At 65.5% G+C, this 56,730-nt stretch carries 51 protein-coding genes (2 of these 51 cut by a window edge); 27 read left to right on the top strand and 24 right to left on the bottom strand.

Annotated elements, in window-relative coordinates:
• Positions 1-102, top strand: partial view of a hypothetical protein gene (locus KQ307_RS00620; protein WP_259726606.1) — the 3' portion only. Its footprint begins 408 nt before the window's first position; the window shows 102 of its 510 coding nt (coding positions 409-510); its start codon lies beyond the left edge, outside the window; the stop codon is at positions 100-102.
• On the opposite strand, the gene KQ307_RS00615 is transcribed toward KQ307_RS00620, so the two are convergent.
• From KQ307_RS00615 to KQ307_RS00605, 3 genes are read right to left on the bottom strand one after another with little or no spacing between them, the layout of a single operon-like run.
• Positions 56-1,144, bottom strand: a complete 1,089-nt coding sequence (locus KQ307_RS00615) for an acetate/propionate family kinase (protein WP_259726605.1) — start codon at positions 1,142-1,144, stop codon at positions 56-58. The genes KQ307_RS00620 and KQ307_RS00615 overlap by 47 nt on opposite strands.
• Before the next feature lie 7 nt (positions 1,145-1,151).
• Complete coding sequence (locus KQ307_RS00610) at positions 1,152-3,695, bottom strand: glycogen/starch/alpha-glucan phosphorylase (RefSeq protein WP_259726604.1); 2,544 nt, start codon at positions 3,693-3,695, stop codon at positions 1,152-1,154.
• A gap of 55 nt (positions 3,696-3,750) precedes the next feature.
• On the bottom strand, positions 3,751-6,216 hold the full coding sequence (locus KQ307_RS00605; protein WP_399241676.1) for a phosphoketolase: 2,466 nt from the start codon (positions 6,214-6,216) through the stop codon (positions 3,751-3,753).
• 308 nt (positions 6,217-6,524) lie between these two features.
• Here KQ307_RS00605 and KQ307_RS00600 point away from each other — a divergent pair, with 308 nt between their 5' ends.
• Both KQ307_RS00600 and KQ307_RS00595 read left to right on the top strand, forming a co-directional pair.
• Positions 6,525-7,862 (top strand): cation:proton antiporter, encoded by a 1,338-nt coding sequence (locus tag KQ307_RS00600; RefSeq protein ID WP_259726602.1) that lies wholly within the window; start codon positions 6,525-6,527, stop codon positions 7,860-7,862.
• Positions 7,843-8,382, top strand: a complete 540-nt coding sequence (locus tag KQ307_RS00595) for an isoprenylcysteine carboxylmethyltransferase family protein (protein WP_259726601.1) — start codon at positions 7,843-7,845, stop codon at positions 8,380-8,382. Before KQ307_RS00600 ends, KQ307_RS00595 begins: the two co-directional genes overlap by 20 nt.
• A 27-nt stretch (positions 8,383-8,409) precedes the next feature.
• Here the strand turns inward: KQ307_RS00595 and KQ307_RS00590 are convergent, their stop codons facing one another.
• Complete coding sequence (locus KQ307_RS00590) at positions 8,410-8,706, bottom strand: hypothetical protein (RefSeq protein WP_259726600.1); 297 nt, start codon at positions 8,704-8,706, stop codon at positions 8,410-8,412.
• A 53-nt stretch (positions 8,707-8,759) separates the two neighbouring features.
• Between KQ307_RS00590 and KQ307_RS00585 the strand changes: the two genes are divergently transcribed.
• Both KQ307_RS00585 and KQ307_RS00580 read left to right on the top strand, forming a co-directional pair.
• A complete protein-coding gene (locus KQ307_RS00585; protein WP_259726599.1) occupies positions 8,760-9,668 on the top strand; it encodes an alpha/beta fold hydrolase in 909 nt (302 codons plus the stop codon).
• A 50-nt stretch (positions 9,669-9,718) separates the two neighbouring features.
• Positions 9,719-10,591, top strand: coding sequence for a galactose mutarotase (locus KQ307_RS00580; RefSeq protein WP_259726598.1), 873 nt, complete (start codon positions 9,719-9,721; stop codon positions 10,589-10,591).
• Here KQ307_RS00580 and KQ307_RS00575 read toward each other — a convergent pair.
• Positions 10,578-11,756 (bottom strand): FAD-binding oxidoreductase, encoded by a 1,179-nt coding sequence (locus KQ307_RS00575; RefSeq protein ID WP_311133733.1) that lies wholly within the window; start codon positions 11,754-11,756, stop codon positions 10,578-10,580. The genes KQ307_RS00580 and KQ307_RS00575 overlap by 14 nt on opposite strands.
• A gap of 32 nt (positions 11,757-11,788) precedes the next feature.
• Between KQ307_RS00575 and KQ307_RS00570 the strand changes: the two genes are divergently transcribed.
• Positions 11,789-13,306, top strand: a complete 1,518-nt coding sequence (locus KQ307_RS00570) for a four-carbon acid sugar kinase family protein (protein WP_399241673.1) — start codon at positions 11,789-11,791, stop codon at positions 13,304-13,306.
• Complete coding sequence (locus KQ307_RS00565) at positions 13,299-13,475, top strand: hypothetical protein (RefSeq protein WP_259726595.1); 177 nt, start codon at positions 13,299-13,301, stop codon at positions 13,473-13,475. The genes KQ307_RS00570 and KQ307_RS00565 overlap by 8 nt, the downstream gene beginning before the upstream one ends.
• A 3-nt stretch (positions 13,476-13,478) precedes the next feature.
• On the opposite strand, the gene KQ307_RS00560 is transcribed toward KQ307_RS00565, so the two are convergent.
• Positions 13,479-14,093 (bottom strand): DUF3177 family protein, encoded by a 615-nt coding sequence (locus tag KQ307_RS00560; RefSeq protein WP_259702459.1) that lies wholly within the window; start codon positions 14,091-14,093, stop codon positions 13,479-13,481.
• 59 nt (positions 14,094-14,152) lie between these two features.
• On the opposite strand from KQ307_RS00560, the gene KQ307_RS00555 reads away from it, so the two are divergent.
• Genes KQ307_RS00555 through KQ307_RS00540 form a run of 4 tightly spaced genes read left to right on the top strand, consistent with a single transcriptional unit; the run spans position 14,153 to position 18,397 of the window.
• Positions 14,153-15,415 carry an FIST N-terminal domain-containing protein gene (locus KQ307_RS00555; protein ID WP_259702460.1) on the top strand — a complete coding sequence of 421 codons (1,263 nt, stop codon included), beginning with the start codon at positions 14,153-14,155 and terminating at the stop codon, positions 15,413-15,415.
• A gap of 6 nt (positions 15,416-15,421) precedes the next feature.
• Positions 15,422-16,084 (top strand): tRNA (guanosine(46)-N7)-methyltransferase TrmB, encoded by a 663-nt coding sequence (trmB, locus tag KQ307_RS00550; protein ID WP_259726615.1) that lies wholly within the window; start codon positions 15,422-15,424, stop codon positions 16,082-16,084.
• On the top strand, positions 16,084-17,397 hold the full coding sequence (locus KQ307_RS00545) for an IctB family putative bicarbonate transporter (RefSeq protein ID WP_259726594.1): 1,314 nt from the start codon (positions 16,084-16,086) through the stop codon (positions 17,395-17,397). Before trmB ends, KQ307_RS00545 begins: the two co-directional genes overlap by 1 nt.
• A complete protein-coding gene (locus KQ307_RS00540; protein ID WP_259726593.1) occupies positions 17,390-18,397 on the top strand; it encodes an N-acetylglucosamine kinase in 1,008 nt (335 codons plus the stop codon). Before KQ307_RS00545 ends, KQ307_RS00540 begins: the two co-directional genes overlap by 8 nt.
• On the opposite strand, the gene glmM is transcribed toward KQ307_RS00540, so the two are convergent.
• Together glmM and KQ307_RS00530 are read right to left on the bottom strand one after the other, a co-directional pair.
• Positions 18,384-19,769, bottom strand: a complete 1,386-nt coding sequence (gene glmM / locus KQ307_RS00535) for a phosphoglucosamine mutase (RefSeq protein ID WP_259726592.1) — start codon at positions 19,767-19,769, stop codon at positions 18,384-18,386. The genes KQ307_RS00540 and glmM overlap by 14 nt on opposite strands.
• A 26-nt stretch (positions 19,770-19,795) precedes the next feature.
• A complete protein-coding gene (locus tag KQ307_RS00530) occupies positions 19,796-20,014 on the bottom strand; it encodes a hypothetical protein (RefSeq protein WP_259702464.1) in 219 nt (72 codons plus the stop codon).
• A 35-nt stretch (positions 20,015-20,049) separates the two neighbouring features.
• Between KQ307_RS00530 and KQ307_RS00525 the strand changes: the two genes are divergently transcribed.
• The gene (locus KQ307_RS00525; protein WP_259726591.1) at positions 20,050-22,110 is read left to right on the top strand and encodes a lytic transglycosylase domain-containing protein; all 2,061 of its coding nucleotides are present in this window, start codon (positions 20,050-20,052) and stop codon (positions 22,108-22,110) included.
• Here the strand turns inward: KQ307_RS00525 and KQ307_RS00520 are convergent.
• Both KQ307_RS00520 and KQ307_RS00515 read right to left on the bottom strand, forming a co-directional pair.
• Positions 22,107-22,631, bottom strand: coding sequence for a hypothetical protein (locus KQ307_RS00520; RefSeq protein WP_259726590.1), 525 nt, complete (start codon positions 22,629-22,631; stop codon positions 22,107-22,109). The genes KQ307_RS00525 and KQ307_RS00520 overlap by 4 nt on opposite strands.
• A complete protein-coding gene (locus KQ307_RS00515; RefSeq protein ID WP_259726589.1) occupies positions 22,625-23,041 on the bottom strand; it encodes an NIL domain-containing protein in 417 nt (138 codons plus the stop codon). The genes KQ307_RS00520 and KQ307_RS00515 overlap by 7 nt, the downstream gene beginning before the upstream one ends.
• 95 nt (positions 23,042-23,136) lie before the next feature.
• Between KQ307_RS00515 and KQ307_RS00510 the strand changes: the two genes are divergently transcribed.
• Entirely contained in the window at positions 23,137-23,691 is a 555-nt protein-coding gene (locus tag KQ307_RS00510; RefSeq protein ID WP_259726588.1) for a thioredoxin domain-containing protein, read from the top strand.
• A 10-nt stretch (positions 23,692-23,701) separates the two neighbouring features.
• Complete coding sequence (gene thyX, locus KQ307_RS00505; protein WP_259726587.1) at positions 23,702-24,427, top strand: FAD-dependent thymidylate synthase; 726 nt, start codon at positions 23,702-23,704, stop codon at positions 24,425-24,427.
• Positions 24,428-24,567: 140 nt separating this feature from the next.
• On the opposite strand, the gene KQ307_RS00500 is transcribed toward thyX, so the two are convergent.
• Both KQ307_RS00500 and KQ307_RS00495 read right to left on the bottom strand, forming a co-directional pair.
• Complete coding sequence (locus tag KQ307_RS00500) at positions 24,568-24,984, bottom strand: uracil-DNA glycosylase family protein (RefSeq protein ID WP_259726586.1); 417 nt, start codon at positions 24,982-24,984, stop codon at positions 24,568-24,570.
• A gap of 682 nt (positions 24,985-25,666) precedes the next feature.
• Complete coding sequence (locus KQ307_RS00495; protein ID WP_399253916.1) at positions 25,667-28,429, bottom strand: type I restriction endonuclease subunit R; 2,763 nt, start codon at positions 28,427-28,429, stop codon at positions 25,667-25,669.
• Here KQ307_RS00495 and KQ307_RS14830 point away from each other — a divergent pair.
• A complete protein-coding gene (locus KQ307_RS14830; RefSeq protein ID WP_399253919.1) occupies positions 28,334-28,720 on the top strand; it encodes a hypothetical protein in 387 nt (128 codons plus the stop codon). The genes KQ307_RS00495 and KQ307_RS14830 overlap by 96 nt on opposite strands.
• 112 nt (positions 28,721-28,832) lie before the next feature.
• Here the strand turns inward: KQ307_RS14830 and KQ307_RS00490 are convergent, their stop codons facing one another.
• From KQ307_RS00490 to KQ307_RS00475, 4 genes are read right to left on the bottom strand one after another with little or no spacing between them, the layout of a single operon-like run.
• Entirely contained in the window at positions 28,833-30,317 is a 1,485-nt protein-coding gene (locus KQ307_RS00490; RefSeq protein ID WP_259726585.1) for an ATP-binding protein, read from the bottom strand.
• The gene (locus KQ307_RS00485; protein ID WP_259726584.1) at positions 30,314-31,753 is read right to left on the bottom strand and encodes a restriction endonuclease subunit S; all 1,440 of its coding nucleotides are present in this window, start codon (positions 31,751-31,753) and stop codon (positions 30,314-30,316) included. Before KQ307_RS00485 ends, KQ307_RS00490 begins: the two co-directional genes overlap by 4 nt.
• The gene (locus tag KQ307_RS00480; protein WP_259726583.1) at positions 31,750-33,936 is read right to left on the bottom strand and encodes a hypothetical protein; all 2,187 of its coding nucleotides are present in this window, start codon (positions 33,934-33,936) and stop codon (positions 31,750-31,752) included. The genes KQ307_RS00485 and KQ307_RS00480 overlap by 4 nt, the downstream gene beginning before the upstream one ends.
• Positions 33,933-36,041: a class I SAM-dependent DNA methyltransferase gene (locus tag KQ307_RS00475; protein ID WP_259726582.1), complete on the bottom strand. Its 2,109-nt coding sequence runs from the start codon at positions 36,039-36,041 to the stop codon at positions 33,933-33,935. Before KQ307_RS00475 ends, KQ307_RS00480 begins: the two co-directional genes overlap by 4 nt.
• Positions 36,042-37,014: 973 nt before the next feature.
• On the opposite strand from KQ307_RS00475, the gene KQ307_RS00470 reads away from it, so the two are divergent.
• Both KQ307_RS00470 and KQ307_RS00465 read left to right on the top strand, forming a co-directional pair.
• A complete protein-coding gene (locus KQ307_RS00470; protein WP_259726581.1) occupies positions 37,015-38,508 on the top strand; it encodes a YdiU family protein in 1,494 nt (497 codons plus the stop codon).
• A 96-nt stretch (positions 38,509-38,604) separates the two neighbouring features.
• Positions 38,605-38,793: a hypothetical protein gene (locus KQ307_RS00465; RefSeq protein ID WP_259701216.1), complete on the top strand. Its 189-nt coding sequence runs from the start codon at positions 38,605-38,607 to the stop codon at positions 38,791-38,793.
• Positions 38,794-38,799: 6 nt separating this feature from the next.
• Here KQ307_RS00465 and KQ307_RS00460 read toward each other — a convergent pair whose 3' ends face one another.
• Positions 38,800-39,288 carry a DUF2062 domain-containing protein gene (locus KQ307_RS00460; protein ID WP_259701215.1) on the bottom strand — a complete coding sequence of 163 codons (489 nt, stop codon included), beginning with the start codon at positions 39,286-39,288 and terminating at the stop codon, positions 38,800-38,802.
• Between KQ307_RS00460 and mnmE the strand changes: the two genes are divergently transcribed.
• From mnmE to grrM, 6 genes are all read left to right on the top strand, one after another.
• Positions 39,269-40,621 carry a tRNA uridine-5-carboxymethylaminomethyl(34) synthesis GTPase MnmE gene (gene mnmE / locus KQ307_RS00455; RefSeq protein ID WP_259726580.1) on the top strand — a complete coding sequence of 451 codons (1,353 nt, stop codon included), beginning with the start codon at positions 39,269-39,271 and terminating at the stop codon, positions 40,619-40,621. The two genes, KQ307_RS00460 and mnmE, sit on opposite strands and share 20 nt — an antisense overlap.
• A gap of 42 nt (positions 40,622-40,663) precedes the next feature.
• Entirely contained in the window at positions 40,664-41,671 is a 1,008-nt protein-coding gene (locus KQ307_RS00450; RefSeq protein ID WP_259726579.1) for a TerB family tellurite resistance protein, read from the top strand.
• Positions 41,647-42,597, top strand: a complete 951-nt coding sequence (gene nadC / locus KQ307_RS00445; RefSeq protein WP_259726578.1) for a carboxylating nicotinate-nucleotide diphosphorylase — start codon at positions 41,647-41,649, stop codon at positions 42,595-42,597. Before KQ307_RS00450 ends, nadC begins: the two co-directional genes overlap by 25 nt.
• A 149-nt stretch (positions 42,598-42,746) precedes the next feature.
• Positions 42,747-43,676: an extracellular substrate binding-like orphan protein GrrP gene (gene grrP / locus KQ307_RS00440; protein WP_259726577.1), complete on the top strand. Its 930-nt coding sequence runs from the start codon at positions 42,747-42,749 to the stop codon at positions 43,674-43,676.
• Between the two features lie 135 nt (positions 43,677-43,811).
• Positions 43,812-44,198 (top strand): GrrA/OscA1 family cyclophane-containing rSAM-modified RiPP, encoded by a 387-nt coding sequence (grrA, locus tag KQ307_RS00435; protein WP_259726576.1) that lies wholly within the window; start codon positions 43,812-43,814, stop codon positions 44,196-44,198.
• Between the two features lie 4 nt (positions 44,199-44,202).
• Positions 44,203-45,351 carry a cyclophane-forming radical SAM/SPASM peptide maturase GrrM/OscB gene (grrM, locus tag KQ307_RS00430; RefSeq protein WP_259726575.1) on the top strand — a complete coding sequence of 383 codons (1,149 nt, stop codon included), beginning with the start codon at positions 44,203-44,205 and terminating at the stop codon, positions 45,349-45,351.
• Between the two features lie 24 nt (positions 45,352-45,375).
• Here grrM and KQ307_RS00425 read toward each other — a convergent pair whose 3' ends face one another.
• From KQ307_RS00425 to KQ307_RS00415, 3 genes are all read right to left on the bottom strand, one after another.
• Complete coding sequence (locus KQ307_RS00425; RefSeq protein WP_259726574.1) at positions 45,376-46,392, bottom strand: hypothetical protein; 1,017 nt, start codon at positions 46,390-46,392, stop codon at positions 45,376-45,378.
• Positions 46,393-46,647: 255 nt separating this feature from the next.
• Positions 46,648-46,986, bottom strand: a complete 339-nt coding sequence (locus KQ307_RS00420; RefSeq protein ID WP_259726573.1) for a hypothetical protein — start codon at positions 46,984-46,986, stop codon at positions 46,648-46,650.
• The gene (locus tag KQ307_RS00415) at positions 46,983-47,216 is read right to left on the bottom strand and encodes a hypothetical protein (protein WP_259726572.1); all 234 of its coding nucleotides are present in this window, start codon (positions 47,214-47,216) and stop codon (positions 46,983-46,985) included. Before KQ307_RS00415 ends, KQ307_RS00420 begins: the two co-directional genes overlap by 4 nt.
• A gap of 62 nt (positions 47,217-47,278) precedes the next feature.
• Between KQ307_RS00415 and argS the strand changes: the two genes are divergently transcribed.
• Complete coding sequence (gene argS / locus KQ307_RS00410; protein WP_259726571.1) at positions 47,279-49,129, top strand: arginine--tRNA ligase; 1,851 nt, start codon at positions 47,279-47,281, stop codon at positions 49,127-49,129.
• A gap of 59 nt (positions 49,130-49,188) precedes the next feature.
• Here the strand turns inward: argS and speG are convergent, their stop codons facing one another.
• Positions 49,189-49,713: a spermidine N1-acetyltransferase gene (speG, locus tag KQ307_RS00405; RefSeq protein WP_259701202.1), complete on the bottom strand. Its 525-nt coding sequence runs from the start codon at positions 49,711-49,713 to the stop codon at positions 49,189-49,191.
• A 270-nt stretch (positions 49,714-49,983) separates the two neighbouring features.
• Here speG and KQ307_RS00400 point away from each other — a divergent pair, with 270 nt between their 5' ends.
• The 3 genes from KQ307_RS00400 to KQ307_RS00390 all read left to right on the top strand — a co-directional run bounded on the left by KQ307_RS00400 (position 49,984) and on the right by KQ307_RS00390 (position 54,517).
• The gene (locus KQ307_RS00400; RefSeq protein WP_259726570.1) at positions 49,984-51,186 is read left to right on the top strand and encodes a histidinol-phosphate transaminase; all 1,203 of its coding nucleotides are present in this window, start codon (positions 49,984-49,986) and stop codon (positions 51,184-51,186) included.
• Positions 51,187-51,244: 58 nt separating this feature from the next.
• Complete coding sequence (locus KQ307_RS00395) at positions 51,245-51,937, top strand: LuxR C-terminal-related transcriptional regulator (RefSeq protein WP_259726569.1); 693 nt, start codon at positions 51,245-51,247, stop codon at positions 51,935-51,937.
• 129 nt (positions 51,938-52,066) lie between these two features.
• Complete coding sequence (locus KQ307_RS00390) at positions 52,067-54,517, top strand: glycoside hydrolase family 9 protein (RefSeq protein ID WP_259726568.1); 2,451 nt, start codon at positions 52,067-52,069, stop codon at positions 54,515-54,517.
• A 213-nt stretch (positions 54,518-54,730) separates the two neighbouring features.
• Here KQ307_RS00390 and KQ307_RS00385 read toward each other — a convergent pair whose 3' ends face one another.
• Positions 54,731-55,234, bottom strand: a complete 504-nt coding sequence (locus KQ307_RS00385; RefSeq protein WP_259726567.1) for a trans-aconitate 2-methyltransferase — start codon at positions 55,232-55,234, stop codon at positions 54,731-54,733.
• 332 nt (positions 55,235-55,566) lie between these two features.
• Entirely contained in the window at positions 55,567-56,730 is a 1,164-nt protein-coding gene (locus KQ307_RS00380) for an aromatic ring-hydroxylating dioxygenase subunit alpha (protein ID WP_259726566.1), read from the bottom strand.
• Positions 56,661-56,730 carry the 3' portion of a hypothetical protein gene (locus KQ307_RS00375; protein WP_259726613.1) on the bottom strand. 320 nt of this gene lie beyond the right edge of the window, so 70 of the gene's 390 nt are visible here — the last part of the coding sequence; its start codon lies off the right edge, out of view — the gene reads right to left on this strand; it ends in the stop codon at positions 56,661-56,663. The genes KQ307_RS00380 and KQ307_RS00375 overlap by 70 nt, the downstream gene beginning before the upstream one ends.

The raw sequence follows: 56,730 nt of genomic DNA, 5'->3' as shown, positions 1-56,730 counted from the left end.
CGCGAAGTCGCCGGTGAGCTGGCCCCCGATCCCCTGAATGCGGATCGGCTGCGGCTCAATCGCCTCCTCCATCAGACCCCCGATCTGCCCGATCGCGGCTAGCCCGCCGGCAGAGCCGGGCAATCATCTTTTCCTCCTCGGCGGGAACCTGAACCAGCTGCACGGGCTGGAGCCAGGCCAGGCGCTCGTTGAGATCGTCCAGGAGCCTGCGGTCGTTCTGGCCGATGCCACCGCTGAGGGCGATCACCTCCACTCCCCCCAGGCTGGCGGCCATCGCGCCGATCGCCAGCAGGAGGCGATGCAGAAACACCTCCAGGGCCAGGCCGGCCCTGGCATGGCCGGCAGCTGCGGCCTGCCGCAGCTCGCGCATGTCGCCACTCAGGCCCGACAGGCCAAGCAGGCCGCTGCCCTGCTGCAGGTCCCGCTCCAGCTGATCCACTCCCAGGCCGTGGCGCAGTTGATGCAGCAGCAGACCCGGGTCCACCGAGCCACTGCGGCTGGCCATCACCAGGCCCTCCAGGGGCGTGTAGCCCATCGTGGTGTCGATGCTGCGGCCATCCCGGATCGCCGCCAGCGAACAGCCGGCACCCAGATGGCAACTTATCAGCCGCAGGCTGGGGGGATGCCCCTGCTGGGCCATCACCACCTCACTGATGTGTTGATGGTTGAGCCCGTGGAAGCCGAAACGGCGCAGGCCGCCGGCCCGCCAGCTGGCCGGAATCGCGTAGGTGTAGGCCGCTTCCGGCAGGCTGCTGTGGAAGCCGGTGTCGAAGCAGGCCCACTGGGGCAGGGCAGGGAAGGCACGACCCAGCCAGCGAATCACCGCCAGGGCGGCGCCGTTGTGGAGTGGGGCCAGCGGCACCAGGGCTTCCAGCTCACCTTCCAGCTCCGGGGTGATCGGGGTGGGGGCGACGAAGCGCTCGCCGCCGTGGACCACCCGGTGGCCCACCAGGGTGATCTGATCCAGCCAGGGAGCCAGGGCCCGGGGCAGCCAGCCTCCGAGCGCCCCCGCCGGCCCGGCGCTCTGGCCCCCGCTGGCCCAGTTGGTTTGCTCCTGCCAGACCCGCTCGCCATCGCGGTCGATCAGGCAGGCCTTGAGGCTGGAGCTCCCCACGTTGAGCACCAGCGCCAGCTCCGGGGTCATGGTGCGCTCAGCTGCCGCTGTGGTTCCGGTCTTCGTAGGCGCAGCTGATCGTGACCGGGAACGGCTCGGCCTTCCAGATCCGGCTGGCGTACTCACGGATCGAGCGATCGGAGGAGAAGAAGCCGCTGCGGGCGGTGTTGAGCAGCGACATGCGGTTCCACTGATGACGGTTGCCCCAGGCGGCGCTCACATCGGCCTGGGCACGCAGGTAGTCGCTGAAGTCGGCCAGCACGAAGAACGGGTCGCGGCCGGTGAGGTTCTCCAGCAGCGGCTTGAACAGATCGCCGTCGCCGTTGCTGAAGTGGCCCTGCTCCACCAGCCTGAGCACCTCTGGCAGCTCCGGAACGCTGGTGGCGAATTCCCAGGGGCAATAGCCCCCAGCGGCGAGGGCATCGATCTGGGCGGCCGTCTTGCCGAACAGAAAGAAGTTCTCCTCTCCCACCCGCTCCCGGATCTCCACGTTGGCGCCATCAAGGGTGCCGATCGTGAGTGAGCCGTTCATGGCGAACTTCATGTTGCCGGTGCCGGAAGCCTCCTTGCCGGCGGTGGAGATCTGTTCGGAGAGATCGGAGGCCGGATAGACCCGCTCGCCCAGCTTCACGTTGTAGTCGGCCAGGAAAACCACCCGCAGTCGCCCGGCCATGTCGGGGTCGGAATTCACCGTCTCGGCGATGCCGTTGATGAAACGGATGATCAGCTTGGCCAGGTAATAGCCCGGTGCCGCCTTGCCGCCGAAGATCACCGTGCGCGGCGCCAGGCCATCGGCCAGGCCGTTCTTGATGCGCAGATAGTGGGCGATCACCTGGAGGGCATTGAGGTGCTGGCGCTTGTACTCATGGATGCGCTTCACCTGCACATCGAACAGCGAGGACGGGTCCACCAGCAGGCCGTTGCAGCGGTGGATGTACTGGGCCAGGTCGGTCTTGACGGCCAGCTTGGTGGCGCCCCAGCGCTCCAGGAAGGCGCTGTCGCCGGCGAAGGATTCGAGCCGCTGAAGTTCGGAGAGATCGCGGACCCACTCCTGGCCGATCGCTTCATCGAGCAGGTTGCGCAGCCGCGGGTTGGCCAGGGCAATCCAGCGCCTCGGCGTCACCCCGTTGGTGACATTGGTGAACTTCTCTGGCCAGAGGGCGGCATACTCCGGAAAGAGCTGGGTGCGCACCAGTTCGCTGTGCAGGGCCGCCACCCCATTGACATGGTGGGAGCCCACCGTGGCCAGGTTGGCCATCCGCACCGCCTTGCCGCCGGTTTCATCGATGATCGAAACGGTCCTGAGCAACTGGTCGTTGCCGGGGTGCTTCAGGCGCACCTGCTGGAGGAAGCGGGCATTGATCTCGTAGATCAATTCGAGATGGCGGGGCAGCAGGCTGCCGAACAGATCAAGGCCCCATTTCTCCAGGGCTTCCGGTAACAGCGTGTGGTTGGTGTAGGCGAGGGAGCTGCTGGTGATCGCCCAGGCCTGCTCCCATTCGAGCTGCTTCTCATCGATCAGCAGCCGCATCAGCTCCGCCACGGCGATGGATGGGTGGGTGTCGTTGAGCTGCACGGCCCAGTGCAGGGGAAAGTCGCTCACCGGCAGGCCGCGCAGCTCCAGGCTGCGCAGCATGTCCTGCAGGCTGCAGCTCACGAAGAAGTGCTGCTGCTTGAGCCTCAGCCGGCGCCCTTCATCGGTGCCGTCATTGGGGTAGAGCACCTTGGAGAGATTCTCCATGCTCACCTTCTCCTGCACAGCCCCGTAGTAATCCCCGACGTTGAAGGCGTAGAAGTCGAAGCTTTCCGTGGCTTCGGCCCGCCAGAGCCTCAGCCGGTCACAGGTGTTGACCCGATAGCCGAGCACCGGCACGTCGTGGGGAATGCCGATCGCCTGCTCGCCATGGATCCAGCGCACCCGGTTCTGGCCCTTGTCATCGCGATACTTCTCGGTGTGGCCGCCGAAGCCCACATAGCAGGCCTGGTCGGGGTGGGGCAGCTCCCAGGGCCAGCCACCCTTGAGCCACTTGTCGGTGATCTCCACCTGCCAGCCATCGCGGATCAGCTGGTCGAAGATGCCGAACTCATAACGGATCCCGTAGCCGGTGGCGGGGATCTCCAGGCTGGCCAGCGACTCCAGATAGCAGGCCGCCAGACGGCCGAGTCCGCCGTTGCCCAGCCCGGGTTCCTCTTCCACATCGAGGATTTCATCCAGCGTGCCGATCCCGAACCGCTCCAGGGCCTCGGCCGCTTCGGCCTGGATGCCGAGCATCAGCAGGTTGTTGCCCAGCTGCGGACCGATCAGGAACTCGGCGGAGAGGTAGGCCACCACCCGGGTGGGTGTGGCGCTGATCGCTTCGATCCCGGCCAGATAACGGGTGATCAGCCGGTCGCGCACGGCGAAGCTGAGCGCCAGATACAGGTCGTGGCGGTTGGCGGTGGGGGCGAGCTTGCCGAGCGTGTAAAAAAGGTGCTCGGCCATGCCGTCGAACACCCCGTCGGCGGTGAGTCCGCTCCGCTCCGGGTCGTCCTGGCAGCCCGGAGTGGGAAGCCTCAGCTGGCTGAGTACGGGGTTGGTCATGGCAGCGGCAGCAGGGGAGGGGAGAAGCGAAATGGGAAGGCCTGATCAGGCCGCGTCAGACCGGATCAGGTCCAGGGCTCAGACCCCAGCGCCAATCGGTGACCTCGGGTGAATCCATCCCGTGAATGTGGGCATAGGCGCGGTGCCCGAGGATCTCCTCCTTCATCCGTTCCTTGACGTGGGCAGCGCGGGATCCCAGGGACGGGACCCGGTCGATCACATCGATCACCAGGTTGAAACGATCGATCTGGTTGTTCATCGCCAGCTCCAGGGGCGTGTTGATGTTGCCCTTTTCCTTGTAACCGCGCACATGGATGTTGGCATGGTTCGTGCGGCGGTAAGCCAGACGGTGGATCAGCCAGGGATAGCCGTGGAAGTTGAAGATCACCGGCTTGTCTGTTGTGAAGAGGCTGTCGAAATCGCGATCGGAGAGCCCATGCGGATGCTCGCTCGGCTCGCAAAGGGCGAACAGCTTGACCACGTTCAGCACCCGGATCCTGAGGGTGGGGATCTCATGGTTGAGGATCTCCACGGCTGCGAGCACTTCCTTGGTGGGAATGTCGCCGGCGCAGGCCATCACCACATCCGGTTCATCCGGTTGATCGGCGCGGTCGTCGTTGCTGGCCCAGCTCCAGAGGCCGATCCCCTTGGCCACGTGCCGACGGGCCTGCTCGATGGAAAGGTATTGAAGATGCTTCTGCTTATCGGAAACGATGATGTTGCACACGTTCGTTTCCAGGAACGCTTCTTCGGCCACTGCCAGCAGACAGTTCGCGTCGGCCGGCATGTAGACCCGCACCACCTCACCGCTCTTGTTGCCGGCCAGGTCGATGAAGCCGGGGTCCTGGTGGGTGAAGCCGTTGTGATCCTGCCGCCAGACAGTTGAGGAGATCAGGCAGTTCCAGGGGGCGATCGGAGCGCGCCAGGGGGCGTGGTGGATGCACGATTCCAGCCACTTGGCGTGCTGGTTGAACATCGAGGCGATCACGTGGGCGAAGGCCTCGTAGGTGTGGAAGAAGCCGTGGCGGCCGGTGAGCAGGTAGCCCTCCATCATCCCCACCAGGGTGTGTTCGGAGAGCATCTCCACGACCCGGCCTTCGCGGGCCAGTTCACTGCCGTTGAGATCTTCCGGGAGGAACTCCTCCATCCAGACCTTCTTGCTCACCTCGTAGATGGCCTGCAGCCGGTTAGAGGCGGTTTCATCCGGCCCGAATACCCGCATCGAATCGGGATTGCTGGCGATGGTGTCGCGCAACAGGGCGCCGAGGGGAGCGGTGTTCTCGGCTTCCACCTGCCCTGGAGCTTCGATCGCCACGGCGTAATCGACGATCGGGGGCAGGCGCAGCTTGCGGCGCAGCAGGCCACCGTTGCCGTGGGGGCTTGAGCCCATCCGCCTGGAACCGAGCGGAGAGAGTGCCTTCAGGTGGGGCAACAGGGTGCCCTCCGGACTGAACAGCTCCGTGGGCCGGTAGCTCAGCAGCCACTCTTCCAGCATGGCCAGCTGCTGGCTGTCGTGCTTGGGGTTGGGCAGCGGCACCTGGTGGGAGCGCCAGAAGCCCTCCAGCTTTTTGCCGTTGAGCTGTTTCGGACCGGTCCAGCCCTTCGGTGAGCGCAGCACGATCATCGGCCAGGCGGGTCGAACGGCTTCGCCGCTGCTGCGGGTCTGGGCGCGGATGGCCAGGATCTGGTCGGCGGCCGCATCCATCGCCGCCGCCATGGCCCGGTGCATGGCCTCGGGCTCGTGGCCCTCCACAAACAGCGGATTCCAGCCGTTGCCCCGCATCAGCTGCTCGAGTTCCTGATGGCTGATCCTGGCCAGCAGGGTGGGATTGGCGATCTTGTAGCCATTGAGGTGGAGCACCGGCAGCACGGCGCCGTCGGAGATCGGGTTGAGGAACTTGTTGATGTGCCAGGAGGTGGCCAGCGGGCCGGTTTCGGCTTCGCCATCGCCGACACAGGCAACGGCGATCAGGTCTGGGTTGTCGAAGACGGCTCCACAGGCATGGGAGAGCACGTAGCCGAGTTCTCCGCCTTCATGGATCGAGCCGGGGGTTTCCGGAGTGCAGTGGCTGCCGATGTGACCTGGAAAGGAGAATTGCTTGAAGAACCGCTGCAGTCCTTCGAGATCCTCTGACTTATCGGGATAGATCTCGCTGTAGCTGCCATCGAGATAGGTGGGGCCGAGCACCCCGGGGGCGCCGTGGCCTGGGCCCGACAGGTAGATCATCTCCAGGTCCCGCTGACGGATCAACCGGTTGGCATGGGCCCAGATGAAGGCCTGCCCAGGGCTGGAGCCCCAGTGCCCCAGCAGCCGGTTCTTGATGTGTTCGGCGGCCAGGGGCTCCCGCAGCAAGGGATTGTCCTGGAGATAAATCATCCCGACCGCCAGATAATTGGCGGCCCGCCACCAGGCATCCAGCAGCTGAATCTCTTCGGTGCTGATCGGCTCGGAGTTGCCCAGAGGCAACCCGCCGGTGGCTGAGATGTCCGTCTGCGCAGCGGTGGCGGGCATGGTTGTCATGGGGAATTAGGGCTGAATGGAACAGTTCGCAAATAACAAGAGCCAGGGGGCAGGCCGTTGCTCAGCTCAGCAAGAAATCCAGCTTTTTTGCACCGTAGGAAGCTCCAACTGCCAGAGATGCCTTCTGCAATACATCAGCGAAGACCCTTGTCGGCGCGGAATCGGCTGGGATGTGGGTTTGCTGATCGATGCCAGGGGGGCGGCCGATCCGGTCCGTCGATCGCTTGGGCAGGGACGGTCGGTGTGGCGGCAAAGGCTTTAATGTCGCCTGCAATTCAGGATCCACCACCGGGTTCCTTCTGGCTGAAATGATCGTTCCCACCCTTTTCCTTGAGCTGAGCAACCACCAGGTGGAGGTGGCCGAAACCCTGATCGGGGTGGGTCGCTTCGTGGTCATCTTCGTGGTGGCCCGCGCCCTGGCCGAACTGCTGGTCCGCTTCCAGTTGCCCAGCATCCTGGGTGAGCTGGTGGCCGGCGTGCTGATCGGCGCCTCCGGCCTGCATCTGGTCGTGCCGCCCGAAACCCATGGCGAGCTGAATCAGGGGATGCTCCGGCTGGTGGGATCCCTGGCTGACATTCCCATCGGTGAGGTGCAGAGCATCTACAACGAGACGTTTCCGGTGCTGCAGGGGGTTTCCACCCTCGGCCTCTATGCGCTGCTCTTCCTCACCGGCCTTGAGAGCGAGCTCGATGAGCTGATCGCCGTGGGGGCCCAGGCTTCCACGGTGGCCACGGCCGGGGTGGTTGTTCCCTTCGCCCTCGGCACGGCCGGGCTGATGGGGATCTTTCACGTGGACCTGATCCCGGCGGTGTTCGCCGGCGCCTCGATGACGGCCACCAGCATCGGCATCACGGCCAGTGTGTTCGGCGAACTCCAGTATCTCAAGACCCGGGAAGGCCAGATCGTGATTGGCGCCGCTGTCCTTGACGACATCCTCGGCATCGTCATCCTGGCGGTGGTTGTGGCTCTGGGCACTGGGGGCAACCTGGAAGTGGCTCCGATCGTCAAGCTCTGCGTTGCTGCGGCCCTGTTCGTGGTGGTGGCCCTGGTGCTGAGTCGCACCGCCGCCCCTGCCTTCGACTGGCTGCTCGACCTTCTCAAGGCCCCTGGCGAGGTGATCGTGGCCTCCTTCCTGGTGCTCTGCGTCTGCTGCTTCTCCGCCACGGCGATCGGTCTGGAGGCGGCCCTGGGGGCCTTCGCCGCCGGCCTGATCCTCAGCGGCTCGAAGCACACGAAGGCGATTCAGGGTTCCGTCCTGCCCCTGGTGTCGCTGTTCGCCACGATCTTCTTCGTGCTGATCGGCACCAGCATGGATCTTTCGGTGATCAATCCCGCCGATCCCGCCAACCGGGCCGGCCTGGTGGTGGCGGCATTCCTGCTGGTGGTGGCGATCCTCGGCAAGTTGGTTTCCGGCTGGAGCTTCCTGAGCGCCAAGCCGACCAATCGCCTCGTGGTGGGGCTGGGCATGATGCCCCGCGGCGAGGTGGGCCTGATCTTCCTCGGCCTGGGCACCAGCGCCGGCCTGCTCACGCCCGCCCTGGAGGCGGCGATCCTGCTGATGGTGATCGGCACCACCTTCCTGGCGCCCGTGCTGCTCAGACTGGTCCTGAGCCGCAAGGAAACCGTTGCCGAACAACCTGCCTGAGCCCTTGCGGGGCTGGGGCCTCAGCTGGGCTGGCCTTCTGGACAATCGCCAGGGGGAATGGTGGCTGCTGGCCCAGATCGTGCTCATCCTTCTTCACGCCCTGCCGCCGCTGCCCGCTCCAGCGAGCCTCGGGTTGGCCTGGCCCCCTTTCCTGGTCGTGGTTGGTTTGATCCTGCTGGGGCTGGGGCTGGTTCTGGCGGCAGCTTCCTTTCTGAACCTCGGAGCCAGTCTCAGCCCCCTGCCCGATCCAAAGCCGGGCGCCGCCCTGGTCACCGATCGGGCGTACGGCCGCTGCCGCCACCCCCTGTATCAGGCGGTGCTGATCTGTTCCCTGGGGGTCTGCCTGGCCCTCGGCAGCCTGGTTCACCTGTTGCTGCTGCTGGGCCTGGCGGGAGTGCTGGGCGGCAAGGCGCGGCGGGAGGAGCGCGGCCTGATCAGCAGCCATCCCGGCTACGCCGCCTACCGCCTGGTCACGCCGGCCATCGTTGCGGGCCTGCCCTGGCTCGACTGGCGCCGCTGAGCCGAGCCGCTCACCGCTGGACTGCGCTCAATCCTCCTGACGACGGGAGGCCAGGCTCCAGAAGGCCCCAGCCAGAACCGCCATCAGCCCGAGGCTGGCGGCCCAGCTGGGGCTGAGGATCCAGCTCAGGCCCAGCTGGGTGATCCCACCCACGGCCAGGGCCAGCAGCAGGCTGCTCACCAGCAGGGCGATCTGCTGCAGCCCTGCCCCGAGCGGGCCATCGGCCAGGGCGGCTTCGAGCCGTCCGAGGGGCTTGGACAAGGGGAGGTAGAGCGCCAGCGCCCACAGCGCCATGCCCGGCAGAAGGCTGGACCAGTCGACCAAGGTGCGGATGCTGGGAACAGCTCCCTAGCATCGACCACCAAGCCAACCCTGCGGTGACCCTCTCCAGCCCCGAGTCCGCCACGGAGCCTCGGACGGTGCCGGAGGTCTGGAGCTATCAGGGCCATCCCGTTCACGCCCTCAGCCGGCGACCGGCCGCCCCGCTGGGTCCGGCGATCCTGCTCGTGCATGGCTTCGGCGCCTCGACGGACCACTGGCGTTTCAACATTCCCGTGCTGGCGGAGCGCCATGAGGTGCACGCCCTCGACCTGCTCGGCTTCGGCCGCAGCTCCAAGCCGGCCAGCCTCGCCTATGGCGGTGGGCTCTGGCGTGATCAGCTGGTGGCCTACGTGAACGAGCGCATCGGCCGCCCCACGGTGCTGGTCGGCAATTCCCTCGGGGGCTTCGCCGTTCTGGCCGCTGGTGCAGCCCTTGGCGACGCGGCCGCCGGTGTGGTGTTGATCAATGCGGCGGGGCCGTTCAGCGACGAGCAGGCCGAACCCCGGGGCTGGGGGGCGATCGCCCGTCGCACGATCGGTGCCGCCCTGCTGCGCAGCCCGGTGCTGCAGCGGCTGTTGTTCGAGAACCTGCGGCGACCGGCCACGATCCGGCGCACGCTCAACCAGGTGTATCTCGATCGCACCAATGTCAACGAGGAGCTGGTGGAGTCGATCCGTCGGCCCTCGCTCGATCCGGGCGCCTTCGGCGTGTTTCGCACCGTCTTCGACATCCCCCGCGGTCAGCCGCTCGACGAGCTGTTCGCTGAGCTCACCGCACCTTTGCTGCTGCTCTGGGGTATCCGCGACCCATGGATCAACGCTGAAGGGCGCCGCGGGGCCTTCCAGCGCCACGCCCCCTTCGCCACCGAAGTGGTGCTTGAGGCGGGTCACTGTCCCCATGATGAGGTTCCTGATCAGGTGAATGCCGCTCTGCTGAACTGGCTGGCCACATTGCCGGCAGCCTGAGCAAGGGTTTTCGCTCAGCGCCTCACCGATTCGATCTTCGTTGCCGAACCATGCCGCTGACCCATCGCCTGACCCCCTATCCCCACTGGGAGTTGGAGGATCCGATCAGCGGCGATCAGTTGCGTCTCGTCCCCGAGCGGGGCGGCCTGCTGAGTGGCTGGCGCTGCTCTGGTCGCGAGCTGATCTACCTCGATGAGGAGCGCTTCGCCGATCCGGCCCTGTCGGTGCGGGGCGGCATGCCGGTGCTGTTCCCGATCTGCGGCAACCTGCCCGGCGATTGCCTGCCTTTGCCAGACGGGGATTACAGCCTGAAGCAGCATGGCTTCGCCCGTGATCTGCCCTGGCAGCTGGAGGGGACGCCAGATGGACGCGGCGTGCGGCTCACCCTGGAGGACACCCCTGCCAGCCTCGCCTCATTTCCCTTTCCATTCAGCCTGGAGCTTTCCTTCCAGCTCGAAGCCGCCGCCCTGGCGATCACCGTGCGGATCGAGAACCGTGGTGAGGTGGCGATGCCTTACAGCTTCGGGCTGCACCCCTACTTCAGGGTGTCGTCGCTGGATGCCGAGGCTGCCCAGCTGGCGGTGCGGCTGGAGGGTCTGCCGGATCACTGCCTCAACCACCTCACCATGACGGAGGAAGCCACCCAGAACCAGCTGGAGCGGTTGCCGCAGGGGGTTGATCTGCTGGCCCGCCCGCTCGGAGCGGTGCGGCTGGTGGACCCAGTCGCTGGCCTGGCCCTGGAGTTGCAGCCCAGCACGCCCCTCGACCTGGTGGTGATCTGGACGGACCCACCACGGCCGATGCTCTGCCTGGAGCCCTGGACTGGCCCCCGAGGTGCTCTGGTCAGCGGTGATCGCCGCCTTGAGGTGCCGGCCGGTGGCGCCCACAGCCTGGCCTGCCGCTACGGGCTCACGCTGTTGTGAGCACCCCCGGCAGGCGGCCCCTGGCCAGTTGCTGCTTCGGATCGAATTCCCGCTTCACCGCCTCGATCAGCCGTCGGGAGGGGGCGTCCAGCCAGGCGGGGAGCGTCCGCGGCGCCGGTTGCTCAAGCACGGTGAGGAAACCGCCGTGGCCGAGGCAGAGCCGGCGCAGTTCCTCGACCCGATAGGCCGGCAGGGCCCCGGCCGGGGCCCAGGCATAGCCGAGACCGCTGCCGGCGCCCAGCACCAGCGGTAGGTCCCTGAGGGCGCGCTCGCCCAGCAGGGCGGCTGCCCGGCTGGGCAACAACCCCAGCCGCAGCAGCCAGCCCCCCGGCTGCCGCTGGCCGAGTGCCACCGCCCGGAGCGCCTCCAGCCGTTCGGGATCCAGCGGCTGGCCGTGCAGGGCGAGGCTTTCGGCGTGGCGTTGAATTTCAAGGCTCTGATCGGCCAGGGCTCCGGCGCTGACGCTGGCCAGGCTCAGCAACAGGGCGTTGCGGGGCTCCCGGGCCGCTTTCTGGCAAAGGGCCGGCGTCCACCAGTCGATCAGTTCCGGGGTCAGGCTGGAGCGCAGCAGCCAGCGGCGCAGCTGATCGAGCGCCTCGAGCGGACCCTGCAGCAGCAGCCCCAGCCGCTGCGGGGGCTGGGGGGTGGTGCGCAGGGTCAGCTCGGTGATCAAACCCAGCGACCCCCAGCTGCCGGTGAACAGCCGCATCAGGTCGTAGCCGGCTACGTTCTTGACCACCTTCCCCCCCGCCCTGGCGGCCACCCCATCGGTGCGCATCAGGCCGATCCCGATCAGTTGATCCCGTACGCCGAGGTAGCGATGGCTGAGCCCGCCGGCCAGGCCACGGGCCACCAGGCCGCCGACCGTCCCGGCGCCGCTGCCATCGGCCTCGCTGCCCCACGGCCAGTCGATGGCCAGCCACTGCTGATGACTGCGCAGGGTTTCCTGCAGGTGCCGCAGCGGCAGGCCTGCCTGCACCGTCACGGTGAAATCGCCGATGGCGTGGTCGAGGATCCGGTCAAGGCGCTGGCAGCTCAGCTCGGTGGCCGGCCCCTGCACGGCGGGACCCCAGTCGAGGCGGCTGCCCAGGCCGGTCGGCAGCCAGGGGACAGCGTCCTCGTACAGCTGCCGCACCAGATCGGGCAGTTCGTGGGACTCGGGCATGATCACGGCACGATGGTGCCATGGCGATCGGGGTGTCAGGCCTGAAAATCGTCGTGATCGATGACGATCCCACCGGCTCCCAGGCGGTGCACAGCTGCCCGCTGCTGCTGCGCTGGGATCACCACACCCTGGTGGAGGGCTTGAAGGACCCTTCGCCGCTGCTGTTCTTGCTGGCCAACACCCGCGCCCTGCCTGCCGCGGCGGCGGCGGAGAGGGTGCGGCAGATCTGCCGGGCCCTTCCGGCGGCCGTCCACGAGGCGGGGATCGAGCGCTGGCTGCTGGTGAGCCGGGGTGATTCCACCTTGAGGGGCCACTGCCCCCTGGAGCTGGAGGTGATCGAGGCGGAGCTCGGTCCCTTCGAGGCCACCCTGCTGGTGCCGGCGTTCGTGGAGGGGGGACGCACCACGGTGGCCGGGATGCACCTGCTGCATGGCGAACCTGTGCATCACTCCGCCTTCGCTGCAGATCGGCGCTTCGGTTACGCCACCAGCTTTCTGCCCGACTGGCTCGAAGCGAAAAGTGGCGGCCGCATCCAGGCCGGCCAGGTGGCGCGGATCGGCCTGGCGGAACTTCAGTCCGGGCAGGCGGAGGCCCTGATCAAGCGGCTGGAGCAGCTGGAAGGCAACCGGTATGTGGTGGTGGACGCCGAGCGGCCGGAGCAGCTGGTCGCCCTGGGGACGGCGCTGCGCGCCGTGGTGGGTCCCCGGCGCCTGCTGGTCCAGTCGGCCGCCAGCCTGCTCAAGGGCCTGGCGGAGTTGCCGCCCCAGCCCCTGGGGCCCGGCGGCCTGGCGGCCCTGCGACGCGGCGGGGCGCCGGGGGCCGTGCTGGTCGGCTCCCATGTGCCGCTCAGCGACCGCCAGCTGGAGCGTCTGCTGGCGGAGCCGTCCTGCGGTGGCGTGGAGCTGTCGGTGGAGCGGCTGCTGGCGGCCTGGCGCCGCGAGCCGGAGGGGGGCATTGAGCCTGGCTGGCAAGGGGCCTGGCAGCAGGAGTTGGTCGAGGCGATGGCCGGGCTGCATCGGCAGGGAAGAACGCCGGTGCTGTTCACGAGCCGGGGTGAACGTCTCTGTGAGGACGAGGGGGAGCGCCAGCGGCTGAGCCTGGCCATCGCCGGCCTGATGGCCCGGATCGCGGCAGGCCTGCCGGAATCCCTGGGCTTCCTGATCAGCAAGGGCGGCACCACCAGTCAGACCCTGCTGGCCGAGGGGCTGGCCCTGGGCTCGGTGCGGCTGGAGGGCCAGTTGCTCCCTGGTCTCTCGGTGCTGCGCCTGCCGAGCGAGCATCCCCGTTTTCCCGCTCTGCCCCTGCTCACGCTGCCGGGCAATCTCGGCGACGACGACACCCTGCGCCAGGCCTGGCACTGGATGGATTCAGGCGGCCTCCCTGCGGCTACAGCCAGGCCGCCGGATCCAGCAGGGCCTCCGCCGGCAGCGGGCCCGCCAGCAGCCGCTCCGCCCGCGGGTCCAGAGGCGCCTGCAGAAGCTCGGCACTCACCAGACGGGCTTCAGCTGGAAGGGCCGGCTGGTCGGGGTCGAAAGCGGTGGGATGGCTGACGCTGCTGGCGAAGCCGCGGAAGATCAGCAGCTCGAACGGCTCCCGGGCGGCCCCCGCTGCGGTGGCCCTGTCGCCGGAATGGGCCACCGTCAGGGTTCCTCTCAGCCTGAGCACCCGATCGGGCCGGCTGCGACTCAGCGCTTCGAGTTCGGCGAGGGCGGCGGCTGACATTCAGAACCCCCCCGCCACCCGCCCCTGGCGGGGCAGCCGCACCAGCAGCCACTGCAACAGGCCCACCACATAGGCCACCAGGCCGAGATAGCCGATGAAGGCGGTGAGCGGCGGGGTGAGGTCGGCGCCGAACACGAAGCCGAACACCCTGGCGGCGCCGAGCTGCAATCCCCGGGGCGCCTCCAGCCACACCTGACAGATGGGGCGTTGCACCTCTCCAGCCAGGCAGCCCAGGGCCGTGGCACTCAGGGCGGCGCCCAGCAGGCCGAACAGGGTGAGGGCCCAGCGCCAGCACCGCACCGTCAGGGGCAGGGGCCGCCAGGGGGGCAGATCGGCCAGTTCTTCATTGAGGTCCACCCAGAACCAGACCGACGCCACCATCAGCAACTGGGCCAGAACCGCCAGCCCGTAGCCGAGGCGGCGGCCGTCGACCAGCAGGAGAACGGTTATCGCCAGCAGGCTGGCCACCTTCCAGTAGATCGTCAGCAGGCGCACCATCGATCCCTCCCGCCGGACGGCCGCCCAGACCAGCAGCACCAGGGGCAGACCGACGGTGAAGACCACGGCCAGTCGGTAATCGAGCCACACCAGGGTGCGGTAAAGCAGATCTGGCACGGACGGGGTACGGGAAGCGCCATTATCCGTAGTCGTGCGCCGGCAGTAGGGTCCGAGCCATGGCTGCGCTCACACTGCCCTCCTGGCTCCAACGTGGCGATGGTCCTGCCTTCTGCCAGGCGGCCCTCTCCAGCAACCCTTCCCTGGAGGGCGCTGTCGAGGAGGTGGTGCGGAATCTGAACGCTCGGCGCGGCGCCGACCTTGCCCTGGTGTTCTGTTCCTCCAGCTACGCCAGTGATCTGCCGCGGCTGTTGCCATTGCTGCGGGCCCGGCTCAGCGCCCGCCACTGGATCGGCTGCGCCGCCGGGGGTGTGGTGGGCACCGATGGCGGCGGTGTTCCCCATGAAGTGGAGCAGCAACCGGCCCTGAGCGTCACCCTGCTGCGCCTGCCGGGCGCTGAGCTTCAGCTGTTCGAGCTCGACACCAAGACCCTTCCCGATCTGGACGGCGACAGCCAGGACTGGGTGGACTGGATCGGAGCGGATCCAGCCCTGGCCAGTTCGATGCTGGTGTTCGTCGACCCCACCAGCGCCGCCATCAACGATCTGATCAGCGGCATCGATTACGGCTTCCCCGGCGTCGACAAGGTGGGCGGCATCGCTGGCCACCACAGTGCCAGCCATGGCTCCCTGCTCTTCGAAGATCGCGTGGTGAGTGGGGCCGTCGGCTGTCTGGTCGGGGGTGACTGGCGGATTGATCCGGTGGTGGCCCAGGGCTGCCGGCCGATCGGCCCGGTGTTCGAGATCGAGCAGGCCGAGCGCAACGTGGTGCTGCAGCTCAGCAGTGGTCAGGAGCGCAACACACCGGTGAATTGCCTGCAGGGCATCCTTCAGTCGCTCACTCCCGCTGAACGGGAGCAGGTGCGTCACTCCCTGTTCCTGGGGGTCGCCCGCAGCAGCTTCAGTCTGCCGGGCCTCGGTACCGAACCTGAACCCACTGCCTTCCTGGTGCGCAATCTGCTGGGGGTGGATCCCCGCAACGGTGCCGTGGCCGTGGCCGAGAAACTGCGGGTGGGCCAGCAGGTGCAGTTCCAGCTCAGGGATGCGTCCTCGTCCCGCCAGGAATCCAGGCTGTTGTTGCGGCGTCAGGCGCGGCGCTCCGCTGATCCCCTGGCCGCCCTGCTGTTCGCCTGCCTTGGCAGGGGCCAGGGGCTCTTCGGTCAACCGGATGGCGATGTGACCATCTGCCGGGAGCAGTTTCCGGGGCTGCCGATCGCCGGTGCCTTCTGCAATGGTGAGATCGGCCCGGTGGCCGGCAACACCCATCTGCACGGCTACACGGCCAGCTGGGGTTTTGTGGTGCCCAACATCCCAGTGGATTGAGCGGTGGTGCGCCAGCACGTCAACCCGCTCAGCAGCCTGCACCAGCAACCCCGGCAACTGCCACCCGCCCGGCAGCTGTTCGCCGATTACCAGCGGCCGTTGCATCTCGACATCGGCAGTGCCCGGGGCCGGTTCCTGCTGGCGATGGCGCCCCGGCATCCGGAGTGGAATTTTCTCGGCGTGGAGATCCGCCGGGGTCTGGTCGACGCCGCCGAGCAGGATCGGCGGCGCCTTGATCTGGCCAACCTGCGCTTTCTGTTCTGCAACGCCAACGTGAGCCTGGAGGACTGGCTCGCTGATCTGCCGGCCGGGCGTCTGCAACGGGTGACGATCCAGTTCCCCGACCCCTGGTTCAAGCGCAAGCACCAGAAGCGGCGGGTCCTCCAGCCTCCACTCCTGGCCGCGATCGCCGCCGCCCTCGCCCCTGGAGCCGAACTGTTTCTGCAGAGCGACGTTGCCGAGGTGATCGAGCCGATGGTGGCGCTCACCGAGGCCAGCGGCGCCTTCGAGCGCCCCGCCGATGATCCGCGTCCCTGGCGGCCCACCAACCCCCTGCCCGTGTCCACCGAGCGGGAGCTGCAGGTGATCGGGCGGGGGGGGCCGGTGTACCGGGTGCTGTTCTGTCGGAACAGCTCGGCCCATAATCCGGCCATCGCCGTTCGCCCTTGATGCCGGCCGCCCCTCCCGCCCCGTCGATCCCCTGGTTGCTGCGCTGGCAGGGACTGCTGGCCGGTGCCCCTGGCGGCTGGCTGTCGCGCCGGCTGAGCGGGGTGGCCGGGATTGTGCTCTGCGCCCTGATGGCAGGGCTGCCGATGCTGAATCGCACCAGCTTGAGTCTGTTGATCCTGGCCAGCGGTCTGCTCTGGGTGGTCTGGGCCCTGCAGACCCCGCCAGGGCGGATCGGGCCGATCAACGGCTGGCTGTTGCTGTTCCTCGGCCTCACCGTGCTGGCCACCGGCTTCTCGCCGGTGCCCGCCGCCGCCGCCAAGGGCCTGCTCAAGCTGCTCAGCTATCTGGGGGTCTATGCCCTCGCCCGCCAGCTGCTGGCCACCGCCCCGGCCTGGTGGGACCGGATCGTGGCCGCCCTGCTGGCCGGTCAGCTGGTCACGGTGGTGATCGGCATCCGCCAGCTCTACGTGGATTCCTCAGCGCTGGCCCGCTGGTCGGATCCGAATTCGGTGGCCCGGGGCACGGTACGGATCTACAGCACCCTGGAGAACCCGAATCTGCTGGCCGGCTATCTGCTGCCGATCCTGCCCCTGGCCGTGGTGGCCCTGCTGCGCTGGAAGGGCATCGGCGGCCGCCTCTTCGCCCTCACCAGCCTGGTGCTCGGGATCGTGGCGATGGTGCTCTCCTACAGCCGCGGCGGCTGGCTGGGCATGCTGGCGGGGCTTGGCAGCCTGGCCCTGCTGCTGGTGCTGCGTCAGACCCGCCACTGGCCCGTGCTGTGGCGACGCCTGTTCCCCCTGCTGCTCCTGCTGGGCTCTGCGGCCGTTCTGGCGGTGCTGGTCACCCAGGTGGAGCCGCTGCGGGTGCGGCTGATGAGCCTGGTGGCCGGCCGTGAGGACAGCTCCAACAACTTCCGCATCAACGTCTGGATGGCGGCGCTCCAGATGGTCCAGGACCGCCCCTGGCTGGGGATCGGGCCGGGAAATGACGCCTTCAACCTGATCTATCCCCTCTATCAGCAACCCAAGTTCAATGCGCTCAGCGCCTACTCCATCCCCCTGGAGCTGGCGGTGGAAGGGGGCATCCCCGCCCTGCTGGCCGGTCTTGGGCTGCTCTGGAGCAGCCTGCGCTGCGGGCTGGGCCAGATGCGCAGCGAAGCGGGCCTGGCCCTGCCGGCCCTCGGCTGCGTGGCGGCGATCGTCGGCCTCGGCGTGCAGGGCCTCACCGACACGATCTTCTTCCGGCCGGAGGTGCAGCTGATCGGCTGGTTCTGCCTGGCCAGCCTGGCCGCCCAACCGGCCAGGGATGGCTGAGCCGGCCCTGCTGGCCGGCTTCGATGCCGGCCAGACCCACACCACCTGCCGGCTGGCGGCGCTGCACGGCGATGGCCGGCTCACGGTCCTCGGCGAGGGCCAGGGTCCGGGCGTCAGCCACCTGGCGGCCGCTGGCGGAGAAGGGCGGTTCACGGCGGCCCTCACCGGCAGCCTGCACCAGGCCATGGCTGCCGGAACCTGGCCCGATCGGCCCGATCTGGCCGCCGCCGCGGTTGGTGCGAGTGGAATCGAGCAGGGCGCGGCCGTGCAGCAGCGGGGGGAGGCGCTTGCCGCCGCCGCCCTCGGTCTGCCCCTGGGACAGGTGGTGGTGACGGGAGATGAGCGCACGGCCCTGCGCGGCGCCCTCGGTGATCGCCATGGCCCGGGTGCGGGCATCGTGGTGATCAGCGGCACCGGCTGCATCGCCCTCGGCCGGAACCCAGCTGGCCTGGAACACCGTTGCGGTGGCTGGGGCTGGCTGCTGGACCGTTGCGGCTCAGCCTGCGACATCGGCCGAGATGCCCTGGCCCTGTCGCTGGAGATGGCTGATGGGCGCCGCCCCGACAGCCCATTGCGGCCAGCGCTCTGGAGCCGGATGGTCCCGCCGGATGCCAGTGGGGGCAGCACCGCTGCGGCCATCACGGCCCAGCGGATCAAGGCCCTGGTGGTGGACCCTGGTTTCGGCCCGGCAGGCTTCGCCCGGCTTGCCCCGACCGTGGATGCCCTGGCGGCGGCCGGCGACGCCGATGCCCAGGCGGTGCTGGTGCGCTCGGCCACGGGCCTGAGCAGCCTGGTGCGGGGCGTCGCCGGGGCTCTTGCCCTGGAGCGGGTCCGGGTCTGCGGGGTCGGCGGGGCCCTCACCCATCTGCCCCGGTTCGCCGCCGCCTATGGCACGGCCCTGCAGCACGAGCTGCCAGGCGCCGTGGCGGTGACAGCCCGGGGCGACGCCTGCCAGGGTGCCCTCTGGCTGGCCGCGGAGGCTCTGCTCAGGCCGGGTTGAGCTGCTGGCGGGCCAAGGCCGCCAGGTGCCCCGACCAGTGATCGACCACGTCCTGTTCAGCCGCTTCGACCATCACCCGCAACAGCGGTTCGGTGCCGCTGGCGCGCACCAGCACCCGACCGCTGCCGGCCATCGCCGACTCGGCCTGCTCCACCGCCAGGCGCAGCGGTTCGTTCTGCTGCCACTGCTGGCGCCGCTGGCGGTCGGGCACCGTGACGTTGATCAGGCGCTGGGGGTAGGGGCGGAAACTGGCCTCCATCCAGTCAGCCAGGCAGCCGCCCCGGTTGTGCACCAGGGTTGCAACCTGCAGGGCCGTGAGCAGGCCATCGCCGCTCATGCCGTGGTGGGCCGAGAGGATGTGGCCGGATTGCTCGCCGCCCAGGGCGGCGCCGCTGGCCTCCATGGCGGCATGGACGTGTTGATCCCCGACGGCGGTGCGATCGAGCACGCCGCCCCTGGCCTGCCAGGCCCGCTCGAAACCAAGGTTGGACATCACCGTGGCCACCAGCCGGTTGTCCGGCAGCCGGGCGGCATCCTGCAGGGCGCCGCCCCAGAGGAAGAGGACCTGATCGCCGTCCACCACCCGGCCCTTACCGTCCACCGCCAGCATCCGATCGGCATCGCCATCGAAGGCGAAGCCCATCTCGGCACCCACCGCCAGCACCGCCTGCTGGAGCGGCTCCAGCTGGGTGCTGCCGCAGCCCACATTGATCCGACGGCCATCGGGCTGGCCATGCAGCACGGTGAGATCGGCGCCAAGGGCCCTGAACACCGCCTCTCCGCAGGCAGTGGCGGATCCCCAGCAGAGATCGAGCACGATCGCGCAGCCATCAAGGCGACGGTTCGCCACGCTGGCGAGCAGGGAGTCGCTGTACGCCTCCAGCAGGTCGGGGCGGTGATGGGCCGCCCCGCAGTGAAGCATCGCCCCGTTGGAATCGCCGCGCAGCCCGGTTTCGATCGCCGCCTGCTCCCGGCTGCTCAGCTTGGCGCCCGTGCTGCCGAACAGTTTGATGCCGTTGTCTTCCGGCGGGTTGTGGCTGGCGGACACCATCAGCCCGCCGGCCGCCCCGAGCCGTCGGATCGTGCCGGGCACCGCCGGGGTGGGGCAGAGCCCCAGGTTCCAGACGTCCCGGCCGGCGGCGCTCAGCCCCGCCGTCAGGGCTGCGGCCAGCATCGGGCTGCTGCTGCGGGAATCCATCCCGATCAGCACCGGCCGATCCGGCGGCAGCACCTGGCCGGTCCAGTAGCCCACCTGGAGGGCCAGGGCCGGGGTGATCTGGCTGCCGACCCGGCCGCGAATGCCATCGGTGCCGAAGCCGGCTGCGGCCGGGCCGAGCGGAAACCCAACGGGAAGACTGGCCAGCTCGGTCATCCAGGCACCCATTGCTGGCCAGCAGATTAGGTGCTCCGACGGGGCCACCAGGCCCAGCGCACCAGCTCGGCGATGGCCCACAGCAGCAGGCCGCCCACCACCCAGCCCGGCAGGGCCTGAAAGGGCCAGAGCGGGCGCAGTCCCACCACCAGGGCGGCTCCGGCCACCACCGCCAGAGCACGGCGTCGCTGGAAGGCCCCCGGCAGGGTGGAGAAGCGGGGTGGCAGGGAGGGAAGCAGGCCCATCGGCGATTCATGGCGCCCCTTCAGAATGCCAAGCCATGAGGAACATCCCGGCAGCTCCCTGCCCGCAGCCGTCGCCCACACCGAGCGGGTTGGTGCTGCCGCCACCAGCTCCGGCCCGGGGTCTGCCGATCCTTGCCCTCACGGTTTTCGGCAGCTGGGCCCTGCTGCTGATCGGCCGCCAGGCCCTGCTGCTGCGGCCCCAGCCCACCCCTGCCACCCCGGCGGCCCAGCTGGAGCTGATCCGGCTGCTGGATCCCGACCCCGACCGCCGCCGCGAGTCCAGCCTGCTGCTGGTGGGAGCTGGAGCCGATCCAGCCCGTCGCCGTCGCCTGCTGCGTGGCCAGGGCTGGGGGGGCGATCCACTGGCTGCGCTGGTGCTGAAGCTCGATGCCCAGGCGGCTGAAGCTCTGGGTCAGGTTCCCCGGGCCCAGCAGCTCTGGCGTCAGCTGGCGCGGCGATTTCCAGCGGCAGCGGCCAGTGCCGACGCGCTCTATGCCCTAGGCCGCACGGAGCCAGGTCAGCGTGCAGCGCTGCTGAAGCGTTTCCCGGCCCATCCCGCCGCCCTGGCCGCCGCCCTGGAGGCGGGTCCCGGCGGCGCTCTGCACCTGGCCCGCTGGGGGGCGCGCTGGCCCGGTGCCGAGGCGCGCATCCGCCAGGTCTGCCGCTCCGGCGCCGGATCTGGCTCAGGCGGTTTCGGCGCCGCTGAGCGCAACGAGCTCGCCGGCGCCCTCGCCCAGCTGGGTGATGGGGCCGGCGCCCTGAGCTGCCTGGGTCCCCGGCGCGGCTCCGTCGGCACCGAACTCGCCCTGGGACGGGCGCTGCTGAAGGGAACGGCGACCCAGCCGGCCGAGGGGGAGAAGCGGCTGCTGGGGTTGAGCCGGCACTGGCCCACCAGCCCGGAGGCGGCCGAGGCCGCCCGGCTGCTCAGCGAGCGTCCCGGCCCTGCCGCTCTGGCGCTGCTGGCCCAGCTGCCCCCGGCCCTGCGCCAGACCGCGCCGGTCCAGGCCCGCCAGGCCTTCGAGGGTGAACGGGCCTGGCGGGAGGTGCTGGCGCGCTGGCCGGTGGATCCGGCCAGCTGGGATCTCTCCTGGGAGCTGGCCCGCCAGCGGCTGCTGAAAAGGGAATGGGCCCAGGCCGCGGCGATCCTGAAGGTCCTGTCCCCCGATCGCCTGCCCACCCCCCTGGCGGTACGTCAGTTGTTCTGGCTGGGCTTCGCCGAGCAGCGGCTGGGGCAGGAGGAGCAGGCTCGCTACCACTGGCGGCAGCTGCTGCAGCGCTCACCCTGGGGCTACTACGGCTGGCGGGCTGTGGTGCGGCTGGGGGAGGAGCGGCCTCCCCTGCGGCTGAAGGCAGACCCCCAGGCGGCGCCCCTGGCGCCATCCGTCTGGCAGCCGCTCGGCAGCGGCCAGCCCCGGCTCGATCGCCTCTGGCGGCTCGATCAGCCCCTAGAGGCCTGGGAGGAGTGGCGGCACCAGCGCGGCAGCCGGACCCCGATGGCGCCAGCGCCCCTGATTGTCGAGGGTCGGCTGCGCCAGGGGGTGGGCGACGACTGGATGGGCCTGGCCCAGCTGGAGCAGGCCCAGTTGCGCTGGATCGGTGCCCGTTGCCCGGTCGCCCTTCCGCTGGAGCGTTCCCTTCACCCGGTTCGGCACGGGGCGACCTTTGCCGGTGCGGCGGCTGCGGCCGGCCTTGATCCCACGCTGCTGCTGGCCGTCGCGAAACAGGAGTCGCGCTTCACGGCCGGGGTGGCCTCTCCGGCGGGTGCCATCGGCTTGCTCCAGGTGATGCCGGCCACCGCTGCGGAGCTGGCCGGTGCCCCGGTGAGCGAAGACCAGTTGCGCCAACCGGAGCTCAACGCCGAGCTGGGCGCCCGTTATCTGGCCCTGTTGCTGCGGCAGTGGCAGGGGAATCCGTTCCTCACGATTGCCAGCTACAACGCCGGGCCCGGTGCCGTGCAGGGCTGGCGGAACCCCACGCTCGAGCTGGAGCCGGAATTGTGGGTGGAGGCCATCCCTTTCCCGGAAACCCGTCTGTATGCCAAGAAGGTGCTGGGCAACCTCTGGAGTTATCAGCAGCTGTCGGTGCGGGGCTGCTAGATGCCGAGCATCTGGCCGGATTGATGCCAGAGGCGCCCCAGCCACACCCCGGCCATCACATAGGCGCTCAGTCCGATCGCGCCGTAGATGGGGGGCGGCACCACCCGGATGCGGGTGAGGTCCAGACGGGCCAGCAGCACCGCCGTGGCCAGGATCATCACGTCAGCCAGGGCGCTCAGCCTCAGCAGGTAGAGGCCGGCAACCGTCACCAGAAACAGGCTGACCACCAGCGTCATCACCCGGCTGGCGGCCATGATCGCCGAGAGCTGGCGCAGCAGCAGATCAGGCATGCTGCAGAGCACCACCACCGTGACGGCCTGGAAGCACTCCGCCGACCAGTAGATCTGCCGGGCGGTTTCAAGGTCCAGATGGGTGACCCGGACAGGCCCCTCCTGATCCGACCAGTGAATGCCGAGGTAGACGCTGACGACGAGCAAAAGCAGCAGTAATGGAGCCCGCAAAGGCAGCAGGGTGAAGCCCAGCACCGCCTTGCCCAGGCCCGTGGAAAGGGATTTCAGCATCGGGTTGTCAGCACCAGGTTGATCGCTTCGAACGGACAGCTGGGGATGCACTGTTCGCAGACCAGGCAGCGCTGGGCATCGAAGCCGAGCCGCCAGTCGGGCAAGCCGATGGCCAGGGCGCCGCTGGGGCAGACGCTGGTGCAGAGGCCGCAGTCGACGCAGCGTTCGCGGTCGATCCGGATCTCCCCCTGGGCGCGGTCGAGCTCCAGGCCGATGCCCTCGAGCCAGTGCTCGGCGGCGGCCAGTTCGTCGATGTCGCCGGACAACTCCACCACCATGGTGCCGCTGCGGTTGGGAGAGATCTGGGCCCTGAGGATCTTGGCGGCCACATCAAAATCCACCGCCAGCCGGTAGGTGATCGGCTGGTGCACCGCCTCGCTGGGGAAGTGGATGGTGAGACGGTGCTTCACCGTTGGCAGATGCCGCTTGAGCTCAGTTTGACGCGGCAGCAGCTGTGGCGCTGCTGCCAGAGTGCAACGCAGCCGAGCCTGATCCGGAAGGCGCCATGACCGAGCCGAACAGCAAAGACCCGGCGCCCTCCCCGCTGGGGAGGCGAGAGCGGATCCTGCTGGCCGCGATCGCCGCCGCCCTGGGCCTGCTCCTCTTCCAGCTGCGGGGTGGCCTTCAGCCCCAGGCACCGCTCGAGCAGATGGCTCGCCGTTCCCTGGAGCTGCCCGTTGCCTTGGCCAACGGTCGGCCGACGATCCTGGAGTTCTATGCCGATTGGTGTGCGGTGTGCCGTTCGATGGCCCCAGCCGTCGAAGCGATCGAAACCAAGCACCGCGGCGCCCTCGATGTGGTGCTGCTCAACGTGGACAACCCCCGCTGGGCTGCCGAGATCGAGCGTTACGACGTGAACGGCATTCCCCAGCTTGAGTTCTTCGATCGCGAAGGCCAGTCGGTGGGCCGCTCCCTCGGCGGCCGCAGCCTCGCCGAACTCGACGCCATCGCCACTGCCCTGATCGCCGGCAAGCCGCTGCCGCGCCTGGCCGGGGTGGGCTCGCTCAGCCAGCTCGATGTCGCCAGCACACCCGTGGCGGGACCCCGCAGTCATGGCTGAATTCATGCCGATGGATCCACGTTTCCGGGTGGAGCTGATCGCCGCAACGCCCAACCCGCAGCAGTGCGTGTATGCCGGCATGCATCAGGACTACTCGGAAGGATTCGTGGCCTCCGATCGAGCCGAGTGGCCCGATGAGCAGACGGCGGGCGCCATCTGCGTGAAACGGTTGCTGGCCGGTGAACGGGGCCACTACGGCCCGCTGGAGCATGCCCAGATCGTGCTGAACGTGGGCTGGTTCCCCCATTCGGTGATGCAGCAGGCGCGCACCCATCGTGTTGGCGTGAGCTTCGATGTGCAGTCGATGAGATATACTGGCGAGCGAATCTCCAGGGCTGCAAAGGGTGAAATAGACCTGGAAGAAGTGTTCTACCTAAGGCCCGTTGGCGCCTATAGCGACCGCCAAGGCAAGAAATACAACTACGATGCAACGCAGCGAGCCATCGATCTGGAGATCTGCCGAGCCGCAGCCGCCCGCTACCGCGATCTGCTGGATGCCGGCTACGCGGAAGAGCACGCTCGCGGCATTCTGCCGTTCGACTACCGCCAGCACTTCGTGGTGAGCTTCACGCTGCGGGCTTTCCTGCATTTCCTCGATCTACGCGCCAAGCTCGATGCCCAGCAGGAGATCCGCGAGCTCTGCGATCTGATGTGGCCGCACCTTCAGCAATGGGTGCCGCAGATTGCGGAGTGGTATGAGAAAAGCAGGCTGCACAAGGCGCGTTTGGCGCCGTGAGCAAGGAGATGTTCTTCAGTGCACGGCCAATTGTAGAGGTTGATAGCCGGCACTTCGTCAGCAACGCAATTCACTATTCATGAGCAAGGAATTAAACTGAAAGGGAACGCTGCTATTGGGCTCTTCGGTTTTGGAAGATGTTAGGTAGCCGCAAGAAACTCACCCAGCTTTTGCCAATCTTTTAGCTGAAGCTCAAGCGGACGGGTTGTGTTAAGGACAATCCTACTGGGATGTGCCATTGGAAACAAACGGGGACCACCAGGCAAATCAAAGGTTGTTTCTGTCTTCAAGAGCTTGCCAAGGCTGTCCTTTCTCTTGAAGTCAAAAGCTTTGAGAATTGAATTGAGTGCACCGACACCAAGCGTTGCAACAGCCTTTGGCTTAACCAGCTCAATGAGCGGGCGCTGAAAGTGCCTTCCACAATTCGCAAAGTATGAACTTTGAACACGAGCATTCTTCTTCCCTTGCTTGAGACAAAGCACAGCATTCGTTACAAAGATGACATCTTCAGATGCCCCGGCCTGGGGAGCATTGATGGCTAGGCCGGCCTCAGCCACCAGTTTCACAAGAGTTATAGGTTCGTTCCCACCCTTTCACCTGGCCAGCCAGCGCTTGCCTTGTAGGTATCCACATCTGCAAAGTCCTGTCCAACCACGACTAGAGAGGTTCTCAGATTGCCCTGCCAGAGTGAATACGGGCCAATTCGATCCGAGTCAGCCGGACAATCGATAAAAGCAGGGTTAGTCAGATGCTCACATAACTGACATGCCTTACGAGTCCTCACAAGCTCCTCGTAGGCTGACCTCAATGTGTTCCCATCCACACCCATGCTGGGCGGCTTGAGTTCGTCATAACACACTTCCAGCTCCGTTCTTGAGAGCTTGCCCTGGAGAAGAGTGGTGGTGGAGGTGTTGACTGCCATCAGCGTCGGGCTCTAACGACTTGATTAGGCTGAACACCTCCGTGAAGCTTGACGACAAGCCTACGGATAATAGAGTGCCCGCGGTGTGAAACACAACGCAGTTCGGGGGAGGGCTGCACACACCATAGACTTGGCTAACGCTCCAGCTCAGCGGCGGGAGAGCATCTTTCACTGAGACAGGGGTCTGTAAATCCCGTCCGGAGCAGCTGGTTGTTCGACGACCGGATTTGATCGTAGGCAAGTGCAATAGGAGCCACAGACAACTCTGCCATCATTCTGGGAAGAGTAGAGTATGAGGAACTCAAACTCTAATGGGTTTATTCATACGTAAGCCCAAAGACCGTATCGGCCATCCAATGCCGGAACGAATCGTTGTCCATGAATTGCTTGAATAATTCCATGTCGTCCTTGAGCACGTCCGTCATCACGCGTGTCAACGCCTTATCGTGCTCGATTCTCGCATTCTGTTTGTCGGAATTCTGACGGGCATTCTGGTAGGCGGGATCGGCTGAGACACGCCTGGGGATGTCTTCGGTGATCAAGCGGTTGACTCGATCCTCATCCGTCCACTCGATGTTGCCGAACTGGTCATTGAACACCTTGAGGATGTTCGAAAGCCGATCGAGCTCGGGTTCAGGTTTACGCCCGCCACCGGAGGCGGGAACCGGTTCTATCTCGGCATCCTCGTCGGGGAGCTGAATCCTGACGGCCGCCTGTTTCTCCACGCGGTAACTGTCCATATCGATCGCTTCCAGAATGCCCGCTGAGAGGTCTTCTTCAATCGGAGCCGGCAGCTTGGAGATCAGGAAGTTCAGCAGAATCGAGAGTTTCTCCCAATCGGCGTCTGTGTAGGGAAGGATCGAAGAGAGGAACCCATAGGTACGGGTGAAGGCCTTGGCCTTGCCCTTGAAGTCCACCTGGCCGTCTTCGTCGAGCTGCTCTCGGTATACCGCCACGCAGGAATCAAGGATGGGATCGAGTTGATCGCGATCTGCACCGCCCAGATACAGTTCCACCAGTTCGTCAACCTGCTGCTGATCGTAGACTTGATAGCCATCGAGGGTTCCCTTAAGGTTGTGAAGCTTGTCCGGATCAGTTTCCTCGGCCAAGATGGTGGTGCGGTAGTAATCCGCAAATGCCTGTTGGATGGTGTCGACGTCGTTCATGAAGTCGAGCACGAAAACGTCATGCTTCTTGGGGTGGGCTCGGTTCAGCCGTGACAGCGTCTGCACCGCTTTGATGCCCGACAGCACCTTGTCGACATACATTGTATGCAGGAGTGGCTGGTCATAACCGGTCTGGAACTTGTCGGCACAGATCAAAAAGCGATAGGGATCTTCCTGGATCTTGTCGGCGATCTGGCTGGAGGGGAAACCGTTGAGGGAGGCTTCGGTGACTTTGGTACCGCCGAATTCGTGCTCACCTGAGAAGGCAACGATGGGCAGGTATCGACTTTTGCGCTCGCTGAGATAGTTGCGGAAAGCATGGAAATACTGGATGGCACGTTCGATGCCGTTAGTGACCAGCATGGATCGGGCCTCACCACCGATCTTGTTCAGGGAAAGCACCTGCTCATGGAAGTGATCCACCATGATCTCCGCTTTGAGCTGGATCGCATGCTCATGGCTCTCCACGTAGCGGCGTAGTTTCTTCTTGGCGCGCTTACTGTCGAACTCGGGATCGCTCTCCACTTTCTTGATGAGCTTGTAGTAGCTCTCGACCGGTGTGTAATGGCGCAGCACATCGAGGATGAAGCCCTCCTGAATGGCCTGCTTCATCGTGTAGCTGTGAAAGGGGTGATGGCGTACCTTGCCATCGGGCTGGGGATCGGGAAGCCCAAAGACCTCCAGGGTCTTGTTTTTGGGGGTGGCGGTGAAGGCAAAGTAGCTGGCGTTGGGCAGCAACTTCTTGGCCTCCATCACCCGGTTGATCCTGTCTTCCGTGGTCTCATCCTCTTCTTCTGCGCCATTGGCCGCCAGAGCGAGATTCAGCTTTGCTGCCGTGCGGCCACCCTGGCTGGAATGGGCTTCGTCGATCACGATCGCAAAGCGGCGGCCACGGTGCTCATTACCGATCTCATCAAGGATGAACGGGAATTTCTGCACCGTGGTGATGATGATCTTCTTGCCTTCACCGATGAAGCCACGCAGATCCCCAGCATTTTCGGCATGGCCCACCGTGGCACCCACCTGGGCGAACTGCTTGATGGTGTCGCGGATCTGCTGATCCAGGATGCGGCGGTCGGTGACCACCAGGATCGAATCGAACACGGCCCTGTCGTTGAGCTCAAGGCCAATCAGCTGGTGGGCCAGCCAGGCGATCGAGTTGCTCTTACCACTGCCGGCGGAATGCTGAATCAGATAGCGATGGCCGGCACCGTGCTCAGTGGCATCGGCGAGCAGGCGTCGCACCACATCCAGTTGATGGAAGCGGGGCCAGATCTGTACGGCTTTCTTCTTGCCGGTCTTTTCGTTCTTGGTCTCCACCACCTGGGCATAGTTCTCAAGGATGTCGGTGAGGCCGGCTCGGGTGAGGATCTGCTTCCAGAGGTAGGCCGTCTTGAGGCCATCCGGGTTCGGGGGGTTGCCGGCGCCGTCGTTCCAACCCTGGTTGAAGGGCAGGAACCAGGAGGCCTTGCCTTTGAGCTGGGTGCAGAACCGCACCTCGTGGTCGTCCACGGCGAAATGCGCAACGCAGCGGCCGAATTCGAACAGCTTCTCGCGCGGGTCACGGTCGAGCTGGTACTGCTTCACGGCGTCAGCAACCGTCTGCTTTGTGAGGCTGTTCTTGAGCTCGAAGGTGGCCACCGGCAGGCCATTGATGAACAGCCCCAGATCAAGGGCGAGGCGGCTCTCATCACTGCTGTAGCGAAGCTGGCGGGACACGCTGAAGCGATTGGCAGCAAAACGCTCAACCGCGGCGGGATTGCCTGCCGAGGGCGTGCCGTAGAAGAGGTCGATGTGATGGGGCCCATGCTTGAGGCCATGGCGCAGAACATCGATCGTGCCGCGACGGGTGATCTCCCCTTGGAGCCGCGCCAGGAACTTGCGGCGAGTGGGCCCATCGGTGGCAAGGGCCACTGCTTCAAGGGTTTCGGGCTGGGTGGCCAGCAGGAAACCGCGCAACTGCACCAAATCGATGCAGTAGTCGCGGTCGTAATGGGTGGGATCTCCCAGCAGCCAACCGGTGCCACCAGCCACCGGCACGCTGGTTTCGGTGGCCACGTGGGCCGGCACCAGCACATCGGTGCGGCCGGTCATGGCCCGCAGGATCAGCGCCTCCAGGCCCTTTTCGGTGGTGTCGGTGGTCATGGCGGGCTGGCGGGCAAATGCCCGTCAAATGGGCAAAAACCCTTGCTGGAACTGCCGTGAGGGGCTGAAGGAGGGCCTCCAGGCCGCTGAGCGATCAAATGCCCAGCAAAAGCGGGAATGGTTGCCGTGCAGGCACTTTCGGCTCTTGGCTGCCATGTGGAGCGGTATGACATCAAGAGCCCCTCCCCCGAGCGGCCCACCACGGTAAGTACTTCATCTGAGAACGAGCCGCCTCCTGGTCATAGGGAACAAGGCAACCTGATTCCACCGCGTCCTTGAGCAATCGCGAGGCCGTGGCGCTGTTAGCCGGCGAGATCCCAAAGCGCTCCCGGATGGTGGTGTTGGTGACGGCCTCGCGCTGCACGTACTTGAGGCAGGCGTGCCAGTAGCAGGCACGGATCCGTTCATCCTTGTTCATCGCGACCAGTGGCCGGGGCGCGAAGAGCACCGCACGGGTGAAGCCGGGCGGAGTCTCGAACAGCGGAGGCGGTAGCTGGTGCAGTTCAACCTGGGCCACCACCTTGTCGATGCCGCTGCCGCGTTCCTCACAGATGCGGAAGCGCCGCAGCAGCGAGGCCAGCGTCTCGTTCCGCGAGGTGGGCGGGCTGTCGAGGAAGCGGTCGGTCGCCACCAGCGGCTCGCCCGGATTGGTGATTTCAATGCGGTCGTCGAAGATCTCCACCATCGGCCCGGCACCTGTGATGAAGAAGTCCTGGTGGATGAGGGCATTGGCCACCAGTTCCCGCACGGCCAGCTCCGGGAACATCAGCACGGAGGTTCGCAGCGCTTGCCCGATGATTTCGTTGGACGGCAGCAGGCCGTTGATGAACCCGATCAGCCCCTCGAAGCCACAGGCATAGCCCTTGCCGCCCTCTTGTTCCTTCAGGGTCTGGGTGCGGTCACGGCCGCGGTAGTGGATCACGCGGACCGCCTTGCGACGCAGGGTGCGAAAGGCATCGAGGCGCTTGGCGAACAGGATGGCGCCGAGATTGGTGATGTCCCAGCCCCCGGCATCGCTCTTGCGGATGAGACGATCGGCAGCCAAGGCGGCGAGAATGCCCTCCCGATTGTCGGGCAGAGGCAGTTCCAGCAGATCGAAGTAGGCCGGGTAGTCGAACAGCTGCAGCACCTCATCAGCGGTAGCACGATCGATGGCGAGGCCGTCTTCGAACGGGGTCTGATCGAAGATGCGCCAGAGGGCCCGTTCCTTCTCGGGAAAGGCCTCCAGCTTTTTCTTGTAGCTGCCCACGCGGATGAACTTCTGCCCTTTGAAGCGCACGGGATGCCGGGCTGCCCGTGCAATCTCCAGCACCACTACAGGAGTGCCTTCAATGGACACTTTGAAGAAGCGGAAATCAATCTTGGGATCCAGCAGCCTCAGTAACCAGCTCTCCAGTTCCTCGTTGCCGACCTTGGTGGCAAAAGGATCGAAGTGAGTTCCCACGATGGCGTGGTCGGCGTCGCGCACCCCCCACACCAAATAGGCGAAGGCCTTGCCCTGAAGGGCTGCCGCATTGGCAAGGGCGGATATGTACTCGCCGATCTCTTCGGGGTTGTCGTTGTTCTCCTTGAACTCAACCCATTCGGTTTCCTTGGGTAAGGCACAGAGTTCATGCACCAAGCTGACCAGATAATCAAGAGGCCTCTCAGCGCTCACGACTCTGGATCCTCGGTCCCTTCATCAAGATCATCAAGATCGTCTTCCTCGGGTTCGCTTATGTCATCCAATTCATCGATCGTCGGAAGCTCCTGATCCTCATCAAGGAGCAGTGCGGCCGCCTCGCGCACATCAAGCTTGCCGGTGACCACATCGGCGATTAGGCGTGTACGGTATTCGCGGAGAAGGATGATCTCGTTCTCAGCGATAGTAATCGCTGCGGTGGTCTTCTTCGTGTGCTCTGCGGCCCACCTGACGATCTGCGATTGCTCGTCGCTCGGCGGCAAGGTGAAGCGAAGGGACTTTATCTGCTCCGGGCTGAGGTGGGGAACGCTGACTCCCGTAAAGATTGGGGTCAGATAGTCAGCAAAAGACTTTCCGGCCAACAAAAGTGACAGATAGTCGCCATGCAGTTCCCGTAGCGGCCGAATACGCGCAACGCGCTGCAGCAGCAGTGCAGGAACATCAGGCTCATTGACTCTGGCAATCCTTGTGCCGCGCTGAATGATCGGCCTATCCATACCAAGTACGATGTCGCCAACCTGCAAGTCAAAGGCACTGAACTTATCACCCTCTGAGAGCGGCCACCTGACAACATCAGTCCAACGAATCTTCCCAGGCGATATATTAACGCCGCGAAGAAGCCTGATGTCTTCTGCATCCTGAGTAAAGCCATCGCTCCTGAATGGGAATCCTGTCGTCAGCTCAATAAAGCGCCCGAGCTTGGCTACCTTCCAGTGCTCCGGCACATCCCCCAGCCACTCCACGCCGGAGGGCTTGAGGGGAACGTTGGGATCCAGTCCTCGTGTGACGGCGCGGTGGATGATGGCCTGCTTTTGCTCTTCCAGCAGCTTGATCAGCTTCTGCTTGGCGCGGATGTAGCGGCGCATCTTGCGGTCAGCGTGGTCGAGGAAGCGGACGATGGCAGCTTGTTCGGGAACAGGAGGAAGTGGCGTCTTCTGGCCAAGCAAAACTGGTGGAGGAATCGTGTTCCGGAGGCCTGAGTAAAGCGGACTGAGTAACTTCCTGTCGTCCATCGCAATGTAGAATGCCTCTAGAAACCGAGCAAGTTGGTTGTCTTTGCACTCGAACACTGTGTAGGCACCAGTAATCATTCCGTGGTGCTTAGAGAGGCCAACAGTCCGCGGGGTTTCGGGAACATCAAATAGGCAAAAAACGAGATCGCCTTCTCGAACCTCCTGGCTGGTTCCCATATCTGCAGAGAATTTGCCTCGCCCTGACGAGATATCACGAACGATGACACCTGCCTTGGTGAGCGAAAGCAAGCGATAACCGGTATGTCGATCCCCAACCAGCACCTTCCGCTTGCTAAGCAGCGCACGATTAGGCACAAGTTTCCAATGTGATGGAACTTGGTCAACCCATGGCAGGCCGGTATCCTTCATCTTGGGATAGGGCTTCAGGTCGCTGATCACGGCAGCTGCAAACTACTACTCAGAAGCGATTTCGCCTCAGTGAATATCGTCCGGAGATGGCTGTCTGACATGTCCAGTATTGGCTCATACATAAATGAGTTAAGGTGTATGTTCTCTGGCGTCATTAGAACTACTTTTTTTAGTATGTCCAGCGATTCTCGATCTTCTGGATGGAGCTCTTGGAACTTTCTCAGCAGCCTAGAGGTTTGGTTAGAGGTGATGCTTAAGACGAAACTTAAGTCATTAATGCTGGTTACCATGAATCGTTCCGCTGTGAGACGAGTGGCAATAGCAAGAACTACTTTATTTTCAAAGTTGATTCCATCCGGTGCGTTCAGGCAGCTTTCAGCTTCTCTATCGACAACATTGATAACAAGTTCCTGGCCATCATGCGATTGTGAAGAAGTGGAAAAAAGACGATTGTAGATATCGTCTAGCTCAGACACAGTAATTCGGCGTGAGTCGGCTTTCCAGTGGAGCAGCGAGGTAAGCTTAAGAAAATCTGGGTCTAATTCACCTCTAGTGTATTCTATGAGATTGCGAATGAAAGAAATTGAGGCTATCTTCTTCTTAGGGTCTGTATAGAATGCGGCTTTCCAATCCTTGACAAAGATGTTCTTGATGCCAATAGCCTGTTGTAGCTCTACGCCTGAGCCAGTCTTAGAAACCATCAAGCAGCTTTTGTAGCTGACAAAGCGACTTTCAACTGTTCTGAAGAAGTCAAAGTTATGGGTCAATATAATTTGCCTGAAATGCTGGCACTCTGATATATCCATTAGGTATTGGATGATCGCATACTTGTTCTTGTAATCAAAGGAATCTGCGATGTCATCAACAATGATTAAAGTCTCCTGACCAGATGCCTTTCGGACTTCAATCTCAAACAGAATGTTAAGGATATATAGGGCCTTCTTCTCACCAGTACTTAACACCTGTAGTAACGCCGTGCGATCAACAGTCGCATGGTCTACGCCATCGCTAAAGATAAAGCCAAGGCTTAGGATCTCATCCTTTCCCAGGATGACATCCACTTTATTCACTGCCTCTAGCTTAAATGGCACCACGAAGCGACTATTAAAGATGTCAATAACTTCTTCCCATTGTGTCCTTTCCCTCTCCGCCTGCTCTTGTATTTCTTTGCGGCGTGATTCGGCAGATTGATATCTCTCGAGAAGGGTTTGATACAGGTCAAATCTGGTGTCGATATAGGCTTTCCAAATCTCTTGCTTCAGCTCAGCCATGTTCCCCAATTTATGCAATAGGTTCTCATGACTCAGAAGGTAATTTTCAAACTCGCGAACAGTTGTATTCTTCTGTATGAGTTTTTCGATTTCGCTAAATTTCTTGCGAAGTTCGGTATCATTTGAAATGGTACTCTTCTCCTTGGCGATCAAATCTTCAAGTTCCTTCTGTGAGGTGATTTCCTTTTTTTCGCCAGAATTTAGATTTACCGAATGATTAGCTGCAAAAAAGCCGTTGTCTGCCAGTTGGCGAGCAATCTGTGCAGCATTATAATAGTTAAAAACGCCCTTCTTGAAATAGGTGGAAGCAGCAAGAAGTTCATTGTATTTCTTGATATAAGCCTCGATCGCTGTTTTAAAGTCTTTGGTGCCCAAAAAACCTTGCACCTTATCATCGAAGATGAGGTCGTAGGGAATGTCCCTAAGAGGCGCGTCTGGGCGACTCGTGACTTCGCCTTTAATCCTGTTTAGAGCAATATAGAACTTGTCGTCATTTGGCGTGAAGGCTAGCGATATCTCTTTTTCCAAGTTACGCTTGGATCCAGACTGTTCCTTCATCGCCTTTAGGAACGCGGACTTGGCCACATCAATTTCGATGTGCAAGCTCTCGTACTCCCTTCGAAGCGTTGCGTTGACTAGAAGTGTCGAAGTTTTCGTTGATTGACCAAATGTCTCTTCATAGGGACGTACTACAAGTATGTTTTCCTTGGGCAGATCTGCATCATCCTCGTCCTGTATTACACGACTCGAAGCGCGGGATGGGAAAATGCGATCAATGGATGCATTGCCTGAAACTATATCTTCAAATGTTTGAGCGAAGGATGACTTCATCGACCCATTAGGAGCGTAAATTGCGATTGCCTTGGTAGCCGAGAAGTCAATCGTTCTCTTCAGGCTCCTGATGCCATAGCAATGTTCGAGTTCTATCTTGAGTATCTTCATGCTGAGCGATCTCCTATCACCGCTTCCAGTAGGCCCACCGTCTCCTTCTCCAGAGCCAGGATGTCCGCTCGAATATCGTCCAGCGCACGTAGTGGTTTGGGCTTGTAGAAGTAACGCGTGAAGCTCACCTCGTAGCCGATCTTCACGCTCCCCGGCTCATACCAGGCGTCAGGAGCATGAGGCTTTACCTCGCGTGCCAGGAAAGCATCGATGCCTCCCTCCTCCAGCAACGGCACCTGTTCGGTGTCGCGCAGCTCGGGGTCAGGCTCGTATTGCACCACCCGTTCGCCCTCCTCCAGATCCACAGGGAAGAACCCGCGTAAAGGATCAGCGGTCTGCTTGCCCGGCTTGGACACCTTGGCGATCACGGGGGCGGCTTTCTCGTTCCGTTCGCCCAAGTGGGCGAATAACAGCTTGGCTTTCTTGGCCGTCCAGCGCAGCCCCTGCCCCTTGGCCAACCGTTCCGCCAGCTCCAGCCACTGATTGGCGTCCCTGTGGGGAGCCTCCCCCATCACCTCATCCACGGCCTCCACCACGCTCTCCAGGCCGGCCTCGCCAGCATCAACGGCAGCCTCGGCCAGGGCCGCCAAGTGCTCGGCATCACTGTGGATGGCCAACCGCAGCGGTCGCTCCACCGTGACTTTCCAGTAGCCAAACGCCTGGTTCTGGAAGATCTTGCTCTGTTCCGTTTCCTCGAAAGCAAGGAAGGCGTCGACGATGCGCTGGATGTCGTCTTCGGAGAGCTCGCAGTTCTTCTTGCCGAGGTTCTTGCGCAGGGGCTTGAACCAGGCCGTGGCATCAATCAGCTGCACGCGCCCCTGTCGATGGGCGGGCTTGCGATTGCTGAGCACCCAGACGTAGGTGGCGATGCCTGTGTTGTAGAACATGTTCAACGGCAGGGCCACGATCGCCTCCAGCCAGTCGTTCTCGATGATCCAGCGGCGGATGTTGCTTTCGCCCTGGCCCGCATCTCCGGTGAACAACGAGCTGCCGTTGTGAACTTCGGCAATGCGGCTGCCAAGAGGAGTGCCGCTCTTCATCTTTCTGATCATGTTGGCGAGGAACAGCATCTGTCCGTCGCTGGAGCGGGTGATCAGCGAATACTCCCCATCGCCAGCGTGCTCGACCAGGAAACGGGAATCCTTGATGCCGCCCTTGCCACCCATTCGCTCCAGATCGCCCTTCCAGCTCTTGCCGTAGGGCGGGTTGGAGAGCATGAAGTCGAACTCCCGCGCCGGGAAAGCATCGTTGGCGAGGGTGGAGTGCTCAGGCCCGCCCACGATGTTGTCGGCCCCGTCGCCCTCGCCCTTGAGCAGCAGATCGGCCTTGCAGATGGCGTAAGTTTCGGCGTTGATCTCCTGGCCGTAGAGGTGGGTGGCTACCTTCTTGCCCTGGAAGGCGGCCAGCTCCTTGAGTTCCTCTTCCGCCACGGTGAGCATGCCGCCGGTGCCGCAGGCGCCGTCGTAGAGCAGGTAGGTGCCGGATTCGATCTCGGAAGCGATCGGCACGAAGATCAGCTTCGCCATCAGCTTCACGGCATCACGCGGCGTCCAGTGCTCGCCGGCCTCCTCGTTGTTCTCCTCGTTGAAGCGGCGCACCAGCTCCTCGAATACCGTGCCCATGCCGTGGTTGTCGAGGCCGTTGGGGCTGAGGTTGATGTCGGGCGAGAGGAACTTGCCGATCAGGGTGCCGAGGGCATCCGCCTTCGACAGACGTGGAATCTGGTTGCGGAACTCGAAGTTCTCCAGGATGTCCTGCACATTCGGCGAGAAGCCATCGAGATAGGCCTCGAAGTCGGCCCGCAGCTTCTGCTGACTGGCGCGCGCCTGGAGATCGCGCAGGGTGAATTTGGAGGTGTTGTAGAAGGCCTGGCCAGCCGCCTGCCGCAGGGCGGGGTCCTGATGGACGATCTGGGCGGCATCCAGGGAAGCCTTCAGGTCCAGAACCGCCTGCTTGGTGGGCTCCAGCACCGCGTCCAACCGACGCAGCACTGTCATCGGCAGGATCACGTCGCGGTACTTGCCGCGCACGTACAGATCCCGGAGCACGTCGTCGGCAATGCCCCAGATGAAGTTGGCGATCCAGTTGAGCTGGCCCTGTTCCATGTCAGACCGTTGGAGCCAGTGGGCAGACGAGCTGGGCTAAGGATGCCTCAAGGCTGGGCCGGATGGGTGGATTGGGTGCCTTATGGCTCTGGCGCCGAAATCCGAGGCATCGATGGGCTGCTCCTGCCAGCGTTTTCGGCTGGTTAGCGCCCATACGGGCATGGTTCTTGGCACAGCACCCCCTGGCTTCATCGATTGCGTGCCTTGCCAGCGACTCATGGCGCCGCTGGTGCCATTCGGCGGGGGTACGCCTGGGCCTCGACGTTGATGGTGGCATTACTGGAGCATCTGGCGGCCGCTGCGGGAATCAGCAGAAGGAGCGCCATGCCTTCATGGATTTGTTCCACATTGGTTGGAGAGATTTCCTGAGCATCAAAAAGCTAAATGATGCTGCATTCTTATGAGATCTGCTCCCGCCTCCATCGGTTCGTCGAACAGTAAATAGACGGGTCCGTTAACCACGCCAGTCGATGCTTCCCGGTCAGCCTAAGCATCTTTGTCTTGCCTGTCTTTTGGTCTGACAGAAGTTGCGCTGGCTGGGTTCTGCTCTTTTTGGTGCCTGCAGAAACGGATTTTATGCGGGTCCGCGAACCATCACCATCTGTTCAGTCCTATGCATTTCGAATGCTGGAGATTCGCTTCCATGGATGATCTGCAATCTCAAATCACAGATTCGCCTGTTCGATGCCATCCATTTGCTCAGCAGGCTCTGAGATGAGAAGGCCTGTCGCTTGCGCTGCGTCACGCCCATTCCGAGGGTCATTCCCGTTGGGCCTTCCGGTACGTCCGCCCAGGGCTTTGGGCCGCACCACATCGCTGTGATCCCCGGGATCCCCGCTGATCCCTTGGCGCTGCAGGAACAACCGGAGGGTTTCGAGGGAGCCGGTTTCAGGCGTTCCCAGCTCAAGGTGGGTTGGGCTCCTTCCCTAAGGTCACCCCCGGCCTATGCGCCTCGCCGTCGCGGTCTTCGCCGATGTCCGCCCGCATCAATCCCCTGCTCGGCCTGCCGTTCGAGCCTGCGGTCGAGAGCCTCGGGCCCCAGCACTGGGATGTGGTGAAGGCGGCCTCCTTTCCGCTCAGCCGGCTGCGCTTCCGCAACGACGCCCTCCTGCAGCAGCTCGGTCTTGACGCAGCTTCGATCAGTGACGCGGACTTCGAGGCCGCCTATGGCCGTTTCGAGGCACGCACTCCCCTCCTGGCCCTGCGATATCACGGCTATCAGTTCGGCACCTACAACCCCTGCCTCGGCGATGGTCGGGGTTTCCTCTACGGCCAGTTGCGTGATCGCCATGGCGCCCTCCATGACCTCGGCTCGAAGGGCTCCGGCACCACCCCCTGGAGCCGTGGCGGCGATGGCCGCCTCACCCTCAAGGGCGGCGTGCGCGAACTGATCGCCTCGGAGGCCCTGCATCGGCTCGGCGTCACCACCAGCCGCACCCTCAGCCTGGTGGAAACGGGCGAAGAGCTGTGGCGGGGCGACGAACCCTCGCCCACCCGCAGCTCGGTGATGGTGCGCCTGGCCCGCACCCATCTGCGCTTCGGCACCTGCGAACGGTTGCTCTACCTCCGCAAGCCCCAGCAGCTGGAGCAGTTGTTGCGCCATGTGGTGGCTGTGTACTACCCGCATCTGGCGTTGGCCCATCCGGCCACGGGCAAGGCCGGAGCAGTGCCCCAGCTGCTGGCCTTCTACGGCGAGCTGGTGGAGCGAGTGGCCCAGCTGGCGGCCGAGTGGATGGTGGCCGGCTTCACCCATGGCGTGCTCAACACCGACAACATGTCGCTGGCGGGCGAGAGCTTCGACTACGGCCCCTTCGCCTTCCTCGATACCTGGGATCCGGGCTTCACCGCCGCCTACTTCGACCAAAGCGGCCTTTATGCCTACGGCCAGCAGCCGCTGATCTGTCATCAGAATCTGCGCCTGCTGCAGGAGCCCCTGGCGATGCTGCTGCCGCGGCCTGACCTGGAGGTAAGGCTGGAGCGCTTCGCTCCCACCTACGACCGGCACTACCGCCACTGCCTGATGCGGCGGCTCGGTTTCGAGGCCACCGCTGGGGCGCCGATCGATGGTGGCGGTGCTTGCAGCGGCGATGGCAGCGGCGATCGTCCCGATCTGGTGCCGCTCACCCTGCAACTGCTGGCGGCCTGGCCGGTGGCCTATGGCTCCTTCTTTGCGGCGCTTGCCGATCGGATCGCCACCGGTGGCCTGCCGCCGGAGCCGGATGCGCTCGCCCCCTTCCTGGTGGGGGCCGTCGAGCCGCCGCATCGCCCGTGGCAGGACTGGCGTGATGGCTGGTGGGCCTGGAGCCATGGCCTTTCGTCCGAGCAGCAGGCCGCGATCCCCACCAGCCTGCGGCGCTGGAACCTGCCGCTGACCCCGGTGCGGGCTGAGGTGGAGCGTCTCTGGGAGGCGATCGACCAACGGGACGACTGGCAGCCCCTGCAGGATTGGCTGGCGTTGATTCGATGACCCGATTGTCGGGATCCGGGGTGTTTGGCGCTACAGCCCCTGGCGCCTGAATCTGTCTGACTTCTCATCAATGGATGTTTGCTTCGATGGTTCCCGATGACTTCCGAACAGGCCGCCCAGCTGATCGACGACACCCTGGATCTGGTCCATCAACGGCTCCAGGAACTGGACGACGACCAGTGGCGCCGTGAGCACAAGGCCCTGGCCGATGAATTCCGGGAGTGGCGCCAACCCAGCGGTGGCCACATTGATCTGATGCTCTGCCCTGGGTTCAGCAGGGGCTGAGCCGGCTCAGGATGGCTTCACCGGTTTGGCCAGGTTTCGCTCCAGCCAGGTCCAGTAGAGGGCCGAGATGCAGACGGAGGCCAGCAGCCCCACCACGGTCGAGCCGAGCAGGATCCGGCTCGAGAACGACCAGCCCAGATCCCAGATTCCCTCCTGGCGGATCACCTCCAGGCTCGGCCAGCCCCGGCCCGGGCCCAGCATCCAGCTGCCCAGCTGATAGTTGAACCAGTAGAGGGGCAGGTAGGTGATCGGGTTGCTGATCCAGGTGCCCGCCGCCGCCAGCAGATGGTTGCCCCGCAGCAGGCTGGCCAGACCGATGCCCAGGATGGTCTGCAGCCCGAAGAACGGGAAGCAGCCGCAGAAGATGCCGGCCGCCAGGCCCCGGGCCCGCTGGCCATGGCTGCCCTCCTGTTCCCACAACCAGAGCAGGGCCCGCCGCAGCCGAGACTGGGGGCTGCGTGGCCCTGGAGGGCTCTTGGGCTCGGAGGACACCATTGCAGCGATTGCCACGGCGGTGGCGCCTGGCCAGGGAAGTATTGCGATCGTACGCATCTCCGGTGGGGCGGCGGAGGCGATCGGCCGCCGGCTGTTCCGTGTCGCCGGCCGCCAGCTCTGGGAGAGCCACCGAGTGCTCTACGGCCATGTGCAGGATCCAGTCAGCGGCGAGCGCGTCGATGAAGCGCTGCTGCTGCTGATGCGCGCCCCGCGCAGCTTCACCCGTGAAGACGTGGTGGAGCTCCATTGCCATGGCGGGCTGATCGCCGTGGCGCGCGTGCTGGAGCTGGTGCAGGCGGCCGGGGCGCGCCGCGCCGCACCGGGGGAATTCAGTCAGCGGGCCTTCCTGAACGGCAGGCTCGATCTCACCCGCGCCGAGGCGATCAGTGAGCTGATCACCGCCCGCAGCCGGCGTGCGGCCCAGTTGGCGATGGCCGGTCTGGACGGGGGGCTGCAGCGACGCATCACGGCGCTGCGCGACCGGTTGCTCGATCAGCTGGCCGAGCTGGAGGCCCGGGTGGATTTCGAGGAGAACCTGCCTCCGCTGGCTGGATCGGCGGTGGTGGCGGCCCTGGAGGCGGTGAAGGAGGAGCTGGAGCAGTTGGTGGCGGAAGCCGGCCAGGGTCTGTTGCTGCGCGCTGGACTGAAGGTGGCGATCGTCGGGCGCCCGAACGTGGGCAAATCCAGCCTGCTCAATGCCCTCAGCCGCACGGACCGGGCGATTGTGACCGATCAGCCCGGCACCACCCGCGACCTGGTGGAAAGCGAGCTGGTGCTCCACGGGGTGCCCCTCACCCTGCTCGACACCGCCGGCATCCGGCCCACCGACGACCCCGTGGAGCGGCTGGGCATCGAGCGCAGTCGCGCTGCCCTGGCGGCCGCCGATGCGGTGCTGCTCCTCTACGACCTCACCGCCGGCTGGACCGCTGCCGATCAGCAGCTGCGCGACCTGGTGCCCGAGGGGGCGGCGCTGCTGCTGGTGGGAAACAAGGCCGACGCGGCGCCGCCAGACCCGGGGTCCCCAGCTCGGCTGCTGATCAGTGCCCGCACCGGCGCGGGCTGCGATGTCCTGGTGGAAACGCTGCTGCAGCGCTGCGGCGCCACCCTGCAGGAGGGCCTGCAGGTGGCGCTCAATGCCCGCCAGCGCGAGCTGGCCGCCGCCGCCGCCGCCGCCCTGGAGCGCAGCCTGGAGGCGGCAGCAGACCAGCTGCCCTGGGACTTCTGGACGATCGACCTGCGCGCCGCCGTGCGCAGCCTCGGCGAGATCACCGGCGAGGAGGTGAGCGAAGCGGTGCTCGATCGGGTCTTCGCGCGCTTCTGCATCGGCAAGTGAGGGCGCGCTGGCCACAATGAGGTCTGCGTGCGCGGCTGAGCGGTGATCGATCCCAGGGCTCAGCTCCCGTTGGAGCAGCGACAGGCGATCGGCGCCGCCGGCCTGGCCGCCCTGCTCACGGTGGCTCGCTGCAATGGCGCGCCGTCGGCCAAGGCCCTCGCCGCCATCCGCGGCGTGCGCGATCACCTGCTGCGGATTGATTGCGATCTCGATTCCCTGCCGCCGATCACGCCGGCCCAGCTCGCCGAACGGGTGCGGGCGGTGAACCCCGATCCCCAGTGGCGGGAGCGCATCCTGCGCGGCATGACCCTGGTGGCCCTGTTCGATGGTGAGCCCACCCCGGCGCAGCAGCAGTTGCTGGAGCAGGCGGCTGCCGCCCTGGCGGTGGACCCGGCGCCGGTGCGCACCTTCCGGCAGGTGATGGAGCAGCGGCTGGCCATGGTGCGCCTCGACATCGCCCGGCGCGGCTTCATCGCGTCAGCGGCGCGGGCCACCCTGGAGCAGGAGGGGCTGCGCGGAGCCCTGGGGGTGGCGCGGGTGCTGCTGCGGCAGGAGGATCCGGCCATGGCCGAGCGCTACCGCGCCCTGCGCGGCTATCCCGCCGGCAGTTTCGGGCTGGCCTATGCCGCCTTCATCGACCGCAACCACTTCGGCTTCCCCGGAGAGATCGGCGGCCCACCGCCGCCGGTGATGCACCACGACTGCTGCCATGTGCTCGGCGGTTACGGCACCACCGCCGCCGAAGAGGGGGCCGTGCTCGGCTTCCAGGCGGGCTTTGAGCAGGTGGATCCGTTCTATGTGCTGATGTTCGGCCTGGCGGAGTTCGAGCTGGGCATCGGCGCCACGCCGTTCATCCCGGGCGAACGCGATGCGCTCGATGTGGAGCGCCTGTTCGCCGGCATGGCCCATGGCGCCCAGGTGTCGGTGGATCTGATCGCCGCCATCGATCCCTGGGATCACTTCGCCGAGCCGCTGGAAGAGGTGCGCCGCCGCTTCAATGTGCTGCCCCGTGGCCGTGAGCCGGAATGGCCGCCGCCGATCATGGGCTGATCCGTCGCGCCTGCCGCCGCCTGCTGCTCCCTTCCCCCGCCTGCCCCTTGCCTGCCCCGCCGCCGCTGCTGCCCTTCAGCCCTGCCCTTGAGCAGCAGCTGCGCAGCTGGCTGGCCGAAGATCTCGGCCGCGGCGACCTCACCGCCCCCGCCCTGGCGGGCGCCCGGGGCCGGGCCCACTGGATCGCCAAGGCCGATGGGGTGTTCTGCGGCGGCGTGCTGGTGGAGCCTCTGTTCCGGCTGCTGGATCCCGCCTTGGCCGTGCGGGTGCAGGTGGCCGACGGGGAGCCGGTGGCGAGCGGTCAGCGGCTGCTGGAACTGGAGGGGGCGGCTGACGCCCTGGTGGCGGCGGAGCGCACCGCCCTCAACCTGGCCATGCGCCTGAGCGGCATCGCCACCGCCACCGCCTTGCTGGTGGCCGAGCTGGCGGGCACGGGCGTGGCCCTGGCCGACACCCGCAAGACCACGCCCGGGCTGCGGCTGCTGGAGAAGTACGCCGTGCGCTGCGGTGGCGGGCTGAACCACCGCTTCGGCCTCGATGACGCGGCCATGCTCAAGGAGAACCACCTGGCCTGGAGCGGTGGGGTGGGCCCGGCGATCGCGGCGGTGCGGGCGGCGGCGCCCTGGCCGGCGCGGCTGATTGTGGAGGCGGAAACGGCCGCCGAGGCGGAAGCTGCCGTGGCCGCCGGCGCCGACGCGGTGTTGCTCGATGAATTCACCCCGCAGGCCCTGCAGGCGCTGGTGCCGCAGCTGCGGCAGCTGGCGGTGGCGCAGGGGCGGGCGGTGGTGCTGGAAGCGTCGGGGGTGCAACCCGAGCAGCTGCGGGCCTACGCCACCACCGGCATCGATCTGATCTCCACCAGCGCGCCGGTCACCCGCAGCCGCTGGCTGGATCTGAGCATGCGCCACCTTCCGCCCGGCCGCTGAACGCGGCCGTGGTGCTGGTTCCGGGCGCCCTGGATGGGAGGGATCGGTGGCTTTGTGCCTTTGCTTGTGGGCCTGTGGCGTTGCGCGCCCCTTGGCAGCAGAGTGTCGGAGGGTTTTCGACGCTGCTTGCCATGCCGTTCTGCCGCTTCTTGAGCCGGAGCCTGCGGATCAGCTCAGTGACCCTTGCCCTGCTCGCGGCCGTGTTGCCGGCCGCCGAGGCCCGGGCCGGGTCGGTGCTGCAACGCGTTGCCAGCACGGGGGAGCTGGTGGTGGGCAGCGAACCCCTCCTGCCCCCCCTTAGCTTCCGTGACAGCAGCGGCCAGCCGGCCGGCTACGGGGTGGAGGTGGTGCGCCGCGTCCAGGCTGAGCTGGCCGCTGCTCTGGGCCGGCCGATCACCGTGCGCTTCGAAGCGGTGAGCGAGCCCGCCGAACTGGTGCGACGGGTGGGCAAGGGAGAATTGGCCCTCGCCTGCGGCGTGCCCTTCTCCTGGGCCCGCGATGCCCAGGTGGATTACACCCTGCCGATCGGGCTCTCCGGCATCCGGGTGCTGGCTCCGGCGGGCAAGATCGACGGCTCCCCCGCCTCCCTGCTGGGCCGCCGCATCGGCGCGGTGCCTGGCTCCCTTGGCGAGGCGGTGCTGAAGGGCATTCAGCCCCAGGCCCGCCTGGTTCCTTTCGCCAACCTGGCTGAGGCGGTGGTCGCGCTGCAGGCCGGCCGGCTGGATGGGGTGATGGGCGACACCAACCTGCTCACCGGCCAGGCCAACAGCCTCGGTGCCACCGGTCTGGTGGTGATGCCGGAGCAGCCCTATGAGCGCTATGCGGTGGGTTGCATCGTTCCTGAGAACGATTCAGCCTTCCGCGACCTCACCAACCTGGCGATTGCCCGGTTGCTGCAGGGCTATGTGGACGGTGATCCCGCAGCGGTGGCCAGCGTGGACCGCTGGGTGGGGCCCAAAGGGGTGCTGGGGGTGCCGTCCGAGCGGATTCGCACCTACTTCGAATCGGTGCTGCTGAATCACGAGGCGATCCGCCCCCAGGGCCCCGCCGCGGCGTCTGCCACGCCAGCCTCTCCCTGAAGCTTCCTGCTCACGACCCACTGCTCACGACCCACCGCTTAAGGCCCACCGTTCACTGCCCACCGTCCACTTCCAGGCGTCCCCGGACCACCGCTTTTCGCCTTCCGCTTTTTCGTTCTCCAGGTTTCACCTCCGATGGCTTCCTTACCACGTCTCAGGCTGTTCGGCTTTCTGCTTTTCCTGGCGATCCTGCCGCTGATTCCCGCCGCCGAGGCCCTGGCGTCCGCCGCCGCCAGCTCTCGCCATGACGGCCCCGATCTGGACAGCCTCGGCGTGGAGGGCCGCCTGCGCCGCATCGCCGGGGCTGTTCGCGAGCGGGAAACCGGATCAGCTGCAGCCAGTGCCATCCCCGACGATGTGCTGGCCTACGTGTTCGTGAACGGGCCGCGGGTGGGCTGGCGCAACGGCGGCTTCTACAACGGTGGCTTCCGCAATGGCGGGTTCTGGAACGGGGGCTTCCGCAACGGCGGCTTCGGCAATGGTGGCTTCCGCAATGGCGGTGGCTTCCGCAACTTCTGGTGAGCCGTTGAACCCCGAAACGTTCGGCCCGCTGCGGTTGCTGGTGGTGCAGCCCACCCCGTTCTGCAACCTCGACTGCGACTACTGCTATCTGCCCAGCCGCGACGACCGCAGCCGCCTGCCGCTGGAGCTGCTGGAGCGCACCCTGGAGCGGGTGCTGGAGAGCCCTTACGCCACCGGTGATTTCACCCTGCTCTGGCATGCCGGTGAGCCGCTCACCATGCCGATCGCCTTCTACGACGAGGCCACGGCCCTGATCGGCCAGGTGCTGGCGCGCCGGCAGGGGCCGCCGCTGCGGATCGAGCAGTCGCTGCAGACCAACGCCATGACGATCGACGCCGCCTGGTGCGACTGCTTCGAGCGCAACGACATCCATGTGGGCGTGAGCCTCGATGGCCCCGCCTTCCTGCACGACGCCCACCGCCGCACCCGCACCGGCCTGCCCAGCCACGCCGCCAGCCTGCGGGGTATCGGCTGGCTGCAGCGCCGTGGCATCCCCTTCCAGGTGATCGCCGTGCTCACCGACGACGCCCTTGATCACGCCGACACCCTGTTCGACTTCTTCGTCGGCGAAGGCATCGACAACCTGGCCTTCAACATGGAGGAAACCGAAGGGGAGAACCTCAGCTCCACCCTCTCGCGGCCACGCTCGGAGGCGCGCTACCAGGCGTTTCTGGAGCGTTTCTGGGAGCGGCTGCGGGCCCAGCCCGGTGCCCTGCGCCTGCGGGAGTTCGAGGAGATCGCCGGCCTGGCCTGCGGCGATCAGCGCCTGGCACGCACCGACATGAACCATCCCTTCGCGATCGTGAACGTGGATGCGCGTGGCAACTTCTCCACCTTCGACCCCGAGCTGCTGTCGGTGGCCACCGCCGCCTACGGCGACTTTGCCTTCGGCAATGTGAGCACCGACAGCCTGGCCTCGGTGGTGGAGAGCGCCAAGTTCCAGCGGGTGCTCGCTGAGATCCGTGCCGGTGTGGCCCGCTGCCGCGCCGACTGCGACTACTTCGGCCTCTGCGGCGGCGGCGCCGGCAGCAACAAATACTGGGAGCGCGGCACCTTCGACTGCAGCGAAACCCAGGCCTGCCGCTACCGCATCAAGCTCAGCGCCGATGTGGTGATGGCGGGCCTGGAGCGGGAACTGGAGCTCAGCGGCTGAGTCGAGCCTTCGGGCGCGGCACAATCAGGCACCCGAAGGCCAGAACTCCGGCTGATCGAGCATGGGCCGCTCCAGCGGCAGCACGTGGAAGCGGCGGCGGATCTCCAGCAGGGGCTCAGTGGCGAAGGCCAGGTGGTCGAGCCGGCTGAAATCGCCGCTGCAGGCGGCGCCGCGGCGCCAGGCTTCCGCCAGCAGCTCGGGCGCACCCGGCAGATCAAGCGCGCCCCGTTTGCCGTTCAGGCCGTTGTAGGGCTCACCGTCGCCGCCGTAGGGCTCGAACTGGTTGTTGTCGCCGTGCACGAACAGGCCCACCTCGTGGATCAGGAAGTTGGCGAGCGAGGCCATCCAGTTGGCGTCGTCGTTGCGCAGCGCCAGCTTGAAGGCGCCCAGGGCGATCTCGCCCGGCCCCGTGGGCTCGTAGCCGGTGATCACATGGTTCATGTCATGGGTCACGTAGTAGGCGGGGTTGGGCGTGTCGCGGCTGGGCAGCGGCAGGCCGTTGCGGGCATAGAACTGCGCGAAGGCCCAGCCGAGGCTGCCGTGGGGGCAATCGCGCAGCCCCTGCACCTGCGCGAAGAAGGCATCGCCCAGATCCGCGCCCGCTGCCGCGCCGTGGCGTGAGGAGAGCTCCGGCAGGAAGGCGGCGTAGCAACGCACGAAGTCGGCGGTGGCGTCCGCCGCCGTGCGATGGAAGAGGTCCTGCACAAGGCGCAGCTCCACGCCCTGCAGGCCGAGCGCGTTGCTGAAGGCCTCCAGCCGCTGCAGCTGAGCCTCGCTGCGGGGGTGCCGGCAGAGCTCAAGCATGAGCGCCAGCTGCAGGAAGCGGCGGCGGCTCTCCTCGCCGGTGAGCTGCAGGGCCAGGGCAGGCGGTGGCAGCGGCGCGATGGCTGTGAGTTCGTCGGGGATGAGCCCGAGCAGGTGCACCGCCAGGCTGCGCAGCAACCGCGCCTGCTCAGGGGTGGCGCCCCCCTCCACGGCGATCAGATCGCGCAGCCCGCCCACCAGGGTGCTTGCCAGCGGGGGCAGGAAGGGTTGCAGCATCAACGGTCGCGCCGCGCCCGCCCATTCAAGCGTTGTTCGTCAGCTCTGGGCTGCCGGGCTGGTTCGAGCGGCCTTTGGGGGTCGGGTGTGGCTGGCTGTGCTGGCTGGGATTGATCCTCCCCACCTTCAGGAGGGCAGGTAGGCGGTGCTGTTCCAGTCCTGCATCTCTTCCAGGTTCAGCTGGGTGCCATGGGCTTCGTTGTACAGGCCCAGCACCACGGCGAGATCGCTGGCAGCCATGGTTCCATCGCTGAGCTACTGGCTGACGGGGCCGAACAGGCCCGTGGCGATCCGGCTGGCCAGCTCCGGATCTTCGGCTCCTGTCACGCAGCGCTGCAGCATCGGGATCAGCGCCTCGCGGTGGGCCGGATTCAGTCCCCAGCGGATTGCCCCCAGCAGGCTCCTGATCACGGCAGGGGCCTGATCGCCGTGGGTGTGCAGCCACCAGTCGCTGGCCACCACCACACCCTGGTAGCCCCCCAGCAGGGCGATATCAATGTCGATGCCCACCCGCCGCTGGCGCAGCTGCTCCAGACCAGTGATCTCCGGGTGTGCGATGAGTTCCAGAAAGCCTCGGTGCACGCCGGCGATCACGGTGAGGTCGTGGCCGGCCCGATCGCATCGTCCAGCGACATCGCGCTGATCGGATTGAGGCTGCCCAGGAGGCGTTGGCTGATTTCGTCGGCATTGGCCACTGTGTGGTGCCGCGGCGGCTTCGGGAAGTGGCCGTCGAGGTGATGGAGCTGATCGGCCACCGCGAAGGCGGTTTCCGTTGCCTCCTGGAACAGTGCCACCTCGACGGACGGCGCGTTTGGGGCCGTCATGGTGTGCGCTGGGGAGGGATGATCAGGGGCAGTGCCTGCCGCAGCTGCGGTTCACCGCTTCCATGCTGACCTTTCTCGATGCCCTCCAGGGCCAGCTGCGTGCAGCCATGGAGAGGGCTTTCCCCGAGGCGGGCCAGCAGGCATCTGAGGCGGGCCAGCCCTTCGATCCCCAGCTGGCGCCTGCCTCCAGGCCGGAATTCGGTGATTTCCAGGCCAACGGAGCCCTGGCCCTGGCCAGGCCCCTGGGTCTGCCCCCCCGGACCATTGCCAAGGCCATCGTCGAGCAGCTGGCCGATGATCCAGCCTTTGGCGAGCTCTGCGAACCGCCCCAGATCGCCGGGCCTGGCTTCATCAACCTCACCCTGCGACCCGAGCGGCTGGCCGGTGAGGTGGCGAGGCGCCTCGCCGATCCGCGTCTGGGGGTGCCGACGGTGCCCGGGCCAAGCGGCAACTCGGCGCCGGCGCCGGTGGTGGTGGATTTCTCCAGCCCCAACATCGCCAAGGAGATGCATGTGGGGCACCTGCGCTCCACGATCATCGGCGACGCCCTGGCCCGGGTGCTGGAGTTCCGCGGCCATCCGGTGCTGCGGCTCAACCACGTGGGTGACTGGGGCACCCAGTTCGGCATGCTGATCACCCACCTCAAGCAGGTGGCCCCCGAAGCGCTGACCACTGCCGATGCCATCGATCTGGGCGATCTGGTGGCCTTCTACCGCCAGGCCAAGGCCCGCTTCGACGCCGATGCCGCTTTCCAGGCCACCGCGCGTGAGGAGGTGGTGAAGCTGCAGAGCGGCGATCCGATCAGCCGCCGGGCGTGGCAGCTGCTGTGCGAGCAGAGTCGCCGTGAGTTTCAGCAGATCTACGATCGCCTCGACATCCGCCTGAGCGAGCGGGGTGAGTCGTTCTACAACCCCCTGCTGGAGGGGGTGGTGGCCGATCTGGAGGGGCTGGGGCTGCTGGTCACTGATGACGGCGCCGGTTGCGTCTTCCTGGAAGGGGTGAAGGGCAAGGACGGCCAGCCTTTGCCGCTGATCGTGCGGAAGAGCGACGGCGGCTTCAACTACGCCACCACCGACCTGGCGGCCCTGCGTTACCGCTTTGCCGCTCCGCCCGCAGGCGATGGCGCCGGGCGGCTCATCTATGTGACCGACGCCGGCCAGGCCAGCCATTTCGCCGCCGTGTTCCAGGTGGCCCGCCGCGCCGGCTGGGTGCCGGTGGGGCGGCGGTTGGAGCACGTCCCGTTCGGCCTGGTGCAGGGAGACGACGGCAAGAAGCTCAAGACCCGCTCCGGCGACACCGTGCGGCTCAAGGACCTGCTCGATGAAGCGGTGGAGCGGGCCGAGGCGGATCTGCGCCGCCGGCTGGCGGAGGAGGAGCGCACCGAAGCTGAATCCTTCATTTGCCATGCGGCCACCACGGTGGGCATCGCCGCAGTGAAGTACGCCGACCTCAGCACCAACCGGAGCACCAACTACCAATTCAGCTTCGATCGCATGCTGGCCCTGAATGGCAACACGGCCCCCTATCTGCTCTATGCGGTGGTGCGCATCGCCGGCATCGTCCGCAAGGGGGGTGCCCAGCTTGATCCTGCCGCCGGGGCATCAGGCCCGGCGCTGCCGGAGGAGCTGCCGGGGGTGCTCCACTTCAGCGAGCCGCAGGAGTGGGCCCTGGTGCGCGAACTGCTGAAATTCGATGCCGTGATCGCCGAGGTGGAGGAGGAGTTGTTGCCCAATCGGCTGTGCAGCTACCTGTTCGAGCTCAGCCAGGTGTTCAACCGCTTCTACGACCAGGTGCCGGTGCTTAAGGCCGATGAACCGGCCCGTTCCTCCCGACTGGCGCTCAGCCGTTTCACGGCAGCCACCTTGAAGCTGGGGCTGGGTCTGCTCGGCATTCCCACCCTGGAGCGGATGTGATGGCTTCGCGGGAGCGAGGACGAGGGCATCAAGGCAGGGAGGGTGATTGCCTGCCGGGGCTATGAGGCACTGGCGAGATAATTCTCCTGGAGAATGAACATGCGTTTGACATCGCGATAGCGACCTTCGATGAAAAACTCGTCCACCAGATGGCCTTCTTCGGTGAAGCCGCACTGGTGATACAAGTGCAACGCCTTCTTGTTCTCGACGGCCACTGAAAGATAGATTTTGTGCAGATTCAGAATGGCAAAAGAATAATCCAGGGCTTTATTGATGCAGACTCGAGCAAAGCCTTTGCCTTGATGCTGAGGTGCAATGATGATCTGGAATTCAGCCCGGCGGTGGATGTAGTCGATTTCGATCAGCTCCACCAGGCCGATCAGTTGCTTGTCTTTGGTTTCCACGACAAAGCGCCGCTCGGCATTGTCATGGATGTGTCGGTTGTAGAGATCTTCCAGTTCATCGAACGATTCATAGGGTTCCTCGAACCAATAGGCCATCACGCTCCGGTTGTTCACCTGATCGTGAATGAATCTCAGATCACCACGCTCCAGTGCCCTCAGAGCCAATTCGGCTTTCTCCATGGGATGCCGGACGTCAGTGTCCGTAAGCTAAGGCCGATCGCACAGGTGATCGGCCGTCTGCGGATCGCCAGGCTGATTCAGCCTCCAGGCGGGGTGGTTTGTTTGTCCTTTTCGAGGCTTCCCGCCGGGTTGGCAAGTGCCGATTCTGGATCGTTTTTCACTTCCTGCCGCCGTTGATTCGGCTTGAAGGTCGACTGATCGCCCCTGGCGCGAGCCGATCCGTCCGGTGGCCGGGGAGGATGGCTTTCAAAGCGGCGTGATCCTGGCCTTGTGACCAGCCCGACCCCCGGCGAAAATCCAGTGTTCCGCTCCGGTCCCCCGGCCCGCCCGGAGGTGGAGAGCCTCACGGCCTACAGCGCGCCGCTGGAGGGGCGCCGCGGCCTGCTGCGGCTTGATTTCAACGAAAACACGGTGGGGCCCAGCCCGAAGGTGGTGGCGGCGATCCGCGCCCTCCCGGCTGAGCACTACGCGATCTATCCCGAATACGACGGCCTGCGTGAAGCGGTGGTGCGCTCGCTCGTGGTCGCCGCGCCCGTCCCCGAAGCGTCCGCCGCCCCAGAAACCCTCACCCCCGCCCACATCGGCCTGTTCAACGGTGTCGATGCGGCGCTGCACGCCGTGTTTCATGCCTACGGCGCACCCGGTGAGCGGTTGCTCACCACAAGCCCCACCTTCGGCTACTACGCCCCCTGCGCCGGCATGCAGGGGATGGCGATCGAGGCGATCCCCTACCGGCTGCCCGATTTCGCCTTCCCGTTCGAAGAGATCCAGGCGGCGCTTGCCACCTCAGCCTCCCCAGTGGCAGGGAACACCGCCGCCCCGCGCCTGCTGTTGATCTGCAACCCCAACAACCCCACCGGCACTCGCCTGGCGCCGCAGCGGATCCTGGAGCTGGCGGCCGCTGCCCCTGGCACCCTGGTGGTGGTGGATGAGCTCTATGAGGCCTTCACCGGTGACAGCGTGCTGCCACCGCTGCTGGCCGCGGCCGGGAACGCCGATCCCTTCGCCTCCTGCCCGAACCTGCTGGTGCTGCGTTCGCTGGCGAAAACCGCCGGTCTGGCCGGCCTGCGCTTCGGCTTCGCGGTCGGTGCGCCGGCGCTCATCGACCGGGTCAGCCGGGTGGGCGGTCCCTACGACGTCAACAGCTTCGCCGTCACCGCCGCCCATGCGGCCCTGGCCGATCAGGCCTACACCGACGCCTACGTGGCCGAGGTGTGGCGGGCGCGGGCCTGGCTGCTGGCGCAGCTGGCGTCCGCCGGGGTAGGCCATCACGCCGCCGGCGGCAATTACCTGCTGCTCTGGCCCGGTCGAGCAGCGGCCGATGTGGAGAGCGAGCTGCGGGCGGCGGGCATCCTGGTGCGCTCGATGGCGGGCAAACCGCTGATCGATGGCGCTCTGCGGGTGAGCCTGGGCACCACCGAGCAGATGGAGCGGTTCTGGGTCGCCTACCGGAGGATTGAGGGGCTGGGCTGAAGGCCTTGCCTTCCTGTCGCCATAGCCTGCCCTTGCTCTGACCCCGTTTGCGCCCCCCTTGGATTTCACCGCCGATCTCCCCGTTGTGCAGATCCGGCGAACGGTGATGCGCCGGGCGCTGCTCTCCACGGCGATCCCGCCACGGGTGGCGTTGGCGATGGGCAACGAGCCGTTGCTGCTGCGCTACACGATCGGTCTGTTTGGTTACGGGCTGATCGGTTGTGCGGTCACCGATGCCGGCAGCTGCCTGAGCCGTCTGGCGGAGCAGCCCCACGGGCTGCTGGTGTGCTCCGACAGCCTTGAGAGCGGCGACGTGCTGGCTCTCACCGCCACGGCGAAGGAGCGGCATCCGGCCCTGAAGGTGATCGTGATCAGCACGGGGACCGGTCCCGACCCGGCCCTGGTGCGGGCCGCCTGGATCGATGGGCTGGTGGCGGAACGCGACATGACCTTCCACAGCGGCGCCCTGCAGGCGGCGGTGCTGGCGGCACTCGGCGGCTGCCATTTCCGCAGTGCCTCGATGCGGAAGCAACCGATGCCGGAGCCGATCAGCGAACTGAGCCCGCGGGACTACCAGATCCTGGAGGGGCTCGCCGATGGGCTCACCGACCGGGAGATCGCCGAGCGGCTGATGATCAGCCCGAGCACGGCGAAGTCGTACACCAAGCGGCTGCTGCAGAACATGGGGGCGCGTAACCGCCTGCAGGCCCTGGTGATCGGGCTGCGTCAGGGGCTGATCCGGCTGCGCTGAGGTCACCGGCGGGGGGCCCCGTAGCAACGCCGGTGCTCACCCCCGCCTGAGCGGCGAATCACCCTCCGATGGGGGTCGCCCCGGCGGGGGAATCCGGCCTAAGACCATGGCAGCGATCTGATCTGCGCGATGGCCACTGTTGATCCGTTGACCGGGGTGACGTTCAACTACGCGGAGGCGCTGCAGAAGAACTTTCTCTTCTATGAAGCGCAGCGCTCCGGCAATCTCAATGAAGCCACCAAGCGGATCGACTGGCGCGGCGATTCCGGCCTGCGGGATGGCGCCGATGGGGTGTACTTCGGTGGGCAAACCGCCGCCAACCTCCAGCCTGGGCTGACGCTCGACCTCACCGGCGGCTATCACGATGCCGGCGACCATTCCAAGTTCGGCCTGCCGCTGGCCTCCACGCTCGCCACCCTCTCCTGGGGCGGGATCGAGTTCTCCGATGGCTATGCCCTCTCCGGCCAGACCGATGAACTGTTGGAGGCCGTGCGCTGGGGCACCGACTATCTGCTGAAAGCCCACGGTGTGGATGCGGCCGGCACCACGCGGTACTTCGTGGCGCAGGTGGGCAATGTGGGGGCGGATCATTCCCTCTGGAGCTCCCCGGAAAGCCAGACGATCGCCCGGCCGGCGATGGCGGTGACGCCGAGCAAGCCCGGCTCCGATGTGGCCGCTGGTTCGGCGGCGGCGCTGGCTTCGGCGTCGGTGCTGTTCCGCCAGAACGGCCAGGCGGCCTACGCCGATGTGCTGCTGAGCCGGGCCGTTTCGCTCTACGAGTTTGCGGATCGCTACCGGGGCCGCTACTCCGATTCGATACCGGAGGTGCGCAATTACTACAACTCCTGGAGTGGCTTCAACGATGAGCTGGCCTATGGCGCGGCCTGGCTGTCGCGGGCGGTGACCGCCGCTGGCGGCAACGGCACGGCCTACCGCGACAAGGCGCTGTCGATCTACACCAACAACATCGGCGGCCTCTCGCGTGGCTGGACGGGCAACTGGGACGACGCCTCCTATGCCACCGCAGTGATCCTGGCGGAAGACACCGGCTCGGCCCGCATTCAGCAGGACGTGGAGCTCTGGTTGAACAACTGGGTGAACGGCGGCAACGGCGTGTCGATCAGTGCCGGTGGTCTGCGCCACATCAGCCAGTGGGGCTCCTTGCGCTATGCCGCCAACACCGCCTTCCTGGCGGATGTCTATGCCGACAACGTGCGTGACCCCGGTGGGGCCTACGGCCGCCTGTCCCAGGGCACGGTGGATTATGTCCTCGGGGCCAATCCGCGCAACTCGAGCTACGTGGTGGGCTTCGGGGTCAATGCGCCGCGCCAGCCGCATCACCGGGCGGCTTCGGGGGTGGGCTGGGATGGCTTCCGCAATGGCCTGCCCAACACGCACATCCTTTATGGGGCGTTGGTGGGTGGCCCGAGCAGCGCCAACGACTTCTCCTACCAGGACCGCCGCGACGACTTCGTGGCCAACGAGGTGGCGATCGACTACAACGCCGGCCTGGCCGGTGCCTTCGCCCGCAGCGTGGAGCGGCGGGGCGGTCGGGCGCTCACCGATGCCCAGCTCGATGCCCTGCCGGGAATTTCCGTACGCCCTGGCAGTGGCACACCGGTGACGCCGATCCCCACTCCCACACCTACGCCCACTCCCACTCCGACCCCTACGCCCACACCCACGCCAACCCCAACTCCAACGCCAACCCCAACACCCACTCCCACGCCCACCCCAACCCCCCAGCCCGGCACACCGTTGCCCCAGACCCTCAACGGCATTCCGATCACCTCCAGCCCAGACCTGGCGGTGTCGGTGGGGGGGTCGATCTGGACCGGCGGCATGACGGTGCAGCTCAAGCTCACCAATACGGGCACGGCACCGCTGAATGGCTGGAACTTCAGCTTCGACAGCCCGCACCGGCCCAGCGGCACCCCCTGGAGGATGCGGATCAGCAGCACGGCGCTGGCGGGCGGCCTGTGGCGCCACACGGTGAGCGGTGATGCCTGGGCCAGCGCGATTCAGCCCGGCGGCAGCGTGAACGTGGGCTTCAACGCCAGCCAGGGGCGAGCGCTAGGGGGCAGCGGATCGCTCACGGCCGCGGCCCTGTTCGGCGCCACCGGCCGGCTCGGCTTCAGCGACCCCAGCCCCAGCTTCCGAACCGGCAATGCCGCCGCCAACCTGCTCTGCAGCAGCGCCACGGCTGACCTGCTCACCGGCCTGGGCGGCGCCGACACCTTCCGCCTCACCAGCCTGCGCGATTCGCTGCTCAATGCCCGCGATCAGATCACCGATCTGGCGATCGGCAGCGACCGCATCGACGGCCCACAGGCCGTGTCCGCCGCCAACCTGCGTGAGCTGGGCCGGGCGACCGACCTCAGCGCCACGGCGCTGGCGGCGGTGCTCACCCCCAGCAGCTTCGTGGCCAACGGTGCGGCCAGCTTCAGCCTCGGCGCCACTGGCGGCACCCGCACCTTCCTGGCGCTCAATGATGGGCTGGCCGGCTTCCAGGCCGCCAACGATTCAATCGTGGAGATCATCGGCTTCAGCGGTGCGCTCACGTCGTTGGCGGTGGTGTGAGGGGGCCGGCCAGAACCCTGCTCGGGGTTCAGTGCGCTGCTTGGCACCCCATCCAACAGGGCGGCAACAAGCACAGCGCCAATGGAAACAACAGGCAGGATCTTCGTGGCCTGTCGGTGGATGCTGCCGGCGGTTCAAGATCAGCCAGGAAAGTGCCGCCCAGGACTGAAATCTTCAGGAGCGCTTCAGCACAGTGCTCCTTGTGGAGCGGTATCACTCTTTAACAGCAATCAGCACCATGTGCTCCTCGGGGAACTGATCGCACTCCAGCAGAAGGCACCGGCATCCGGCGGCTTTGATCACTTCGAGATAGTGGTGATCATTCAGGGAGCTGTGATAAAAGCTCACGCCCTGCATGCGGCTTGTCAGCTCACCCTTGCTGCCGCCAACGGTGATCAGGATCACGCCGTGCGGGTTCAAGGCATGGCAGAGCTTTTCGAGCACACTGCCCTGCAGCGCCAGCGGCACATGGATGAGGCTGTCCCAGGCGGTGATGAGGTCAAAGGGCCCGGCTGGCTCCCATGTGCACACATCGGCCCACATGAATGCAACCGTGGGGTGATGATCCCTGGCGATACGCAGCATCTCCTGCGACACATCCAGGCCGGTCAGCTCAAATCCTGCTTTCTCCAGGGCGCTCAGGATTCGGCCGCCGGTTCCACACCCCACATCCAGAGCCTTCTGTCTTGCGGTGCAGAGGCCAATCGCCCGCTCCACATAGGCAAGCCCACGGGTTGAGGCCTGTAGCTCGGCCTCCCACCAGCCGGCGATTCTGTTGTAGGCGTCGCCGATTTCAGCTGGCTTCAGGATACGCCTTGCAGATCGAGCAATGATTCAATCCTATCATTGGCAAGGTATCTGTGGAGTGGATGTCCATCTCACACTTGATGATGTCGACCGATCGAATCGCCGAAGGCTGTTTTCAATCTGCCAGAAAGCCCGGTTTGAAGTGATCTCGACGGCGGGTACAGAACGATGGAGTGGACAGCTTTGCCATCCTCGGAGCTCTTGTTGGATGATGGCCGGGCGACTGGCTGGCCGCAGTTCCGTTATCCCTGGTCGTCCTTGGAGTTTTTCGGCCGGTTCGAGCGGGCCAGGGCATCGCGGTAGGCCTCTCTGAACCAGCCGATCCTCTGCTCCTCAAGCCCGAGCAAGGGTGCCTCAGTGACTGAGCCCGCCGTGGTCTGCATGGCTTCGCAGATGACGTGATCTTCCTGGTTAATCCGTTTTAGGTGAATGCCAACGATGAACGGAAGCCAGAGTTCAATCCAGCGCTGAACCAGAAGGCGAAACCAGGAAGCATCAGGCCGCTGCCAGGATGCCTGGTAGAACCAGCTCTGTACCCGGGTAGAATCAGGCGCTATCGGGACGTAATGGGTCATGACTACATACCACGAGTGCAGAACTTGAATATGAAGAATCAGGAAGTTGGGAAAGATCTGGAGAATTCTGTAATCGACAGGAGAGTACTCGTTGGCGCGGCAACTCGCGGCCATGGTCGATAGATCATCTGGCTGCCCATTGTGGAAAAATCCACTGTGGGGCTCAAACCTTGGGTAAGAGGCGCGCTCAGGGTCGAGGTATCCTCTCTTCCCCAGATTGCTGGGGTGCACGGCATGAACATGGTATTCTTCAAGGGTGATTTCAAAGAGAAGTTTCCAGTTGGCGTTCACATTCAGGGTGGTGGAAGATGGTCGAATGCCAGTTCTGCAGAGTGACTTCAGAATCGGCCAGGCTTCGCCGAGAAACTCCTCAAGACTTTCGTTCAGCCCGGGGCCGGATCGATCTGCTGCGCTGGCTGGAGCTGATTTCGCCGGAGCCTGAGCAGGAAACCGGCCGAAGATCAGCACGCCACAGGTGGCGATCTCCACCTTCCTGAGCTTTGCGCCCAATTCCTTTGGCGAAACTCCGAACAGATTCCTGCACTGGGGGATGCCCACCGCCTCCCCTTCCTGGTTGTACACCCAGTGGTGGAAGGCGCAACGGATCAGGCCTGATCCTCTCGGCGATGTGCGAATCGGATGAAAGCGGTGCTGACAGACATTTTCGAAGCCTTTGATCGATACCCCGAAGCGCTGAACAAACACCGATACTCCGCCCAGGCTGCAGCGGATCCAATCGTTGTCGTTGGGGATGTCGGTGGTCAGCCCCAACAATGTCCAGGTCTGGCCCAGGGCGGCCTGCTCGTTGGCAAAGGCCTCAGGGTCCCGCAT

The sequence above is a fragment of the Synechococcus sp. CS-1326 genome (genome assembly GCF_025128115.1).
In the GTDB taxonomy this organism is placed as follows: Bacteria; Cyanobacteriota; Cyanobacteriia; order PCC-6307; family Cyanobiaceae; genus Regnicoccus.
This window is presented reverse-complemented; position numbering and strand designations above follow the sequence as displayed.

Excerpts from the sequence above, each read along its gene's own strand:
- thyX (WP_259726587.1), top strand. The coding sequence starts at position 23,702 with ATGGATCCACGTTTCCGGGTGGAGCTGATCGCCGCAACGCCCAACCCG.
- KQ307_RS00580 (WP_259726598.1), top strand. The coding sequence starts at position 9,719 with ATGCCGCTGACCCATCGCCTGACCCCCTATCCCCACTGGGAGTTGGAG.
- nadC (WP_259726578.1), top strand. The coding sequence starts at position 41,647 with ATGGCCGCCGCCGATCATGGGCTGATCCGTCGCGCCTGCCGCCGCCTG.
- KQ307_RS00390 (WP_259726568.1), top strand. The coding sequence starts at position 52,067 with ATGGCCACTGTTGATCCGTTGACCGGGGTGACGTTCAACTACGCGGAG.
- argS (WP_259726571.1), top strand. The coding sequence starts at position 47,279 with ATGCTGACCTTTCTCGATGCCCTCCAGGGCCAGCTGCGTGCAGCCATG.
- KQ307_RS00600 (WP_259726602.1), top strand. The coding sequence starts at position 6,525 with ATGATCGTTCCCACCCTTTTCCTTGAGCTGAGCAACCACCAGGTGGAG.
- KQ307_RS00575 (WP_311133733.1), bottom strand. The coding sequence starts at position 11,756 with ATGCCCGAGTCCCACGAACTGCCCGATCTGGTGCGGCAGCTGTACGAG.
- KQ307_RS00465 (WP_259701216.1), top strand. The coding sequence starts at position 38,605 with ATGACTTCCGAACAGGCCGCCCAGCTGATCGACGACACCCTGGATCTG.
- KQ307_RS14830 (WP_399253919.1), top strand. The coding sequence starts at position 28,334 with ATGGCGCAGAACATCGATCGTGCCGCGACGGGTGATCTCCCCTTGGAG.
- grrA (WP_259726576.1), top strand. The coding sequence starts at position 43,812 with ATGGCTTCCTTACCACGTCTCAGGCTGTTCGGCTTTCTGCTTTTCCTG.
- speG (WP_259701202.1), bottom strand. The coding sequence starts at position 49,713 with ATGGAGAAAGCCGAATTGGCTCTGAGGGCACTGGAGCGTGGTGATCTG.
- KQ307_RS00615 (WP_259726605.1), bottom strand. The coding sequence starts at position 1,144 with ATGACCCCGGAGCTGGCGCTGGTGCTCAACGTGGGGAGCTCCAGCCTC.
- KQ307_RS00460 (WP_259701215.1), bottom strand. The coding sequence starts at position 39,288 with ATGGTGTCCTCCGAGCCCAAGAGCCCTCCAGGGCCACGCAGCCCCCAG.
- KQ307_RS00425 (WP_259726574.1), bottom strand. The coding sequence starts at position 46,392 with ATGCTGCAACCCTTCCTGCCCCCGCTGGCAAGCACCCTGGTGGGCGGG.
- KQ307_RS00475 (WP_259726582.1), bottom strand. The coding sequence starts at position 36,041 with ATGGAACAGGGCCAGCTCAACTGGATCGCCAACTTCATCTGGGGCATT.
- KQ307_RS00565 (WP_259726595.1), top strand. The coding sequence starts at position 13,299 with ATGGCTGACGCTGCTGGCGAAGCCGCGGAAGATCAGCAGCTCGAACGG.
- glmM (WP_259726592.1), bottom strand. The coding sequence starts at position 19,769 with ATGACCGAGCTGGCCAGTCTTCCCGTTGGGTTTCCGCTCGGCCCGGCC.
- KQ307_RS00510 (WP_259726588.1), top strand. The coding sequence starts at position 23,137 with ATGACCGAGCCGAACAGCAAAGACCCGGCGCCCTCCCCGCTGGGGAGG.
- KQ307_RS00540 (WP_259726593.1), top strand. The coding sequence starts at position 17,390 with ATGGCTGAGCCGGCCCTGCTGGCCGGCTTCGATGCCGGCCAGACCCAC.
- KQ307_RS00520 (WP_259726590.1), bottom strand. The coding sequence starts at position 22,631 with ATGCTGAAATCCCTTTCCACGGGCCTGGGCAAGGCGGTGCTGGGCTTC.
- KQ307_RS00555 (WP_259702460.1), top strand. The coding sequence starts at position 14,153 with ATGGCTGCGCTCACACTGCCCTCCTGGCTCCAACGTGGCGATGGTCCT.
- KQ307_RS00525 (WP_259726591.1), top strand. The coding sequence starts at position 20,050 with ATGAGGAACATCCCGGCAGCTCCCTGCCCGCAGCCGTCGCCCACACCG.
- KQ307_RS00610 (WP_259726604.1), bottom strand. The coding sequence starts at position 3,695 with ATGACCAACCCCGTACTCAGCCAGCTGAGGCTTCCCACTCCGGGCTGC.
- KQ307_RS00545 (WP_259726594.1), top strand. The coding sequence starts at position 16,084 with ATGCCGGCCGCCCCTCCCGCCCCGTCGATCCCCTGGTTGCTGCGCTGG.
- KQ307_RS00470 (WP_259726581.1), top strand. The coding sequence starts at position 37,015 with ATGTCCGCCCGCATCAATCCCCTGCTCGGCCTGCCGTTCGAGCCTGCG.
- KQ307_RS00415 (WP_259726572.1), bottom strand. The coding sequence starts at position 47,216 with ATGACGGCCCCAAACGCGCCGTCCGTCGAGGTGGCACTGTTCCAGGAG.
- KQ307_RS00605 (WP_399241676.1), bottom strand. The coding sequence starts at position 6,216 with ATGACAACCATGCCCGCCACCGCTGCGCAGACGGACATCTCAGCCACC.
- KQ307_RS00380 (WP_259726566.1), bottom strand. The coding sequence starts at position 56,730 with ATGCGGGACCCTGAGGCCTTTGCCAACGAGCAGGCCGCCCTGGGCCAG.
- KQ307_RS00530 (WP_259702464.1), bottom strand. The coding sequence starts at position 20,014 with ATGGGCCTGCTTCCCTCCCTGCCACCCCGCTTCTCCACCCTGCCGGGG.
- KQ307_RS00480 (WP_259726583.1), bottom strand. The coding sequence starts at position 33,936 with ATGAAGATACTCAAGATAGAACTCGAACATTGCTATGGCATCAGGAGC.